Annotated in this window: 52 protein-coding genes and 1 other RNA gene; 42 read left to right on the forward strand and 11 right to left on the reverse strand. The window is 69.1% G+C overall.

Translation table 11 applies throughout. The annotated features are described in order from the left end of the window. Positions 1-250 precede the first annotated feature (250 nt). From K206_RS0114620 to K206_RS0114650, 7 genes are all read left to right on the forward strand, one after another. A complete protein-coding gene (locus tag K206_RS0114620; protein WP_020203146.1) occupies positions 251-1687 on the forward strand; it encodes a sodium:solute symporter family protein in 1437 nt (478 codons plus the stop codon). A 208-nt stretch (positions 1688-1895) separates the two neighbouring features. Then, complete coding sequence (locus K206_RS0114625) at positions 1896-2276, forward strand: FmdB family zinc ribbon protein (protein ID WP_020203147.1); 381 nt, start codon at positions 1896-1898, stop codon at positions 2274-2276. A 14-nt stretch (positions 2277-2290) separates the two neighbouring features. Further along, positions 2291-2992: a DUF502 domain-containing protein gene (locus K206_RS0114630; protein WP_020203148.1), complete on the forward strand. Its 702-nt coding sequence runs from the start codon at positions 2291-2293 to the stop codon at positions 2990-2992. A 43-nt stretch (positions 2993-3035) separates the two neighbouring features. After that, on the forward strand, positions 3036-4841 hold the full coding sequence (gene aspS, locus K206_RS0114635; RefSeq protein ID WP_029043640.1) for an aspartate--tRNA ligase: 1806 nt from the start codon (positions 3036-3038) through the stop codon (positions 4839-4841). 350 nt (positions 4842-5191) lie between these two features. Further along, positions 5192-6058 carry a TauD/TfdA family dioxygenase gene (locus K206_RS38265; protein WP_020203150.1) on the forward strand — a complete coding sequence of 289 codons (867 nt, stop codon included), beginning with the start codon at positions 5192-5194 and terminating at the stop codon, positions 6056-6058. A 13-nt stretch (positions 6059-6071) separates the two neighbouring features. Further along, positions 6072-6932 (forward strand): HpcH/HpaI aldolase/citrate lyase family protein, encoded by an 861-nt coding sequence (locus K206_RS38270; protein WP_020203151.1) that lies wholly within the window; start codon positions 6072-6074, stop codon positions 6930-6932. 27 nt (positions 6933-6959) lie between these two features. Next, entirely contained in the window at positions 6960-7946 is a 987-nt protein-coding gene (locus K206_RS0114650) for a tripartite tricarboxylate transporter substrate binding protein (RefSeq protein WP_020203152.1), read from the forward strand. A 13-nt stretch (positions 7947-7959) separates the two neighbouring features. Here the strand turns inward: K206_RS0114650 and K206_RS0114655 are convergent, their stop codons facing one another. After that, positions 7960-8685 (reverse strand): IclR family transcriptional regulator, encoded by a 726-nt coding sequence (locus K206_RS0114655; RefSeq protein ID WP_020203153.1) that lies wholly within the window; start codon positions 8683-8685, stop codon positions 7960-7962. Positions 8686-8856: 171 nt separating this feature from the next. Here K206_RS0114655 and K206_RS38275 point away from each other — a divergent pair, with 171 nt between their 5' ends. The 6 genes from K206_RS38275 to K206_RS38290 all read left to right on the forward strand — a co-directional run bounded on the left by K206_RS38275 (position 8857) and on the right by K206_RS38290 (position 13974). After that, positions 8857-9759, forward strand: a complete 903-nt coding sequence (locus tag K206_RS38275) for an oxaloacetate decarboxylase (RefSeq protein WP_020203154.1) — start codon at positions 8857-8859, stop codon at positions 9757-9759. Then, the gene (locus K206_RS38280) at positions 9756-11000 is read left to right on the forward strand and encodes an aconitase family protein (RefSeq protein WP_020203155.1); all 1245 of its coding nucleotides are present in this window, start codon (positions 9756-9758) and stop codon (positions 10998-11000) included. The genes K206_RS38275 and K206_RS38280 overlap by 4 nt, the downstream gene beginning before the upstream one ends. Further along, on the forward strand, positions 10997-11524 hold the full coding sequence (locus K206_RS0114670; RefSeq protein WP_020203156.1) for a hypothetical protein: 528 nt from the start codon (positions 10997-10999) through the stop codon (positions 11522-11524). The genes K206_RS38280 and K206_RS0114670 overlap by 4 nt, the downstream gene beginning before the upstream one ends. Before the next feature lie 170 nt (positions 11525-11694). Continuing rightward, positions 11695-12609: a hypothetical protein gene (locus K206_RS38285; RefSeq protein ID WP_020203157.1), complete on the forward strand. Its 915-nt coding sequence runs from the start codon at positions 11695-11697 to the stop codon at positions 12607-12609. A gap of 112 nt (positions 12610-12721) precedes the next feature. Next, positions 12722-13195, forward strand: coding sequence for a dihydroneopterin triphosphate diphosphatase (gene nudB, locus K206_RS0114680; RefSeq protein WP_020203158.1), 474 nt, complete (start codon positions 12722-12724; stop codon positions 13193-13195). Next, positions 13192-13974 (forward strand): endonuclease/exonuclease/phosphatase family protein, encoded by a 783-nt coding sequence (locus K206_RS38290; RefSeq protein WP_043366615.1) that lies wholly within the window; start codon positions 13192-13194, stop codon positions 13972-13974. The genes nudB and K206_RS38290 overlap by 4 nt, the downstream gene beginning before the upstream one ends. An 88-nt stretch (positions 13975-14062) precedes the next feature. Here the strand turns inward: K206_RS38290 and mobB are convergent, their stop codons facing one another. Then, positions 14063-14596: a molybdopterin-guanine dinucleotide biosynthesis protein B gene (gene mobB / locus K206_RS0114690; RefSeq protein ID WP_043366620.1), complete on the reverse strand. Its 534-nt coding sequence runs from the start codon at positions 14594-14596 to the stop codon at positions 14063-14065. A gap of 118 nt (positions 14597-14714) precedes the next feature. Here mobB and clsB point away from each other — a divergent pair, with 118 nt between their 5' ends. The 6 genes from clsB to K206_RS0114720 all read left to right on the forward strand — a co-directional run bounded on the left by clsB (position 14715) and on the right by K206_RS0114720 (position 23682). Continuing rightward, the gene (gene clsB / locus K206_RS0114695; RefSeq protein WP_020203161.1) at positions 14715-16055 is read left to right on the forward strand and encodes a cardiolipin synthase ClsB; all 1341 of its coding nucleotides are present in this window, start codon (positions 14715-14717) and stop codon (positions 16053-16055) included. 376 nt (positions 16056-16431) lie between these two features. Continuing rightward, positions 16432-17022 (forward strand): TetR/AcrR family transcriptional regulator, encoded by a 591-nt coding sequence (locus K206_RS0114700; protein WP_029043643.1) that lies wholly within the window; start codon positions 16432-16434, stop codon positions 17020-17022. Between the two features lie 75 nt (positions 17023-17097). Then, positions 17098-18885: an acyl-CoA dehydrogenase C-terminal domain-containing protein gene (locus tag K206_RS0114705; RefSeq protein ID WP_020203163.1), complete on the forward strand. Its 1788-nt coding sequence runs from the start codon at positions 17098-17100 to the stop codon at positions 18883-18885. A 246-nt stretch (positions 18886-19131) separates the two neighbouring features. Further along, positions 19132-21555, forward strand: coding sequence for a 3-hydroxyacyl-CoA dehydrogenase/enoyl-CoA hydratase family protein (locus K206_RS0114710; protein WP_020203164.1), 2424 nt, complete (start codon positions 19132-19134; stop codon positions 21553-21555). Between the two features lie 18 nt (positions 21556-21573). Further along, the gene (locus tag K206_RS0114715; RefSeq protein ID WP_029043644.1) at positions 21574-22773 is read left to right on the forward strand and encodes an acetyl-CoA C-acyltransferase; all 1200 of its coding nucleotides are present in this window, start codon (positions 21574-21576) and stop codon (positions 22771-22773) included. 132 nt (positions 22774-22905) lie between these two features. Continuing rightward, entirely contained in the window at positions 22906-23682 is a 777-nt protein-coding gene (locus tag K206_RS0114720; protein WP_020203166.1) for an enoyl-CoA hydratase, read from the forward strand. A gap of 4 nt (positions 23683-23686) precedes the next feature. On the opposite strand, the gene K206_RS0114725 is transcribed toward K206_RS0114720, so the two are convergent. Then, entirely contained in the window at positions 23687-25891 is a 2205-nt protein-coding gene (locus tag K206_RS0114725; RefSeq protein ID WP_020203167.1) for a TonB-dependent siderophore receptor, read from the reverse strand. A 240-nt stretch (positions 25892-26131) separates the two neighbouring features. Continuing rightward, a complete protein-coding gene (locus K206_RS0114730; protein WP_020203168.1) occupies positions 26132-26536 on the reverse strand; it encodes an acyl-CoA thioesterase in 405 nt (134 codons plus the stop codon). Positions 26537-26726: 190 nt separating this feature from the next. Here K206_RS0114730 and K206_RS0114735 point away from each other — a divergent pair, with 190 nt between their 5' ends. The 4 genes from K206_RS0114735 to K206_RS0114750 all read left to right on the forward strand — a co-directional run bounded on the left by K206_RS0114735 (position 26727) and on the right by K206_RS0114750 (position 31634). After that, on the forward strand, positions 26727-28625 hold the full coding sequence (locus tag K206_RS0114735; protein WP_020203169.1) for an ABC transporter ATP-binding protein/permease: 1899 nt from the start codon (positions 26727-26729) through the stop codon (positions 28623-28625). 335 nt (positions 28626-28960) lie between these two features. Beyond that, complete coding sequence (locus K206_RS0114740) at positions 28961-29986, forward strand: ABC transporter substrate-binding protein (protein ID WP_043366622.1); 1026 nt, start codon at positions 28961-28963, stop codon at positions 29984-29986. Beyond that, positions 29983-30846 carry an ABC transporter ATP-binding protein gene (locus K206_RS0114745; protein ID WP_020203171.1) on the forward strand — a complete coding sequence of 288 codons (864 nt, stop codon included), beginning with the start codon at positions 29983-29985 and terminating at the stop codon, positions 30844-30846. The genes K206_RS0114740 and K206_RS0114745 overlap by 4 nt, the downstream gene beginning before the upstream one ends. A gap of 2 nt (positions 30847-30848) precedes the next feature. Then, positions 30849-31634 carry an ABC transporter permease gene (locus tag K206_RS0114750; RefSeq protein ID WP_081651405.1) on the forward strand — a complete coding sequence of 262 codons (786 nt, stop codon included), beginning with the start codon at positions 30849-30851 and terminating at the stop codon, positions 31632-31634. A 149-nt stretch (positions 31635-31783) separates the two neighbouring features. Here K206_RS0114750 and K206_RS0114755 read toward each other — a convergent pair whose 3' ends face one another. Together K206_RS0114755 and K206_RS0114760 are read right to left on the reverse strand one after the other, a co-directional pair. Then, positions 31784-32245 carry an Lrp/AsnC family transcriptional regulator gene (locus K206_RS0114755; RefSeq protein WP_020203173.1) on the reverse strand — a complete coding sequence of 154 codons (462 nt, stop codon included), beginning with the start codon at positions 32243-32245 and terminating at the stop codon, positions 31784-31786. Positions 32246-32306: 61 nt separating this feature from the next. After that, positions 32307-32867 carry a cysteine dioxygenase family protein gene (locus K206_RS0114760; protein WP_020203174.1) on the reverse strand — a complete coding sequence of 187 codons (561 nt, stop codon included), beginning with the start codon at positions 32865-32867 and terminating at the stop codon, positions 32307-32309. Positions 32868-33041: 174 nt separating this feature from the next. On the opposite strand from K206_RS0114760, the gene K206_RS38295 reads away from it, so the two are divergent. From K206_RS38295 to K206_RS0114790, 6 genes are all read left to right on the forward strand, one after another. Continuing rightward, the gene (locus K206_RS38295; protein WP_020203175.1) at positions 33042-34055 is read left to right on the forward strand and encodes a LysR family transcriptional regulator; all 1014 of its coding nucleotides are present in this window, start codon (positions 33042-33044) and stop codon (positions 34053-34055) included. Between the two features lie 127 nt (positions 34056-34182). Beyond that, entirely contained in the window at positions 34183-35502 is a 1320-nt protein-coding gene (locus K206_RS0114770) for a Glu/Leu/Phe/Val dehydrogenase (protein WP_020203176.1), read from the forward strand. Positions 35503-35927: 425 nt separating this feature from the next. Beyond that, positions 35928-36827: a glutamate/aspartate ABC transporter substrate-binding protein gene (locus K206_RS0114775; protein ID WP_029043645.1), complete on the forward strand. Its 900-nt coding sequence runs from the start codon at positions 35928-35930 to the stop codon at positions 36825-36827. Positions 36828-36890: 63 nt separating this feature from the next. After that, positions 36891-37619: an amino acid ABC transporter permease gene (locus K206_RS0114780; protein WP_020203178.1), complete on the forward strand. Its 729-nt coding sequence runs from the start codon at positions 36891-36893 to the stop codon at positions 37617-37619. A gap of 11 nt (positions 37620-37630) precedes the next feature. Beyond that, a complete protein-coding gene (gene gltK, locus K206_RS0114785; RefSeq protein ID WP_020203179.1) occupies positions 37631-38314 on the forward strand; it encodes a glutamate/aspartate ABC transporter permease GltK in 684 nt (227 codons plus the stop codon). Then, on the forward strand, positions 38311-39045 hold the full coding sequence (locus K206_RS0114790; protein WP_020203180.1) for an amino acid ABC transporter ATP-binding protein: 735 nt from the start codon (positions 38311-38313) through the stop codon (positions 39043-39045). The genes gltK and K206_RS0114790 overlap by 4 nt, the downstream gene beginning before the upstream one ends. A 359-nt stretch (positions 39046-39404) precedes the next feature. On the opposite strand, the gene K206_RS0114795 is transcribed toward K206_RS0114790, so the two are convergent. Then, on the reverse strand, positions 39405-40235 hold the full coding sequence (locus tag K206_RS0114795) for a class II glutamine amidotransferase (RefSeq protein ID WP_029043646.1): 831 nt from the start codon (positions 40233-40235) through the stop codon (positions 39405-39407). Positions 40236-40425: 190 nt separating this feature from the next. Here K206_RS0114795 and K206_RS0114800 point away from each other — a divergent pair, with 190 nt between their 5' ends. The 5 genes from K206_RS0114800 (at position 40426) to rnpB (ending at position 45158) form a co-directional block, all read left to right on the forward strand. Next, positions 40426-41514 carry a tartrate dehydrogenase gene (locus K206_RS0114800; protein WP_020203182.1) on the forward strand — a complete coding sequence of 363 codons (1089 nt, stop codon included), beginning with the start codon at positions 40426-40428 and terminating at the stop codon, positions 41512-41514. Beyond that, a complete protein-coding gene (locus K206_RS0114805; RefSeq protein WP_020203183.1) occupies positions 41511-42824 on the forward strand; it encodes a glycerate kinase in 1314 nt (437 codons plus the stop codon). The genes K206_RS0114800 and K206_RS0114805 overlap by 4 nt, the downstream gene beginning before the upstream one ends. Before the next feature lie 57 nt (positions 42825-42881). Further along, complete coding sequence (gene pyrC, locus K206_RS0114810) at positions 42882-43916, forward strand: dihydroorotase (protein ID WP_020203184.1); 1035 nt, start codon at positions 42882-42884, stop codon at positions 43914-43916. Between the two features lie 11 nt (positions 43917-43927). Continuing rightward, entirely contained in the window at positions 43928-44758 is an 831-nt protein-coding gene (locus K206_RS0114815) for a DUF3025 domain-containing protein (RefSeq protein ID WP_020203185.1), read from the forward strand. Positions 44759-44817: 59 nt separating this feature from the next. Continuing rightward, an RNA gene (gene rnpB, locus K206_RS40870) (RNase P RNA component class A) lies at positions 44818-45158 on the forward strand. Between the two features lie 113 nt (positions 45159-45271). Here the strand turns inward: rnpB and K206_RS0114820 are convergent. Continuing rightward, complete coding sequence (locus K206_RS0114820) at positions 45272-45694, reverse strand: OsmC family protein (RefSeq protein WP_029043648.1); 423 nt, start codon at positions 45692-45694, stop codon at positions 45272-45274. Positions 45695-46455: 761 nt separating this feature from the next. On the opposite strand from K206_RS0114820, the gene rplM reads away from it, so the two are divergent. From rplM to erpA, 5 genes are all read left to right on the forward strand, one after another. Beyond that, positions 46456-46884, forward strand: coding sequence for a 50S ribosomal protein L13 (gene rplM, locus K206_RS0114825; RefSeq protein WP_011296658.1), 429 nt, complete (start codon positions 46456-46458; stop codon positions 46882-46884). Between the two features lie 11 nt (positions 46885-46895). Beyond that, the gene (gene rpsI, locus K206_RS0114830; RefSeq protein ID WP_017226024.1) at positions 46896-47288 is read left to right on the forward strand and encodes a 30S ribosomal protein S9; all 393 of its coding nucleotides are present in this window, start codon (positions 46896-46898) and stop codon (positions 47286-47288) included. Positions 47289-47522: 234 nt separating this feature from the next. Continuing rightward, complete coding sequence (locus tag K206_RS0114835; RefSeq protein ID WP_029043649.1) at positions 47523-48266, forward strand: DUF6776 family protein; 744 nt, start codon at positions 47523-47525, stop codon at positions 48264-48266. A gap of 42 nt (positions 48267-48308) precedes the next feature. Further along, entirely contained in the window at positions 48309-48824 is a 516-nt protein-coding gene (locus tag K206_RS38300; RefSeq protein WP_020203188.1) for a polymer-forming cytoskeletal protein, read from the forward strand. Positions 48825-48934: 110 nt separating this feature from the next. Then, positions 48935-49303, forward strand: a complete 369-nt coding sequence (gene erpA / locus K206_RS0114845; RefSeq protein ID WP_029043650.1) for an iron-sulfur cluster insertion protein ErpA — start codon at positions 48935-48937, stop codon at positions 49301-49303. 106 nt (positions 49304-49409) lie between these two features. Here the strand turns inward: erpA and K206_RS0114850 are convergent, their stop codons facing one another. Continuing rightward, positions 49410-50243, reverse strand: coding sequence for a phytanoyl-CoA dioxygenase family protein (locus K206_RS0114850; protein ID WP_020203190.1), 834 nt, complete (start codon positions 50241-50243; stop codon positions 49410-49412). Between the two features lie 101 nt (positions 50244-50344). Here K206_RS0114850 and K206_RS0114855 point away from each other — a divergent pair, with 101 nt between their 5' ends. Further along, the gene (locus K206_RS0114855) at positions 50345-51259 is read left to right on the forward strand and encodes a LysR family transcriptional regulator (protein ID WP_029043652.1); all 915 of its coding nucleotides are present in this window, start codon (positions 50345-50347) and stop codon (positions 51257-51259) included. A gap of 39 nt (positions 51260-51298) precedes the next feature. Here the strand turns inward: K206_RS0114855 and K206_RS0114860 are convergent, their stop codons facing one another. Together K206_RS0114860 and K206_RS0114865 are read right to left on the reverse strand one after the other, a co-directional pair. Further along, positions 51299-52459 (reverse strand): anhydro-N-acetylmuramic acid kinase, encoded by a 1161-nt coding sequence (locus tag K206_RS0114860; protein WP_020203192.1) that lies wholly within the window; start codon positions 52457-52459, stop codon positions 51299-51301. Positions 52460-52465: 6 nt separating this feature from the next. Continuing rightward, on the reverse strand, positions 52466-53854 hold the full coding sequence (locus tag K206_RS0114865) for a M23 family metallopeptidase (protein WP_020203193.1): 1389 nt from the start codon (positions 53852-53854) through the stop codon (positions 52466-52468). Positions 53855-54079: 225 nt separating this feature from the next. Between K206_RS0114865 and tyrS the strand changes: the two genes are divergently transcribed. Together tyrS and dtd are read left to right on the forward strand one after the other, a co-directional pair. Further along, positions 54080-55321 carry a tyrosine--tRNA ligase gene (gene tyrS / locus K206_RS0114870; RefSeq protein ID WP_029043653.1) on the forward strand — a complete coding sequence of 414 codons (1242 nt, stop codon included), beginning with the start codon at positions 54080-54082 and terminating at the stop codon, positions 55319-55321. A 19-nt stretch (positions 55322-55340) separates the two neighbouring features. Continuing rightward, positions 55341-55802: a D-aminoacyl-tRNA deacylase gene (gene dtd, locus K206_RS0114875; RefSeq protein WP_020203195.1), complete on the forward strand. Its 462-nt coding sequence runs from the start codon at positions 55341-55343 to the stop codon at positions 55800-55802. The last annotated feature ends 19 nt before the right edge of the window (positions 55803-55821 follow it).

Genomic DNA, 55821 nt, shown 5'->3' on the forward strand with positions numbered 1-55821 from the left:
CCCGCCTGTGGCGCCCGCGCTGCACCGCTTCGGGGATTTGCCCGGCGCCCGGAATTTTTTTCTCCCGCGGCGGCCTGCGTGGCTATAATCCGCGTTTTGATTCGGCTACGACCGCAGGCTAGATCAGCCACCCATGCGGCCCCGACCGATGAATTGGACCCGGGGCAGGGCGGCACAGGCACAGGCAGCATCCCGCCCACCCGGCAACCGGTTTTTCGCCGCAAGGGCATTTTTGGGATAGGGCAGCGCCATGCTGATCTGGTTCGTCGTCATCTACTGGATAATCTCGGTCGGCATCGGCCTGTGGGCTGCGCTGCGCGTGCGCAACACCACGGACTTCGCGGTCGCCGGCCGCAGCCTGCCTTTCTACATCGTCACCGCCACCGTCTTCGCCACGTGGTTCGGCTCGGAGACGGTGCTCGGCATCCCCGCCGTGTTCCTCAAGGAAGGCCTGTCCGGGGTGGTGTCCGATCCCTTCGGTTCCTCGCTGTGCCTGATCCTGGTCGGCCTGTTCTTCGCGCGTCCGCTGTACCGCATGAACCTGCTCACCATCGGCGACTACTATCACAACCGCTACGGGCGGCTGGCCGAGGTGCTGACCACGCTGTGCATCGTGATGTCCTACCTGGGCTGGGTGGCCGCGCAGATCAAGGCGCTCGGGCTGGTGTTCTTCACCGTCTCGGACGGCGCGCTGTCGCAGGAGGCCGGCATGATGATCGGCGCGGCCAGCGTGCTGGTCTACACGCTGTTCGGCGGCATGTGGTCGGTGGCCGTGACCGACTTCATCCAGATGATCATCATCGTGATCGGCATGGTGTACATCGGCGTCGAGGTCAGCGGCCAGGCCGGCGGCGTGGCCGCGGTGGTGTCGCACGCGGCGGCGGCCGGCAAGTTCACCTTCCTGCCGTCGCTGGACCTGGTGCAGATCATCGGCTTCGCGGCGGCGCTGTTTACCATGATGCTGGGCTCGATCCCGCAGCAGGACGTGTTCCAGCGCGTGACCTCGTCGCGCACCGAGCAGATCGCCGGGCGCGCCTCGGTGCTCGGCGGCGTGCTGTATTTCTGCTTCGCCTTCATCCCGATGTTCCTGGCGTACTCGGCCACCATGATCGATCCGCAGATGGTGGAGAAGTACATCAACACCGACTCGCAGCTGATCCTGCCGAAGCTGATCCTGACCCATGCGCCGATGTTCGCCCAGGTGATGTTCTTCGGCGCGCTGCTGTCGGCCATCAAGAGCTGCGCCTCGGCCACGCTGCTGGCGCCGTCGGTGACGTTCGCCGAGAATATCCTGCGGCCGTACTTCCGCCACCTCGACGACCGCCGCTTCCTGCGCGTGATGCAGACCGTGGTGCTGTGTTTCGCGGTGCTGGTGACGCTGTTCGCGCTGAACTCGCACCTGTCGATCTTCCACATGGTCGAAAACGCCTATAAGGTCACATTGGTCTCGTCCTTCGTGCCGCTGGCGTTCGGCATGTTCTGGAAGCCCGCCACGCGCCAGGGCGGCCTCGCCGCCATCCTGCTGGGGCTGGCGTCGTGGCTGTGCTGCGAGGTCGCCTTCCCCGACGCGGCGGTGCCGCCGCAGATGGTCGGGCTGATGTTCTCGATCGGCGGCATGGTGCTCGGCTCGCTGCTGCCGCAGTGGATCGGCGACCATCCGCGCGTCAAGGAAGTCCACCTGGCCTGAGCGGCGCCGGCATCGCATCCCGCCTGGCGTGCGTCCGGATGCATTTTCTGCCCCTTTTCCTGCGGCCCGGCTCACGCAGAACGGTTTATAATTCAAGGCTTTGCACCGCCATGCGGCGGCCCGGGAACGGCAACTTCCCGGCCGGCACGGCGGCGCCTTCCGATCCGTCCATCCAGTTTCCGTTCCAGAATCCTCGCGGAGAGCCACTATGCCGATTTATGCCTACCGTTGCGACGCCTGCGGCCACGGGCGCGATGTGCTGCAGAAAATGAGCGATGCTCCGCTCACCGACTGCCCATCCTGCGGCGCGGCGGGCACCTTCAAGAAACAACTGACCGCGGCGGGCTTCCAGCTCAAGGGCTCGGGCTGGTACGTCACCGACTTCCGCGGCGGCAACGGCGGCACCTCCGCGCCGGCCACCGCGCCCGCCGCGGGCGGCGACAGCGCCGGCGGCGCGCCGGCAGCGTCGGGCGAACCGGCCGGCGGCGCCGGGGCCTCTTCGACCGCTTCGACCGCTTCGGCGGCCTCGGGCACCACCGCATCGACAAGCCCGGCCGGCGGTTGCGGCAGCGCTTGCGCCTGCCATTGAAAGCAGAACGCACCGTGCCGGCGAAGAAGACCTCCGCCCTCAAGACCTGGTTCCTGACCGGGCTGCTTGTCCTGGTGCCGCTGGGCATCACGCTGTGGGTGCTGAGCCTGGTCATCGGCACGATGGACCAGAGCCTGGCGCTGCTGCCCGAGACCTGGCGCCCGGACCGGCTGATGTTCGGCAAGCGCGTGACCGGCCTGGGCGCGATCCTGACGCTGCTGTTCATCCTGCTGGTCGGCATGCTGGCCCACAACTTCATCGGCCAGAGGCTGGTGCGCTGGTGGGAGGCGCTGCTGGGCCACATCCCGGTGGTCGGGCCGATCTACACCAGCGTCAAGCAGGTGTCCGACACGCTGCTGTCGTCCTCGGGCAATGCCTTTCGCAAGGCGTTGCTGGTGCAGTACCCGCGCGAAGGCTCGTGGACCATCGCCTTTCTCACCGGCCGCCCCGGCGGCGACGTGCAGAACCATCTCCAGGGCGAGTACGTCAGCGTCTACGTGCCGACCACGCCCAACCCGACCTCGGGCTTCTTCCTGATGATGCCCAAGGCCGATACCATCGAACTCGACATGACCGTCGACGCCGCGCTGAAGTACATCGTCTCGATGGGCGTGGTGGCGCCGACCGAGCTGCCGCGCAAGAGCGACACGGCGCGCGACGACGGGGCGCCGGACGAAGCCCTCGCCGAGCCCGCCGACACAACGTCTTCAAATTGATCGCCGGCCGCACCAGCGGCCGCGTTATTCCGGGAATTCTCTTATGTCCTCCATGCGTACTCACTATTGCGGTCTCGTGACCGAACAACTGACGGGCCAGGAAGTGGCCCTGACCGGCTGGGTGCAGCGCCGCCGCGATCACGGCGGCGTGATCTTCATCGACCTGCGCGACCGCGAAGGCCTGGTCCAGGTGGTGTGCGACCCCGACCGCCCCGAGATGTTCAAGGCGGCCGAAGAGATCCGCAACGAGTTCTGCATCCGCATCACCGGCAAGGTGCGCGCGCGCCCGGCCGGCACCGAGAACGCCAACCTGACCTCGGGCAAGATCGAGGTGCTGTGCCATGAGCTGACCGTGCTCAACCCGTCGGTCACGCCGCCGTTCCAGCTCGACGACGACAACCTGTCGGAAACCACGCGCCTGACGCACCGCGTGCTGGACCTGCGCCGCCCGCAGATGCAGTACAACTTGCGCCTGCGCTACAAGGTGGCGATGGAAGTGCGCAAGTTCCTCGACGCGCAGGGCTTCATCGACATCGAGACGCCGATGCTGGGCAAGAGCACGCCGGAAGGCGCGCGCGACTACCTGGTGCCGTCGCGCACCAACCCGGGCCACTTCTTCGCGCTGCCGCAGTCGCCGCAGATCTTCAAGCAGATGCTGATGGTGTCGGGCTTCGACCGCTACTACCAGATCACCAAGTGCTTCCGCGACGAGGACCTGCGCGCCGACCGCCAGCCCGAGTTCACGCAGATCGACTGCGAGACCTCGTTCCTGACCGAGCAGGAGATCCGCGACCTGTTCGAGGACATGATGCGCACGGTGTTCAAGAACGCCATCGACGTGGACCTCGACGCCCGGTTCCCGGTGATGGAGTTCCGCGAGGCGATGGCCCGCTTCGGCTCGGACAAGCCCGACCTGCGCGTCAAGCTTGAATTCACCGAGCTGACCGACGTCATGAAGGACGTCGACTTCAAGGTGTTCTCCGGCCCCGCCAACAGCGACAACGGCCGCGTGGTCGGCCTGCGCGTGCCGGGCGGCAGCGCCATCTCGCGCGGCGAGATCGACGCCTACACCCAGTTCGTCGGCATCTACGGCGCCAAGGGCCTGGCCTGGATCAAGGTCAACGAAGTGGCCAAGGGCCGCGACGGCCTGCAATCGCCGATCGTCAAGAACCTGCACGACGCCGCCATCGCCGAGATCCTCAAGCGCACCGGCGCCCAGGACGGCGATATCATCTTCTTCGGCGCGGACAAGGCCAAGGTGGTCAACGACGCCATCGGCGGCCTGCGCCTGAAGATCGGCCACTCCGAGTTCGGCAAGAGCAACGGCCTGTTCGAGGACGTGTGGAAGCCGCTGTGGGTGATCGACTTCCCGATGTTCGAGTACGACGAGGAAGACGCCCGCTGGGTCGCCATGCACCACCCGTTCACCAGCCCCAAGGACGAGCACCTGCAATACCTGGAGACCGATCCGGGCAAGTGCATCGCCAAGGCCTACGACATGGTGCTCAACGGCTGGGAAATGGGCGGCGGCTCGGTGCGGATCTACCGCGAGGACGTGCAGAGCAAGGTGTTCCGCGCGCTCAAGATCGGCGAGGAAGAAGCCCGCGCCAAGTTCGGCTACCTGCTCGACGCGCTGCAGTACGGCGCGCCCCCGCACGGCGGCCTGGCCTTCGGCCTGGACCGCATCGTCACGATGATGGCCGGCGCCGACTCGATCCGCGACGTGATCGCCTTCCCCAAGACCCAGCGCGCCCAGGACCTGCTGACCCAGGCCCCGAGCACGGTCGACGAGAAGCAACTGCGCGAGCTGCACATCCGCCTGCGCTCGGCCGAGCCGAAGACCGCCTGAGTGCCGGGCGGCCCTGCGGGCCGCCCGCCGCATGCTGCTCAGGAAGCCCTGCGTGGCGCCGACCCCGGTTGGCGCGCGCAGGGCTTTTTTTCGCCCGCGCAGGGCCGGGGCCCGCGCGTTGCGTGCCCTGCCGCACGCGCGCGGCGCGCGGCGGCGGCCCGCCGGGCCGCGCCACAGGCGGCTTTGCGGCATTTTGGCGTGCGTGTAGGCAGAAACCCGCAGTCGCCCCGATTTGTCCATCCAGTGGACAACCTGCATTGAGGGTGCCCGCACCCGTCCCGATAATGGCTCCATCCCGCGCCGGCCCCCCTGGCCAGAAGCGTGGCGGACAGACCAGAAAGGAGACAGAGGTGCATTTCCGCAAGCTATCCAATTCCCTCGGCGCAGAAGTCGTCGGCTTCAGGATCACCGCCGACTGCGCGCCGGACGATCTCGCCGGGATCCGGCAGGCATTCGCGCAGTACCAGGTGCTGCTGTTCCGCGACCAGGACATCTCGTTCGACACGCACATCGCGTTCAGCCGGAAGTTCGGGCCGCTCGAGCAGCACGACGCGATCCCCGAGTACCGCCACCCGGACCATCCCGAGCTGATCGTCGTCACCAACGAAGGCAAGGAGCGCTCCAAGGTGTTCGGCCAGCAGTGGCATTCGGACCACTCGATGACGCTGCGCCCGAGCATGGCCTCGCTGCTGCACGCGCACGTGATTCCCGAGGTGGGCGGCGACACCATGTTCGCCAACATGTACGAGGCCTACGACACGCTCTCGGACGGCATGAAGCGCCTGCTCGCGCCGATGCGCGCGGTGCACACCGTGATCGCCGCGAAGCACCTGCGCGGGCTCGACGAGAAGACGCTGGCCGCCAAGGCCAGGAACAACCCGCCGGTGGTCCACCCGGTGGTGCGCATCCATCCGGTGACGGGGCGCCCCGCGCTCTACGTCAACGAAATGCTGACCAGCCATTTCGAAGGCATGACGGTGGCCGAGAGCCAGCCGCTGCTGCAGTACCTGTTCGCGCACTCCACGCGGTCCGAGTCCGTCTACCGCCACCAGTGGCGCAAGCACGACGTGCTGATGTGGGACAACCGCTGCACCATGCACCTGGCGCTGATGGACTATGACCACCAGCAGCTGCGCCGCCTGTTCCGCACCACGCTGGAAGGCGATTGCGCGGGCGAGTATCTCGACGCCGCCGCCACCGCTACCGCCACCGCCTGAACGGGAGACCACCATGCTATTCAGGGAAAACAGGATCAGGGCGGCGCTGGCCGCGGGCAGCGCGCCGATCGGCGCGTTCGTGCAGATGGCCTGCCCGGAGATCGTCGAGGTGGCGGGCAACGCCGGCTACGACTACGTGTGGATCGACGGCGAGCACGGCTCGTTCGGGCTCGAGACCACGGTGCAGATGATCCGCGCGGCCGAGGCCACCGGCATGACGCCGATGGTGCGCGTGCCCAGCCACGACCCGGCCGGCATCGCCAAGGCGCTCGACGCCGGCGCGATGGGCGTGATCGTGCCGCAGGTGGCCACGCGCGCGCAGGCCGAGGCCGTGGTGGCGGCCGCGCGCTACCGCAACGCCGAGTGGCCGCAGGGCCGGCGCGGCGCCTGCCCGCTGATCCGCGCCACCGGCCACCAGACGCTGGACTGGAAGGGCTACGCCAAGTGGGCCAACGACAACGTCATGGTGTGGCTGCTGGTGGAGACCGTGGAAGGGCTGGACAACCTCGGCGAGATCCTCCAGGTGCCCGGCATCGACGCCATCGTGCTGGGCGCGTTCGACCTCGCGGTGTCGATGGGCCATGACGGCGACCGCCACCACCCGGCCGTGGCCGCGCGGCTCGACGGCATGATCGGCATGGTGCGCGAGCACGGCGTGGAAGTGGTGGCGCTGCTGTTCGACGCCGACATCGCGGACATGAAGGCGGCCCGGCGCCACTACGCGGACAGCGGCTGCCGCATCCTCATCGCGGGCAGCGACCGGCGCACCATTTCCAATGCTTTCGGCGCCATCCACGACGCCATCCGAGACGCTGCGCAGGACACTGGCGACGTTGCCGCGCGGGATGCCATCCGCGCTGCCGTCCCGGCCTGACGCCGGCGCAAACGGGAGACAACCATCATGCATTCCATTCCCTCCATCGCGGGGCGCGTGCTCATTGCCGCGGCCCTGGCCTGCGGCGTGGCGCGCGCGCAGCCGCAGCAGCCCTATCCGTCCAAGCCGGTGCGCGTGGTGGCGCCGGCGCCGGCCGGCGGCGGCACCGACTTCCTGGCGCGCCTGATCGGCGTGAAGATCGGCGAGAAATCCGGCCAGCCGTTCGTGGTCGACAACGTCACCGGCGCCAACGGCAATATCGGCGCCGCGCAGGTCGCGCGCGCCACGCCGGACGGCTACACCCTGCTGATGTCCTACGTCGGCACGCAGTCGATCAACCCGAGCCTGTACAAGTCGATGCCCTACGACCCGTCGACCGACCTCGAGCCGATCGCCAAGGTGGCGTCGTATCCGTTCGTGATCGCGGTCAACGTCAGCGTGCCGGTGAATTCGCTCAAGGAGCTGATCGAGTACTCGCGCGCCAATCCGACCAAGCTGAGTTTCGGCACGGCCGGCGTCGGCAGCGGTGGGCATCTCGTGGGCGAGATGTTCAACCGGCGCCACGGCACGCATATCGCGCACGTGCCGTACCGCGGCAGCGCGCCGGTCATCACCGACCTGATGGCCGGGCAACTGCAGGTCATCTTCGACACGCTGAACACCGCCGGGCCGTACATCCGAGCCGGCAAGATCAAGGCGCTCGCCGTGACCAGCGAGACCCGCGTGCCGTCCTTTCCGGAGATTCCCACGGTGGCGGAGCAGGGCTTTCCCGACATGGTGATCAGCGGCTGGTACGGGCTGTTCGCGCCGCGCGCCACGCCCGCGCCAATCGTGGCCACGATCCGCAAGCAGGTCGGCGAGGTGCTGGCCAGCGCCGACTACCGCGACAAGGTCGCGGCGGCCGGCTACGTGCCGGCGCCGCCGCAGGCCGGCGGCCAGTTCCGCGACTTCGTCAACGCCGAGACCCGGCGCTGGGCGGTGCTGGTCAAGGACAGCGGCGCCAGCATGGAGTGAGCGCGGCGCGGCGTCAGTGGCCCGCGGCCTTGATCTCGGCCTGCATGATCGCGACCGCTTCGCGCTGGCGCGGGATCGACATCCGGTCCAGCGGCGCGGTCACGCTCATGGCGGCCTGCCCGAGGCCGCCCGAGGCCTTCATCGGCACGCCCACGGCCAGGATGCCCTTGAGCGAGTAGTTGCCGACCACGGCGTAGCCGCGCTCGCGGCAGTTCTCTACCAGGCGGCGCACGGTGGAGACATGGAGGTTGCCGTAGTTCAGGTAGGCCTCGGTGTTGGCCTTGAGCAGCGCCGTCACCTGGCGCGCGCCCATCGTGGAAAGCAGGGCCACGCCGGCCGCGCCGACGCCCAGCGGCTGGCGCCCGCCGACCGGCAGCGACAGGATCTGGATCGGGTAGGTGCCGATCTCGCGATGCAGGCAGAGCAGGTCGTTGTCCTTCTGGCGCACCAGGAACACGGCGTTGCCGGTGCGCTGCGCGATGCGGCGCATCACCGGCTCCATCTGGCGCACGAACGCGCCCCAGCGGTCGTCGGGATTGTCGACGGCGGCCGCCAGCGTGAACGACTTGCCGTCCGCCTCGCGCGCCACGAAGCCTTCGGCCTCGAGGATCTCGAGCAGGCGGTACACGGTGGGGCGCGGGATGCCGGTGAGCGCGGCGAGCTCGGCCGCGCGCAGCGCCGCGGCGTCGCGCAGCGCGCGGAGGATGCGCAGGCCGCGGCGCAGGGCGCCGGGTTCCATCGGCTCGGTGGGGGGCGTGTCCGGGGACGTATTCGGGGGCGTGTCCATAGGATGGACATATTAGTGGGCAACGGCGGCGCTGGCAAAGCGCGCCGCTGCCGGTAGCAGCGCCGGCCCCGCCGCGGGGCCACGGCGATTTCCCTTCGTGAATTTCTGAACAAGGAGCAGGCAATGACCAACCCAAGCGCAGGCGCCCGGCTGCGGGCACTGATCCAGCGCGGCAGCATCGCCGTCGCGCCCGGCTGCTACGACGGCCTCACCGCGCGCCTGGTCGAGCAGGCCGGGTTCGAGGCGGCCTACATGTCCGGCCTGTGCGTGGCCGCCACGCTGGGCGAGCCGGACGTCGGCGCGATCAGCGTGGACGCGATGGTCGAGCGGGCCCGGATCATCGCGCAGTCCACCTCGCTGCCGCTGATCGTCGACGCCGACAGCGGCTACGGCGGCGCCTACAACGTGTTCCGCGCCACGCGCGCGTTCGAGGCGGCCGGCGCGGCGGCGCTCCATCTCGAAGACCAGCCGTTCCCGAAGAAATGCGCGGCGATGCCGGGCAAGACGCTGGTCGGCGCCGCCGAGATGGTGGCGCGCATCCGCGTGGCGCTGGAAGCGCGCACCGACCCCGATTTCATGATCATCGCGCGCACCGATGCGTTCGCGGTCGAAGGCCTCGACGCGGCCATCGCGCGCGCGCAGGTCTACGAGCAGGCCGGCGCCGACGCCACCATCATCATGTCGGTGGCCGCCGAGGCCGACATGGCGCGCATCACCGCGAGCCTGAAGAAGCCGACCATCGTCATGATGGTGGAGAACCTGCGCCCGCTGGTGCCGGCCGCGCGGCTGCAGGCGATCGGCTATCCGCTGGTGGTCTATCCGGTGTCGCTGCTGCAGGGGCAGGTGCACGCGCAGGCTCGCATGCTGGCCGCGCTGCGCGAGGACGGCAGCACCGCCGCGAGCGCGGCCGCGGCGGTCACGCTGGGCGACATCGCCGGCCATCTCGACCTGCCGCGCGCCAGCCGCGTGGATGCGGACTACGCGCGGTACTTGGCGCAGGCCCGCGACGGAGTCGCCGCGCAATGAGCCGCCCGTCGCTGACCGTGGCCGAGAAGATCCTGGCGCGCGCCGCCGGCCTCGGCGCCGTGCGCGCCGGCGACGTGGTGTGGGCGGTGCCCGACCTGATCGTCGCCCACGACCTCAACTACCACCGCCACCGCAAGATGCTGGACGGGCTCGGCTACGCGAACCTGGCCGCGCCCGGGAAGGTCTTCGTCACCATCGACCACACCACCAACTCGGCCGCGCCCGGGCACCTGGAAGCGCACGCCTTCATGCGCGGCGATGCGCGCGCGCAGGGCGTGGGCTGGTTCCTCGACACCGGCCGGCACGGCATCAGCCACAACGCGCCGCTGGACTTCGGCATCGTCAGGCCCGGCATGCTGGTGGTGGCCGCCGACACGCGCGCGCCGGCGCTCGGCTGCGCCGGCGCGCTCGGCGTGGCGCTGGGGCTGAGCGTCACGCTGGCACTGGCCACCGGCAAGGTGTGGCTGCGCGTGCCCGAGACCATCCGCGTGCGCCTGTCGGGGCCGGTGCGCGCCGGCGTGATGAGCCGCGACGTGGGCCAGTGGGTGGCGGCGGCCATCGGCGCGGAGCGCGGCGACTACCGCTGCATCGAGTTCCACGGCAGCTACGTCGACGCGCTCGGCGAGGACGAACGCCACACGCTGTGCAACGCGATGGTGGACATCGGCGTCAAGGCCGCGGTGTGCCCGGCCACCGATGCGCACGGCGTGCGCTGGGCCAGCGATCCCGGCGCGCGCTTCGCCGAGGACATCGCCTTCGACGTCTCCGGGCTGGACCTGCAGGTGTGCCTGCCGCCCGACCCGCAGCACACCGTGCCGCTGGCGCGGGCGGCCGGCGTGCCGATCACCTCGGCCTTCATCGGCTCGTGCATCGGCGGCAAGATGGAAGACCTGCGCGCGGCGGCGGCGGTGCTGGCCGGGCGGCGCGTGCATGCGGGCGTGCGGCTGACCGTGATCGCCGCGACCCAGGCGATCTACCAGCAGGCCATGCGCGAGGGGCTGCTGGCCATTCTCTCGGCGGCCGGCGCGGAGATCTCCGCCGGCATCTGCGGGCCGTGCTACGGCACCTACGCGCCGCTCGGCGACAACGACGTTTCCATCTGCACCGCCACGCGCAACGACCACGGCCGGCTCGGCAGCGAGCGCGCGCCGGTGTACCTCGCCAACGCCGCGGTGGTGGCGGCATCCGCCGTGATGGGCCGCATCGCGGCGCCGGCCGAACTGACCCGGGAGGCAGCATGACCACGACATCCGGCGGCACGCTGGTGCAGCGCGGCCGCGTATGGCGCTTCGGCGACGACGTGCTCAACGACGGCCAGATCATGGACATCGAGATGACGCGCCAGGTGGTGTACGACCCGGCGCGGCTGGCGCCGCTGGCCATGTGCGGGCTCGACAAGGACTTCGCCGGGCTGGCGCGGCATGGCGATTTCGTGGTGGCCGGGCGCAACTTCGGCAAGGGGCCGATGCACATCCAGGGGCCGCTCGCGCTGGGCGCGCTCGGCGTCTCGGTGCTGGCCGAGTCGATGGCGCGCTCGTTCTTCCGGCTGGCCGTGTCGGTGGGCCTGAAAACGCTGCCGTTCGCAGCCGGCATCACGGCCTTCGCCGGGCAGGGCGACGACATCGAGGTCGATTTCATCAGCGGCGAAGTGCTCAACCACACACGCGGCACGCGCGGCGGCTTCGGCGCCATGTCGCCGGCGCTGGTGGAGATCGTGCGCGCCGGCGGCGAGCAGGCCTGGCTGAAGGCGCAGGCGGGCGCCTGAACGCGCGGGCCGGCGGCGTTCCGGGGGGCGGCGTAGCGCCGCCGCCACCCCGGCTGGTTTCCAATTGTTACATCGCGGAACGAAGGGTCCCGGCCCCCGGTCTTCTTCCTTTAGGCGCGAAGCCGCAAGCCCGTTTCGAAGGCACGCCGGCCGCGCGGGAGGAATCTGCCGTGTCCCTGGATATAGAACTGATCCGCCAGTTTTTGCTGGCCCATGCCGAAACCATCCTGACCTGGCTGGTGGCCGGGCTGGCGATGATGTTGCTGGCGCGTTTCGAGCTGCGGCGCGCGGTGCGCCGCTCGGCCATCGCCATGTCCGAGTCGGTGGCCACCACGGTGGCGGCCTGCGTGCCGGAGATCGCGCATGCCGCGCAGAGCGGCGGTGCGGGCGCGGCACCCCAGCCCGAGCCGGTGGAGCTGCAGCGCGCCGAGGCGCTGCGCCGGGTCGCGCTCGATACCGTCGGCACCGTGATGGCGCGCGGGCGCTGGCTGGAAGACCTGGGCAACCTGCGCGTGGCCGACGACGCGCTGCTGCCGGGCGGCCGGGCCGGCGGCGCCGATCCGCTGCTGGTGGTGGCGCCGCAGCCGGTGGTGCAGGCCTACCTGGCGGCGCAGCGCAGCTTCGAGGAGCATGCCGCGCAACTGCGCGACGAGCGCCGCGAGGCCATGCGGCTGGCCGACGCGCTGCAGGCGCTGGCCGACGAGGCCGCCCACGTCGAGCAGGAAACCACCAGCATCGTGATGCGCTTCGAGCAGGCCAACGCGCAGGCCGGGCAGGGCGTGGAGCCCGGCGACTACCACCGCTTCCTGATCCAGAAGTACAACGCGCTGGGCGTGCGCGAGAAGGAGATCGGGCAGGAACGCACGCAGCTGCAGGCGCAGGCGCGGCAGGCCGCCGACCGCCTCGCCGCGCATGCCAACGCGGCCTCGCGCGACTACACGCAGGCGCTCACGCCGCTGATGCAGCAGCTGCGCGCGGCGTGGGGCCACGGCGACTCGCCGGGCGTGTTCGAGACCTGGCTGCGCGAGGCGCCGGCCCAACCATCCGCCGAGCCGCCGTCCCAGTCCAGCGTGCACGCCGCCTGAGTACCGGGTGGGGCCGCGCCGAAGCCTTCCGTGAACCACGGCGCCACCGTGTTTTCCCGTGGCGGCTGCGTCCATCTGCGGTAAGCTTGGGGTCGTTGCCCGCCCCCATCCCATGCCCTACAAGATTCCTCAATCCGTGCTGGTCGTGATCCATACGCCGGACCTGCAAGTGCTGTTGCTGGAGCGCGCCGACCGGCCCGGTTACTGGCAGTCCGTCACCGGCAGCCTGGATGCGCCCGACGAGCCGCTGGCCATGACCGCCGCGCGCGAGGTGGCCGAGGAAACCGGCCTCGTCGCCGCCGAGCACCGGCTCGAAGACTGGCAACACACCCTCGACTACGAAATCTACCCGCAGTGGCGCCACCGCTACGCCCCCGGCGTGACGCGCAACACCGAGCACTGGTTCGGCCTGCGCGTGGCGCGCCCGGTGCCGGTGACGCTGGCGCCGCGCGAACACCTGCAATGGCAGTGGCTGCCGTGGCGCGAAGCCGCCGCGCGCTGCTTTTCGAGCAGCAACGCGCAAGCCGTGCTGCAACTGGACTGGCGCGTGCAGGGCCTGCGCGCGCCGCGTGGAGCCGATTCATGAGATTGCGTGTGGTCACCTACAACATCCACAAGGGCGTGACCGGCATCGCGCGCAAGCCGCGCATCCAGAACGTGCGCACCGGCCTGCATACGGTCGATGCCGACATCGTGTTCCTGCAGGAAGTGCAGGACCGCAACGACCGCCTGGTGGCCGCCGAGCTGTTCGACGCCGACCACACCCAGCTCAACTACCTCGCCACCGACGCCTATCCGCACTCGGTGTACGGGCGCAACGCGGTGTACGACCACGGCCACCACGGCAACGCGATCCTGTCGCGCCACCCGATCCTGATGTCGGAGAACCTCGACATCTCCGACCACCGCTTCGAGCAGCGCGGCCTGCTGCACGCGGTGGCGGACATGAACGGCACCGAGGCGCACCTGATCTGCGTGCACTTCGGCCTGTTCGCGCGCAGCCGCGCGCGCCAGGCCGAGGCGCTGGTCAAGCGCGTGCGCGACGTGGTGCCGGCCGAGGCGCCGCTGGTCATCGCCGGCGACTTCAACGACTGGAACCACCGGCTGGACAACCTGATCTGCTCCACGCTGGGCGCCACCGAGGTGTCCCACGCCGGCGGCGCGCGCCTGCACACGTTCCCGAGCCACATGCCGTGGTGGCAGCTCGACCGCATCTACGTGCGCGGCTTCGAGATCGAGCGCGCCAGCGCGCTGACCGGGCGCGACTGGGCGCAGCGCTCCGACCACGTGCCGCTGATGGCGGAGCTGGCCCGCATCGCGGTGCCGGAGCGGCCGCTCGCGCGCACCGACGGCGGCGGCGCCTGACGGCGCGCGAGGCCGCCGTTCGTTTTTTCCCGGGAAGCGCGTTGCCCTGTCGTGGTGCCGCAGGCGGTTCAGGCCGCGGCGGCCAGGCTTATTGCGCCTGGCGAGTCCCGCAGTCCGGGCTGGCCTGCGCGAGCACCAGCGCGGCGATGGCGTCCAGGTCGGCCAGGTCCAGCACCGGCAGCGCGGTGGCCGCCGCCACTGTCCGCGGGTCGTCGGTGGCCACGGCCACCACGCCGGGCAGGCCGGCCCACAGCGGCGGGCGGCCCAGCGCGGGGCGGTAGACCTCCAGCTTGGGGAAGCTGCTGCGCTTGTAGCCTTCCACCAGCACCAGGTCGGTGGCGGCGGGCAGCACGGCGAGCGCGTCGGCCAGTTCGGGCGAGGGTTCGGTTTCCGGGTAGTGGCGCATCAGCGTCAGGTGGCGCGCCCCGACCAGCACCACGTTGGCGCAGCCGGCCTCGCGCATGCGCCAGGAATCCTTGCCGGGCGTGTCGGGGTCGAAGCCGTGGTGGGTATGCTTGACGCCGGCCACGCGCAGGCCGGCGGCAACGAAATGCGGGATCAGCCGGTCCAGCAGCGTGGTCTTGCCGCTGCCGGACGAGCCGGAAATGCCGAAAACCTTCACGATATGGGGGCGCGTGGCGGGATAAAGCGCCGAAGATAGCAGAGAACGGCGCGCGCGGCGCGGCGCGTGCGCGGCGCGGAACATGCGCATGACACCGGCGTGCCTGATAATGTGCCCCATGCCGCCGCTTTCGCCCCCGCATCCGCACGCCTGCCCGGTGCCGCCGTCCCGCGCCGGCATCGCCGCGCTGCGCGACGACGCCGACGCGGGCGCGCCGCCGCAGGCGCCGCGCCGGGCCGGCCCGCTGCGCTCCGAGTGGCGCCGCGGCAAGCCGCTCGGCGGCAATGCCGTGCGGCTGCTGCGCGGCGGCGCCGAGTTCTTCCCGGCGCTGATCGCCGCCATCGACCGCGCGGTGTTCTCGGTCTCGCTGGAAACCTATATCTACGCCGACGACGAGGTCGGCGCGGCCGTGACCGGCGCGCTGGTGCGCGCGGCCGCGCGCGGCGTGACCGTGCGGCTGGTGGTGGACGGCTTCGGCGCCGGCGACATGCCGGCCGCGCTGGCCGCGCGCCTGCGCGACGGCGGCGTGGCGCTCAAGGTGTTCCGCCCGCTGCGCGGCTTTCGCCTGGCGCGGCGCAACCTGCGCCGGCTGCACCGCAAGCTTGCCGTGATCGACCAGCAGGTCGGCTTCGTCGGCGGCATCAACATCATCGACGACCACAACCACGGCCCGTTCGAGAGCGCCGGCCTGGGCCCGCGCTACGACTTCGCCGTGGAGGTGCGCGGCCCGCTGGTCGGCCAGATCGCGCTGAGCGCGGAGCGCCTGTGGTGGCAGCTCACGCTGCGCGGCGAGATGCGCAGCGTCGGCCTGGCCGGGGTGGCGGCCGAATTCCCGCTCATCACCGACCTGCCGCTGCCGCGCCAGGACGCGGCCGGCGGCATGCGCGCCGCGCTGCTGCTGCGCGACAACCTGCGCAACCGCCGCGCCATCGAGCGCCAGTACCTGCAGGCGCTGGGCAGCGCGCGGCGCGAGGTCATCATCGCCAATGCGTATTTCCTGCCCGGCTACAAGATGCGCCGCGCGCTGCTGGCCTGCCGCGAGCGCGGCGTGCGGGTGCGCCTGCTGCTGCAGGGCATGGTCGAGTACCGGCTCCAGCACTACGCCACGCATGCGCTCTACGCCACCCTGCTGGCCGCGGGCGTGGAGATCTACGAATATGCCGACAGCTTCCTGCACGCCAAGGTGGCGGTGGTGGACGATGCCTGGGCCACGGTCGGCTCCAGTAATATGGATCCCTTCAGCCTGCTGCTCGCGCGCGAGGCCAACGTCGCGGTCTACGACGCCGGTTTCTGCGCCGGCCTGCGCCAGGAGCTGGAGCGCGCCATCGCCACGCGCAGCAGCGAGGTCAAGGCCGCCACCCACGCGCGCCGCTCCGCGCTGCGCCGCCTGGGTAGCTGGGCGGCGTACATGGTGCTGCGCATCGGCGTGGTGGTGGCGGGGGTGACGGGGCGCTACTGACGCGGCCGGCCAGCCGCCTGCTGCTCTGCGGTGGCGGCGGCGCAGCGAAGCGCGGGCGCGGCGCCGCGTCGCCATGCCCCGGCTTGTTGCGCCGCACCGAACCCGGCCGCTGCGTTTAGAAACGCCGGTCTAATTAAATGCTTGCCGCCGCGGGGCGCCATCACAATAATCTGAACGACCGTTCTTTTTTGCCTTAGACTGCGTGCATTCGCGTCTGCCGGGCAGCGTCTTTCAGGGCCGCCGGGCAGCGTAAATCAGCATTACGTCAGGGTCATTGCGCGGCCGCGAACAGGAATCGCGCCGCCAAGAACGGAGAAAAATCATGCGACACCAGTCTGCCCGTCTCGAATCCGCCGCTTCCGCGTCCCCCGCGCCCATGCGCAAGGGGGAAATGACGCGCGTGGCGATTCTGGATGCCGCGCTGGAACTGTCGTCCCGCGACGGGCTCGAGGGTTTGACCATCGGGCTGCTCGCGGAACGCATGCAGATGAGCAAGAGCGGCGTGTTCGCGCATTTCGGTTCGCGCGAGGACCTGCAGGTGGAAGTGGTGCGCGAGTATCACCGGCGTTTCGAGCAGGAGGTGTTCTACCCCTCGCTGCACGAGCCGCGCGGGCTGCCCCGGCTGCAATCCATGGTGCGGCGCTGGATGGAAAAACGCATCCAGGAAGTGACCACGGGCTGCATCTACATCAGCGGGGCGGTGGAATACGACGACCGCGCGGAAAGCCCGGTGCGTGACGAGCTGGTCAAGAGCGTCACCATCTGGCGCGCCGCGCTCACGCGCGCCATCGACCAGGCCAAGGAAGAGGGGCACCTGCGCGCGGACTGCGATCCGCGCCTGATGCTGTTCGAGATGTACAGCCTTGAGCTAGGCTTGCATCATGACGCCCGCTTCCTGCGCCTGCCCGCCAGCGCCGAGCTTGCGATGGTCGCGCTCAACAAGTTGATCCAGTCTTACCGAACCTGACGCCGCGTGGCGTTCCGTGCCGGGATCGTGCACGGGCGGCGTGGCGGCTTTACAGATACCTCCAAGGAGTCTTTGATGGGCCAGTACACCGCACCGTTGCGCGACATGCAGTTCGTGCTCCATGAATTGCTCGGCGTGGAAGCCGAACTCAAGGCGCTGCCGAAGCACGCCGACGTCGACGCGGAGACCATCAACCAGGTGCTCGAGGAGGCCGGCAAGTTCTGCTCCGAAGTGGTGTTCCCGCTCAACCAGAGCGGCGACCGCGAAGGCTGCACCTATGTCGGCGACGGCGTGGTGACGGCGCCCAAGGGCTTCAGGGAAGCCTACCGCCAGTACGTGGAAGCCGGCTGGCCGGCGCTGGGCTGCGACCCCGAATACGGCGGCCAGGGCCTGCCCATCCTGGTCAACAACGCGCTGTTCGAGATGCTGAACTCGGCCAGCCAGGCGTGGACCATGTACCCCGGCCTGTCGCACGGCGCCTACGAGGCGCTGCACGCGCACGGCACGCCCGAACTGCAGCAGACCTACCTGCCCAAGCTGGTGTCCGGCGAGTGGACCGGCACCATGTGCCTGACCGAGCCGCACTGCGGCACCGACCTCGGCATCCTGCGCAGCAAGGCCGAGCCGCAGGCCGACGGCGCATACCGCATCACCGGCACCAAGATCTTCATCTCGGCCGGCGAGCACGACCTCTCCGACAACATCATCCACCTGGTGCTGGCGCGCCTGCCGGACGCGCCGCAGGGCACCAAGGGCATCTCGCTGTTCGTGGTGCCCAAGTTCATCCCGGACGCGGCCGGCAACCCCGGCGAGCGCAACGGCATCAAGTGCGGCTCGATCGAGCACAAGATGGGCATCCACGGCAACGCCACCTGCGTGATGAACCTGGACGGCGCGCGCGGCTGGATGGTGGGCGAGCCCAACAAGGGCCTCAACGCCATGTTCGTGATGATGAACGCGGCGCGCCTGGGCGTGGGCATGCAGGGCCTGGGCCTGACCGAGGTGGCGTACCAGAACTCGCTGGCCTACGCCAAGGACCGCCTGCAGATGCGCGCGCTGACCGGCCCCAAGGCGCCGGACAAGCCGGCCGATCCGATCATCGTGCACCCGGACGTGCGCCGCATGCTGCTGACGCAGAAGGCCTACGCCGAAGGCGGCCGCGCGTTCAGCTACTGGACCGCGCTGCAGATCGACCGCGAGCTGTCGCACCCGGACGAAACCGTGCGCAAGGAGGCCGGCGACCTGGTGGCGCTGCTCACGCCGGTGATCAAGGCGTTCCTGACCGACAACGCCTTCACCGCCACCAACGAAGGCATGCAGGTGTTCGGCGGCCACGGCTACATCGCCGAGTGGGGCATGGAGCAGTACGTGCGCGACGCCCGCATCAACATGATCTACGAAGGCACCAACACCATCCAGGCGCTGGACCTGCTGGGCCGCAAGATCCTCGGCGACATGGGCGCCAAGCTCAAGGCCTTCGGCAAGATCGTGCAGGAATTCGTCGAGCAGGAGGGCACCAATGAAGCCATGCAGGAGTTCGTCAACCCGCTGGCCGACCTGGGCGACAAGGTGCAGAAGCTGACCATGGAAATCGGCATGAAGGCGATGGCCAACCCCGACGAGGTCGGCGCCGCTGCGGTGCCTTACCTGCGTGTGGTGGGCCACCTGGTGTTCTCGTACTTCTGGGCGCGCATGGCCCGCATCGCGCTGGACAAGGAAGCCGGCGGCGACAAGTTCTACGCCAGCAAGCTGGCCACGGCCCGCTTCTACTTCGCCCGGCTGCTGCCGGAGACCGCCGCCGAGATCCGCAAGGCGCGCGCCGGCTCGGCCAGCCTGATGGCGCTGGACGCGGATCTGTTCTGATCTTCGCGGTTGCCATTGCGCGTGCGCTTCCGGCGATGCGGCAGGTTGGCTCCCCTCTCCCATGCAATGGGAGAGGGGCCGGGGGAGAGGGCCGGCGGTTCGACAGGCGACGTCGCCTGAACGAGCGCCCGCCCTCTCCCCCAACCCCTCTCCCGCAAGCGGGAGAGGGGAGCCAGCCGCCAGCATGACCGGACGCACGCGGGCAACCCCTTCTCTTCTCAACGCTCACTTCTCCTAGGAGCGCGCATGTCCAATTTCATCGTCAAGAAGGTCGCCGTGCTGGGTGCCGGCGTCATGGGGGCGCAGATCGCGGCGCATCTCGTCAACGCCCGCGTGCCGGTGGTGCTGTTCGACCTGCCTGCGAAGGAAGGCCCGAAGAACGGCATTTCGCTCAAGGCCGTCGAGAACCTCAGGAAGCTGTCGCCGGCACCGCTCGGCATCAAGGAAGACGCCGCGCTGATCCGGGTCGCCAACTACGAGGACGACATCGGCCTGCTCAAGGAATGCGACCTCGTGATCGAGGCGATCGCCGAGCGCATGGACTGGAAGCACGACCTGTACAAGAAGGTCGCGCCGCATCTCGCGCCGCACGCGATCTTCGCCACCAATACCTCGGGCCTGTCGATCACCGCGCTGTCGGACGGCTTCGACGCGGACCTCAAGTCGCGCTTCTGCGGCGTGCACTTCTTCAACCCGCCGCGCTACATGCATCTGGTCGAGCTGATCCCGACCGCCGCCACGCAGCCGGCCATCCTGGACCGCCTGGAAACGTTCCTCACTTCCACGCTCGGCAAGGGCGTGGTGCGCGCCAGGGACACGCCCAATTTCATCGCCAACCGCGTCGGCATCTTCTCGATCCTGGCGGTGTTCGCCGAGGCCGAGAAGTACGGCATCCCGTTCGACGTGGTGGACGACCTGACCGGCGCCAAGCTGGGCCGCGCCAAGTCCGCCACCTTCCGCACCGCCGACGTGGTGGGCCTGGACACGATGGCCCACGTCATCAAGACCATGCAGGACACGCTGCAGGACGACCCGTTCGCGCCGGTCTACAAGACGCCGGCCGTGCTCAAGGGGCTGGTGGACGCGGGCGCGCTGGGGCAGAAGACCGGCGCCGGCTTCTACAAGAAGGAAGGCAAGGCCATCAAGGTGCTGGACCCGAAGACCGGCCAGTACGTCGACGCCGGCAAGAAGGCCGACGAGATCGTGGTGCGCATGCTGAAGAAGGAGCCGGCCGAGCGCATCAAGCTGCTGCGCGAGTCAACCAACCCGCAGGCGCAGTTCCTGTGGGCGGTGTTCCGCGACGTGTTCCACTACATCGCCGTGTATCTCGAGCAGATCGCTGGCTCGGCCGCCGACATCGACCTGGCGATCCGCTGGGGCTTCGGCTGGAATTCCGGTCCGTTCGAGGACTGGCAGTCGGCAGGATGGAAGCAGGTGGCCGACTGGGTGAAGGAAGACGTGGATGCGGGCAAGGCGCTGGCGAAGGTCGCGCTGCCGGCATGGGTGTTCTCCGGCCCCGTGGCCGAGGCCCAGGGCGTGCATGGCGCGCAGGGCTCGTGGTCGCCCGCGGCCAACGCCTTCGTCAAGCGAGCCGAGCTGCCTGTCTATCAGCGCCAGGTGTTCCGCGCCGCCCTGAAGGGCACGGCCGCGGCCGATCCGCGCAAGGCCGGCCGCACCGTGGAGGAGAACGACGCGGTGCGCATCTGGGTGAGCGAAGGCCAGGACGACGTGCTGGTGGTCTCGTTCAAGAGCAAGATGAACACCATCGGGCCGGACGTGATCGCCGGCCTCACGCGCGCGGTCGACCTCGCCGAGGCCGGGTACAAGGGCCTGGTGGTGTGGCAGCCGACCTCGCTGCAACTGGGCGCGCCGGGCGGCCCGTTCTCCGCGGGCGCCAACCTGGAAGCCGCGATGCCGGCCTTCATGATGGGCGGCGCCAAGGGGATCGAGCCCTTCGTCAAGACGTTCCAGGACGGCATGATGCGCGTGAAGTACAGCGCCGTGCCGGTGGTGGCGGCGGCGTCCGGCATCGCGCTGGGCGGCGGCTGCGAGCTGATGCTGCATTCGGCGGCGCGCGTGGCCGCGCTGGAGACCTACGTCGGCCTGGTGGAGGTGGGCGTCGGGCTGGTGCCGTCCGGCGGCGGGCTGAAGGAGGCGGTGCTGGCCGCGGCGCGCGCGGCGCAGGCCGCCGGCAGCACCAACTACCTGCAGTTCGTCACCGGCCGCTTCCAGAGCGCGGCCACGGCCAAGGTCTCGGCCTCGGCGCTGGAGGCGCGCGCGATGGGCTACCTGCAGCCGTCGGACGCCATCGTCTTCAACGTGCACGAGCTGCTGCACGTGGCGCAGAACACCGTGCGCGCGCTGGCCGACGCCGGCTACCGCGCGCCGCTGCCGGCGCTGGTGCCGGTGGCGGGCCGCTCGGGCATCGCCACCATCAAGGCGCAGCTGGCCAACATGCGCGACGGCGGCTTCATCTCCGCGCACGACTTCCTGATCGCCAGCCGCATCGCCGAGGTGGTGTGCGGCGGCGACGTGGAGGCCGGCTCGCTGGTCAGCGAGGAATGGCTGCTGGCGCTGGAGCGCCGCGCCTTTGTCGATCTGCTCGGCACGGGCAAGACCCAGGAACGCATCATGGGCATGCTGCAGACCGGCAAGCCGGTGCGCAACTAAGGCAAGCGAGGAACCGACATCATGAAACAACTGCAAGACGCATACATCGTTGCCGCGACCCGCACGCCGATCGGCAAGGCGCCCAAGGGCGCGTTCAGGAACACCCGGCCGGACGACCTGCTGGCCACCATCCTGCGCGCGGCCGTGGCGCAGGTGCCCGGGCTCGATCCCGCGCTGATCGAGGACGCCATCGTCGGCTGCGCGATTCCCGAGGCCCAGCAGGGCCTGAACGTGGCGCGCATCGGCGCGCTGCTGTCGGGCCTGCCGGTCAGCGTGGGCGGCATCACGGTCAACCGCTTCTGCGCCTCGGGCCTGTCGGCGGTGGCGATGGCGGCCGACCGCATCCGCGTGGGCGAGTCCGACGTGATGATCGCCGCCGGCGTGGAGTCGATGAGCATGGTGCCGATGATGGGCAACTCGCCGTCGATGTCGCCGTCGATCTTCGCGCGCGACGAGAACATCGGCATCGCCTACGGCATGGGCCTGACCGCCGAGAAGGTGGCCAGTCAGTGGCAGGTCAGCCGCGAGGACCAGGATGCGTTCTCGCTGGCCTCGCACCAGAAGGCGATCCGCGCGCAGCAGGCCGGCGAGTTCGCCGACGAGATCACGCCGGTGGAGATCGTGGAGAAATTCCCCGACCTCGCCACCGGGCAGGTCGACGTCAAGACGCGCACCATCGCGCTCGACGAAGGCCCGCGCCCGGAGACCTCGCTCGAAGGCCTGGCCCGGCTGCGCCCGGTGTTCGCCAGCAAGGGCAGCGTCACCGCCGGCAACAGCTCGCAGACCTCGGACGGCGCCGGCGCGCTGATCCTGGTCTCGGAGAAGATCCTCAAGCAGTTCAACCTGGTGCCGCTGGCGCGCTTCGTCTCGTTCGCGGTGCGCGGCGTGCCGCCCGAGATCATGGGCATCGGCCCCAAGGAAGCGATTCCGGCCGCGCTCAAGGCGGCGGGCCTGACCCAGGACCGGATCGACTGGATCGAGCTCAACGAAGCCTTCGCCGCGCAGGCGCTGGCGGTGACGCGCGACCTCGGCCTGGACCCGGACAAGGTCAACCGCATGGGCGGCGCCATCGCGCTGGGCCACCCGCTCGGCGCCACCGGCGCGATCCGCTCGGCCACCGTGGTGCACGCGCTGCGCCGCCACGACCTGAAGTACGGCATGGTGACGATGTGCGTGGGCACCGGCATGGGCGCGGCGGGGATTTTCGAGCGCGTCTGAACGCGCCGCAGGCGACGTAGTCGAGACGGGCCACGGAACACGGACTCGCGCCGTGCCGCCGTGGCCCGTCCTGCCATTCTTCCGGCCCGTTGCGCGACCGGGCCGGGCTGGCCAGCAAGGAGCGGACATTCCATGAGCATTCTCACCACCATCGGGCAGGGCATCCTGACCATCGAGTTCGACCGGCTCGACAAGAAGAACGCCATCACCGCGGCGATGTACCAGGCGATGGCCGACGCGCTGCGCGCGGCCGAGACCGACCCGGCCGTGCGCGTGGTGCTGCTGCGCGGCAAGCCCGAGGTCTTCACCGCCGGCAACGATCTAGACGACTTCATGAAGCGCCCGCCCACCGGCGGCGAGGGCGAGCCGCCGGCGCCGGTGTTCCAGTTCCTGCAGCAGATCAGCCAGGCCGGCAAGCCGCTGGTGGCCGCGGTGAGCGGACCGGCGGTCGGCGTGGGCACCACCATGCTGCTGCATTGCGACCTGGTCTACGCCTCCGAGACGGCGCGGCTGTCGCTGCCGTTCGCGCAGCTCGGGCTGTGCCCGGAAGCGGCCTCGAGCCTGTTGCTGCCGCGCCTGCTGGGCTACCAGCGCGCCGCGGAAAAGCTGCTGCTGGGCGAAGCCTTCGGCGCGCACGAAGCGCAGCAGATCGGGCTGGTCACGCGCGTGCTGCCGGTGGCCGAGCTGCACGAGTTCGCGCTGCAGCAGGCGCGCAAGCTGGCCGCGCTGCCGGCCTCGTCGCTGCGCGCGACCAAGCGCCTGATGAAGGGCGGCGACATGGCCGCGGTGCAGGCGCGGATGCAGGAGGAAGGCGAGACGTTCCGGCGCATGCTGCAGGCGCCGGAGGCGAAGGAGGCCTTCACCGCGTTCTTCGAGAAGCGCCGCCCGGATTTCTCGCGCTTCGACTGACGCGTCAGAACGAGTAGACCGCGCTCAGGACGGCGGCGCGGCCGTCGCCGTATTCGAGCGCCGACGAGCGCGAGGCGCTGCCCAGCGACTGCCGCACCCGCTCTACGTAGGCCTTGTTGAACAGGTTGTCGATGTTCAGCTGGAACCGGAGGCGCTTGTTCGGCGCATAGCCGAGCATGGCGTTGTGCACCAAATAGCTGCCGAGCTTGCCGTCGCCGGCCGAGGTCACGTTGCGCCTGCCGACGTAGCGCGCGCCGTAGCCCACGGTCCAGCCGGCCGCAAGCTGGTAGGTGGTCCACAAGCTGAGCGAATGCGCCGGCGTGTTGGCCAGCGCCTTGCCTTCGCGCGCGGGCGCGAGAGGCGACCGGCGCGTCGCGCTGTTCAGGTAGGTGTAGCTGGCCAGCAGGTCCCATTGCGGCGTCAGCTTGCCGGCCGCGCCCAGTTCCACGCCGCGCACGCGCTGCTTGCCCGCCAGCGCGTAGCTGCCGTCGGCCAGCCGTTCGCGCGCATTGTTCTTGTCGACCTGGAACAGCGCCGCGTTCATGCTCAGGCGCCGCGCCAGGAATCCCCATTTGGTGCCGACCTCGAAGGTCCTGTTCTTTTCCGGCGCGAGCGAGGCCGTGTTCTTGTCCACGCCCGAGCCGGTGGTGACGAGATGCTCGGCGGACGGATTGAAGGCGGTGCCATAGGCGGCATAGACGCGGCCGTTGTCCGTGGGCTTGAAGACCACGCCCGCGCGCGTGCTGAGCTGGCGGTCGGCGCTGTCCGCGCGCTCGGTGGGTTTGCCCGCCGGCGTGCTTTGCGAACTGCCGTCCATCCAGTCGTAGCGCATGCCCAGGCTCAGGTCCCAGGCCTTGCCCAGGGCGATGGTGTCGAGCGCGTAGAGCGCCTTCACGTCGAGCCAGGTCCGGTTGTAGCCGCTGTCCTGCCGGTTGGCCGGGCCGCTCCAGAAGCCGGGCGGGTTGCGCAGGTCGTAGCCGCCGGCGGGGTAGTGGCCGGAGAGATTGTAGGAATAGGTGCCGCGCTCGTAGGTCTCGCGCGAGATCTCGAAGCCGCCGACCAGCGTGTGCGCCAGCCCGAAGGTATCGAACCGGCCGGTCAGGTTGGTCTGGTTGATCCACATGGCGGTGGTCGAATCGCGGCCGTAGCCCTGCGGGCCGGCCGGCTTGTAGCGCCCGGGCGGCAGCCCGGTCTGGTCGACGTGCGAGGCCGAGATGACGGTGTCGCGGTGCAGGCGCGAGTAGCGCGTCAGGTTCTGCAGCTTGAGCCTGTCGCTGAACTCGTGTTCGAGCCGGGCGGTGATCGCGTCGGTGGTGATGTCTTCCTTGTCGAGGTTGCGCCAGCCGAAGTAGCCGTGGCGGCCCGCGCCGGCCAGCGGGTGGCCGTTGAGCGCCGGCACGCCGTAGTCGGGCAGGTTGTCGTCGCGCTGGTGGAAGTAGCTCAGGGTCAGCTGCGTGGGCGATCGCAGGCCGAACACGACCGACGGCGCGACGCCCCAGCGGCGCCGGTCGACCGGGCCGCGGCCCGGCACGTCGTTCTCGTGCGCCATCAGGTTCAGGCGCACCGCGGTCGATGCCGCGCCCCACGGCAGCACCTGGTTGGTGTCCAGCGTCAGGCGGCGGAAATTGTCGGTGCCGAGGCCCGCGCCGGCGTGCGTGAAGCTGTCCGCCCCGGGCTGCTTGCTGATCATGTTGATGCTGCCGCCGGTGGTGCCGGCGCCGCCGAACACCGAGTTCGGCCCCTTGATGACCTCGACCGCCTCCAGGTTGAACAGGTCGCTGCGGTTGTTCTGGCCACTGTCGCGCAGGCCGTCGACCTGCATGTTGGCGTTGGCGCTGAAGCCGCGGATGTTGATGCTGTCGCCCGAGCCGCCGCCGCCCTCGCCGGCGTTGAAGGTGATGCCGGAAACGTTGGACAGCACCTGCCGCAGGCTCAGCGCGTTCTGCTCCTCCATCACCTGCCGCGGCACCACCGAGATGGTCTGGGGCGTGTCCAGCAGCGGCATCGCGTACTTGGCCGAGCCCGAGGCGTCCACCTTGGCGCCCGGCAGGAGCGATTCGCGCAGCGTGACCGTTTCCAGCTCGACGTGCCGGCCTCGCCGTTCGCGGTCCTCGGCCAGGACCGGCGCGGCGCAGGCCGCCATCGCCAGCACGGTGCAAGCCAGGGGGCGGCGCGGCGGCAGCGCGACGGATTTTATGTAGCTGCTCATTCTTTGCTCCAGAAACACGGTTGATAATCATTCGCATTTAAGGATCGAAAGACAGGCCGGGGACTCGGAAGCAGCCCAATTCACGGAGGGAAATTTCCGCTTTTCAACCGGAGAGCGTGCACCTGCCGGGTGGCCGGCCGCGCGCCGGCGGCGCTGTCGATGGTGCTGGCGGCGTGCCCGCGGGGATTCCCGCGAGGATTCAGGCGGCGGCCTGGGCGGCAGTCCGGCCGGGGAGGGCGGTCAGATCGCCGGCAGCACGCGCGGCTGCCGGCTGTCGTCGGTCGCCACGTAGGTCAGCGTGGCTTCCGTGACCTTGACGATCTCGTTGCTGTGGCGCATGCGTTGCGCGTAGACCTCCACCGACACCGTGATCGAGGTGCGGCCGGTCTTCTCGATGTCGGCGTAGAAGCTCACCAGGTCGCCGACGAAGACGGGATGCTTGAACAGGAACGAGTTGACCGCCACCGTGGCCACGCGGCCCTGGGCGCGCTCGACCGCGGGGATCGAGCCGGCCAGGTCGACCTGCGCCATGATCCAGCCGCCGAACACGTCGCCGTGCACGTTGGCGTCGGCCGGCATGGGGACGACGCGCAGCGCGGGATATTTGCCGGGCGGCAGGCAGGGGTGGTCGATGGCTTGGGTCATGATGGCTGGGGCAGAAGAGACAGGGTTGGGGCGGCGCCGTGCCGCGGGGCCGGGCGATGCGTGCCGGAGTGCGTTGGCCGCCGTGCGGCGCCGGCATCGCGGCGTGGCCGCGGTCGGGCGGATGCGATGGTGGCGCCGGCCAGCCGGGCCGATCTCTGCCACAATCGCATATTCGCCCGAATTCTAACGTATGCGACGCTATTCCCCGCCGGCCGAGCCGTCCCCCGCCCGGCCCGCTTCCTCCCTGTTCGCCAAGTCCGGCGTGCCACGCAGCGACTGGCAGACCGTGCGCAATCTGCTGCCCTACGTATGGCACTACAAATGGCGCGTGATGCTGGCGCTGGTCTGCCTGGTGGCGGCCAAGGTGGCCAACCTCGGCGTGCCGGTGCTGATGAAGAAGCTGGTGGACAACATGAACGTGCCCGCCGGCAGCGCCGCCGCGCTGCTGGTGGTGCCGGTCGGGCTGATCGTGGCCTATGGCGTGCTGCGGCTGTCCGGTACGCTGTTCACGGAGCTGCGCGAGATATTGTTCGCCAAGGTCACGCAGAGCGCGGTGCGCGAGATCGCGCTGCAGGTGTTCCGCCACCTGCACGCGCTGTCGCTGCGCTTTCACCTGGAGCGGCAGACCGGCGGCATGAGCCGCGACATCGAGCGCGGCACGCGCGGCATCCAGTCGCTGATCTCGTATTCGCTCTACAGCATCCTGCCGACCCTGGTCGAGATGGGGCTGGTGATGGGCTTCTTCATCCTGCACTACGACATCTGGTTCGCCGCCATCACCGGCTGCGCGCTGGTGAGCTACATCGTCTTCACCATCGTGGTGACGGAGTGGCGCACGCACTTCCGCCGCAGGATGAACGAGCTGGATTCGCGCGCCAACCAGAAGGCGATCGACTCGCTGCTCAACTTCGAGACCGTCAAGTACTTCGGCAACGAGGAATACGAGGCGCGCCGCTACGACGAGAACCTGCTGACCTACCGCTCGGCGGCGATCCGCTCGCAGAACTCGCTGTCCTTCCTCAACTTCGGCCAGCAGGCCATCATCGCCACCGGGCTGATCCTGATCCTGTGGCGCGCCACCGTGGGCGTGGCCGCGGGCAAGCTCACGCTGGGCGACCTGGTGCTGGTCAATACGCTGATGATCCAGCTCTACATCCCGCTGAACTTCCTCGGCGTGATCTACCGCGAGATCAAGCAGGCCACCACCGACATGGACCGCATGTTCGTGCTGCTGGGCACCAACCGCGAGGTGGCCGACGCGCCGGGCGCGCCGGCGCTGCGCGTGCAGGGCGCGGCGGTGCGCTTCGCCCACGTGGGCTTCGGCTACGAGAGCAACCGCACCATCCTCGACGACGTCGACTTCACCATCGCGGCGGGGACCACCACCGCGGTGGTGGGGCACAGCGGCTCGGGCAAGTCCACGCTGGCGCGGCTGCTGTTCCGCTTCTACGACGTGGGCAGCGGCGCCATCGAGATCGACGGGCAGGACATCCGCGCGGTCACGCAGGACAGCCTGCGCCGCGCCATCGGCATCGTGCCGCAGGACACCGTGCTGTTCAACGACAGCATCTACTACAACATCGCCTACGGCCGGCCCGAAGCCAGCCACGAGGAAGTCATCGCGGCCGCGCGCGCGGCGCAGATCGACACCTTCATCCGCGAGCTGCCGCAAGGCTACGACACGCCCGTGGGCGAGCGCGGCCTCAAGCTCTCGGGCGGCGAGAAGCAGCGCGTGGCGATCGCGCGCACGCTGCTCAAGAACCCGCCCATCCTGGTGTTCGACGAAGCCACCTCGGCGCTCGACTCGCGCACCGAACAGGCCATCCAGGCCGAGCTGATCCGCCTGGCGCAGAACCGCACCACGCTGCTGATCGCGCACCGGCTCTCGACCGTGGTGCACGCCGACCAGATCCTGGTGATGGACCACGGCCGCGTGGTCGAGCGCGGCACCCATGCCGAGCTGATGCGCATGGATGGCCGCTACGCCGAGATGTGGCGTATCCAGGCGCGCAGCGCCGCGCAGAACGCCACGCCGGTGGAAGACGCGACGCTGGCCGTCGAGGCCGGCGACGCCACGCAGGACGCCTGAACATCTGATTGCCTGAAGCGGCGGCGGGGCGGACACGCCCGGCGCGCGCAATTCGCGCAATTCGCGCAATCCGCGCGCGCGGATTGCCGACAATCCGGCGCGGCAAACGGCGCCGGCGCATCGGCTTGCGCAAGTCCGGTTCGACAAACCGATGCGGGCTCGCCCAGGCCTGGTGCGCCTTCGCATGGCATGCCGCTTGCAGACGGACTCTCCACGAAAACGATCAACAGGAGAGAGAGTCCATGCCGCAATCCCGTGCCGCCAACCCGATCGAAGTCATTGCCGCCGCCACCGCCGCGCCGGCCGCGTCCGCCGCGCCAACGCTGGGCCGCCGCATGCTGCGGCTCGGCATGGCGCTCGGCACCGCGCTGGTGCTGTCGACGCAATTCGCCGGCCACGCGCATGCCCAGACCAAGGTCCGCTTCCAGCTCGACTGGCGTTTCGAGGGGCCGTCCGCGCTGTTCCTGCTGGGCGAGCAGAAGGGCTACTTCAAGGCCGAGAAGCTCGACGTGTCGATCGACGCCGGCAACGGCTCGGGCAACGTGGTCAACCGCGTAGCCTCCGGCACCTACGACATGGGCTTCGCCGACCTGGCCTCGGTGATGGAGTTCTACGGCAACAACCCGGACGCGCGCAACAAGCCGGTGGCCGTGATGATGGTCTACAACAACACGCCGGCGGCCGTGCTGGCGCTGAAGAAGTCCGGCATCAAGGCGCCGCGCGACCTGGCCGGCAAGAAGCTCGGCGCGCCGGTGTTCGACGCCGGGCGCCGCGCCTTCCCGATCTTCGCCAGGGCCAACGGGCTGCAGGCGGCGAGTTTCAACTGGCAGGCGATGGATCCGGCCCTGCGCGAGACCATGCTCGCGCGCGGCGACCTCGACGCCATCACCGGCTTCTCGTTCACCTCCATCCTCAACCTCAATGCGCGCGGCGTGAAGGACGAGGACATCGTGGTGCTGCCGTATCCGCAGTACGGCGTGAAGCTGTACGGCAACGCGGTGATCGCCTCGGAGGAATTCATCAAGAAGAACCCGGAAGCCGTGAAGGCCTTCCTGCGCGCGTTCGCCAGGTCCGCGCGCGACGTGATCGCCCGGCCCGAGGACGGCGTCAAGGCGGTCAAGGCGCGCGACGGCATCATCGACGAAAAGCTCGAGGTCCGGCGCCTGAAGCTGGCGCTGGACAGCGTGGTCAAGTCGCCCGACGCGCGCGCCGAGGGCTTCGGCCGCGTCAGCAAGCCGCGCCTGTCGCTGATGGCGTCGCAGGTGGCCGACGCGTTCGGCACCAAAGGCCGCATCGATCCCGACGCGCTGTGGACCGATGCCTACCTGCCCTCGGCCGCCGAACTGGACGTGCTGCGATGACGGCCGGACACGCATCGCCGCGCGCGCTGGCGCCGGCCGAACCCGCGGAACCGGCGGAACCGGCGGACAGGCCCTTCGTCGAGTTCAACCGCGTGTGGCTGGCCTATAACGACGAGCTGGCCCGCAAGGGCGAGTTCGCCGTCGAGGACATCTCGCTGCAGGTCGAGCCCGGCGAGTTCATCGCCATCGTCGGGCCTTCTGGCTGCGGCAAGTCCACCTTCATGAAGCTGGCCACCGGCCTGCGGCCGGCCACGCGCGGCGTGGTCAGGATCGCCGGCCGGAAGGTGAGCGGGCCGCTCAACATGGTCGGCATGGCGTTCCAGGCGCCGACGCTGCTGCCGTGGCGCACCACGCTGCAGAACGTGATGCTGCCGCTGGAGATCGTCGAGCCCTACCGCGCCACGCTGCGCGAAAAGCGCGAGGAATACACGGCGCGCGCGCGCGACCTGCTGCGCACGGTGGGGCTGGCCGGCTACGAGGACAAGTATCCGTGGCAGCTTTCCGGCGGCATGCAGCAGCGCGCCTCGATCTGCCGCGCGCTGATCCACGAGCCGCGCATGCTGCTGCTCGACGAGCCGTTTGGCGCGCTCGACGCCTTCACGCGCGAGGAGCTGTGGTGCGTGCTGCGCGACCTGTGGCAGGCGCGGCGCTTCAACGTGATCCTGGTCACGCACGACCTGCGCGAGGCGGTGTTCCTGGCCGACACCGTGTACGTGATGAGCCAGCGCCCCGGGCGCATCCTCACGCGCAAGGAGATCGGCCTGCCGCGCCCGCGCGACCTCGACCTGACCTATACCGAACCCTTCGCCGATCTGGTCCACGCGCTGCGCGAGAAGATCGGCCACGTGAGGCAGCACTGACCATGAGCACCTTCTCTTCCCCGATGAGCGCCGCGCGGCAGCGCCGCGTGCAGCGCGTGGCGCCGTGGCTGCTGCTGGCCGCGGTCCTGGCGCTGTGGCAGGGCGCGTGCCTGGCGTTCGACCTGTCGGACTTCATCCTGCCCAGCCCGCGCGCGATCGTCGCCGCGCTGTTCGAATACTGGGACGTGATCGCCGGGCATGCCTGGCGCACCTTCTGGACCACGATGGTCGGCTTCGCCCTGGCCATCGTGGTGGGCGTGGCGCTGGGGCTGGTGATGGGCTCGTCGAAGCTGGCCTACGCCGCGGGCTATCCGCTGATGACGGCGTTCAACGCGCTGCCCAAGGCCGCCTTCGTGCCGATCCTGGTGGTGTGGTTCGGCCTCGGCGCCGGCCCGGCCATCCTGACCGCGTTCCTGATCTCGTTCTTCCCGATCATGGTCAACATCGCCACCGGCCTGGCCACGCTCGAGCCCGAGCTGGAGGACGTGCTGCGCGTGCTTGGCGCAAAGCGCACCGACGTGCTGCTCAAGATCGGCCTGCCGCGCTCGATGCCGTTCTTCTTCGCCTCGCTCAAGGTGGCCATCACGCTGGCCTTCGTCGGCACCACCGTGTCGGAGATGAACGCCGCCAACGAAGGCATCGGCTACCTGCTGGTGTCGGCCGGCTCGGCCATGAAGATGCCGCTGGCCTTCGCCGGGCTGGTGGTGATCGCCGTGATGGCGATGGTGATGTACGAGTTCTTCGCGGTGGTGGAGCGGCGGATGACGGGGTGGGCCAATCGCGGGTGAGGCGATGGGGCGATGCGGCGCCTGACGTGGCCGAGGCGGCGTCCGGGGTTTGCTCCCTCTCCCGCTCGCGGGAGAGGGAGGACGCCTTGCCTGGGCCAGCTCGCGCGGCGCTGGCGCATCCTTTCGGCTTCGCTGGATGGCGCGGAGATCTAGTCGGCGTAATCCAGCGGCAGCGCGGTGGTGTACTTGATCTGCTCCATCGCGAAGCTGGAGCTGACGTCGGCCAGCTCCGCGCCCTGGATCAGCTTCTTGTAGACGCGGTCGTAGGCGGCGATGTCCGGCACCACCACGCGCAGCAGGTAGTCGGTGTCTCCCGCCATGCGGTAGAACTCGGTGACTTCGGGGATCGAGGCGACCAGCTCGTGAAAGGTCTTGAGCCACCTGGCGCTGTGCTGGTTGGTGCGGACCGAGACGAACACGGTCACGCCCACGTTGAGCAGGGCCGGGTCGAGCAGCGCCACGCGCTTGCGGATCACGCCGCTTTCCTCCAGCTTCTGCACGCGCCGCCAGCACGGCGTGGAGGTCAGGCCGACGCGCTCGCCGAGTTCGGCCACCGGCACGGTGGCGTCTTCCTGCAGGGCGGCGAGTATCTGGCGGTCGTAGCGGTCCATGTTCGGGCGGTGTTTCCTGGCATGCAGCGTGACAGGTGCCCGGCCGCGCGCCGGCCCGGAATCAGGCCGCGTCGACCAGCAGGTTCACACCGCTGCCGATGTGTTCCTGGTCCACCCCGTAGATGTGCAGCGACACGGCTACCTCGGTGCCGTCGTTGCCGAGCGCGTGGATGTGGCGCAGGCCGGCCGGCACGCTGAAGGTGTCGCCCGCCGCGCGCGGCATTTCGCCGCACAGCCGCGCGCGCCGCGCCTGCGCGTCCCAGCGGTAGTGGCGCTCGTGCAGCGTGCCTTGCAGCACGCGGTAGGCGCACCAGGTCTGGTGGCCGTGCACCGGGCTGTGCTGGCCGGGCCGCCACACCAGCAGCATGGCCGCGTAGCGCGCCAGCGGGTCGGCGTGCACCAGGTGGCGCACATAGCCGTGCGGCGAGCCGGCGCGCAGCGGTTCGGGCAGCAGCGCCAGCAGCGCGGCGGCGTCCGGCAGGCTGTCCTCGATGCCCTGCGCCACCAGGCGCGCGCTGGCCGCGAACGCCGAGGACATGCCCGCGGACAGCGGAGCGAACAGGCCGGGATGCGGGGTCTGGCGGTGGGCGGCATCGGCCGCGCCGGCTTGCTGGGTGGCCATGTCGGGCTCCTTGTTGGTCTGCGACCATCATAGCGCCGGGCCTTTAGCAAACACGTGCGTCTTGTCGTGCAAATCTGCCTGGAAGTGTAATCTGATTCTACTAAAACGCAAGAAGGTGGAATTGCATTCCCGCGGCCGCGCCGGACGCGGGCAGCCGGTGGATAATGCCGCCTCATGGAAATCAAATGGCTTGAAGACTTCGTCAGCCTGGCCGAGACGCACAGCTTCTCGCGCTCGGCCGAGCAGCGCCACGTGACGCAGCCCGCGTTCTCGCGCCGGATCCAGTCGCTGGAGTCCTGGGTGGGCACGGAGCTGATCGACCGCTCCAGCTATCCAACCAGCCTGACGCCGGCCGGCAAGGTGTTCTACGAGCAGGCGCTGGCGATGCTGGCGCAGGTCAGCGAGACGCGCGCGCTGATGCGCGGCCAGCGCTCGGCCAACGGCCACGTGCTGGAATTCGCGGTGCCGCACACGCTGTCGCTGACCTTCTTCCCGGAATGGCTCAAGGCGGTGGAGCGCGAGATCGGCACGCTGCCGTGCCGGCTGCGCGCGCTCAACGTGCACGACGCGGTGCTGGCGCTGGTCGACGGCGGCTGCGACCTGGTGATGGTCTACCATCACGCGCGCCAGGCCATCCAGCTCGATCCGGCGCACTACGACATGCTGGTGCTGGGCATCGAGCGGCTGTCGCCGTACAGCGTGCCCGACGCCGCCGGCAAGCCGCTGTACCGGCTGCCCGGCACCGACAAGAAGCCGGTGCCGTTCCTCAGCTACACGCCGAACGCGTTCCTCGGGCGCATGGTGGACATGCTGCTGGGCGAGACCGCGGACAAGCTCAAGCTCGACAAATGCTACGAGACGGACATGGCCGAGGCGCTCAAGGTGATGGCGCTGGCCGGGCACGGCATGGCCTTCCTGCCCGAGAGCGCGGTGCGCGACGAGATCGCCCACCACCGGCTGGTGCGGGCGGAGCCGGCGCGCGGGCTGCCGCTGTCGATCGACATGGAGATCCGCCTGTACCGCGAGAAGCCGGGCGAGCAGGCTGGCGAGCGCCGCAGCGCGCAGCTGCGCAACAAGCGCCGGCTGGTGGACCGCGTCTGGAACGCGGTGGCCGCGCGCAGCCTGCCCGCGCCGGGCGCGTGGCAGGCCGGCGCGCCCGCCGGTGCCACGGGAGGCGCCCTCGCGTAGGCGCGCGGCGCCGCGGGCAACGTTATGCGCGGCTTGCATAACATGCGCGGCGGGATGACCAAACGGCATTGGCTTCGGCGGGGCCGCCTCCTCTAAGCTGGCGGCACCTTCACACCGAGACCCAACGATGTCTTCCGCCGTACCCTCATCCGTCCTCTCCAACGCCGCCGCTTCATCCCACACGCTGCCTTCCTACCTCAACCCCGAGGCCCTCGGCCCCTGGGGCACCTACCTGCAGCAGGTCGACCGCGTCACGCCCTACCTGGGCTCGCTGGCCCGCTGGGTCGAGACGCTCAAGCGCCCCAAGCGCGCGCTGATCGTGGACGTGCCCATCGAGATGGACAACGGCACCATCGCCCACTTCGAGGGCTACCGCGTGCAGCACAACCTGTCGCGCGGCCCGGGCAAGGGCGGCGTGCGCTTCCACCAGGACGTGACGCTGTCCGAGGTGATGGCGCTGTCGGCCTGGATGTCGGTCAAGAACGCGGCGGTCAACGTGCCCTACGGCGGCGCCAAGGGCGGCATCCGCGTCGATCCGCGCACCCTCTCGCACGGCGAGCTGGAGCGCATCACGCGCCGCTACACCAGCGAGATCAACATCATCATCGGGCCCAACAAGGACATCCCGGCGCCCGACGTCAACACCAACGCGCAGGTGATGGCGTGGATGATGGACACCTATTCGATGAACTCGGGCAGCACCGCCACCGGCGTGGTGACGGGCAAGCCGATCTCGCTGGGCGGCTCGCTGGGCCGCCACGAGGCCACCGGCCGCGGCGTGTTCGTGGTCGGCTCCGAGGCGGCGCGCAACCTGGGGCTGGAGATCCGCGGCGCCCGCGTGGCGGTGCAGGGCTTCGGCAACGTCGGCGCGGTCGCGGCCAAGCTGTTCCACGAGGCCGGCGCCCGCGTGGTGGCGGTGCAGGACCACCGCACCTCGCTGTACAATCCGGCCGGCCTGGACGTGCCCGCCATGATGGAATATGCGTCGCACAGCGGCACCATCGACGGCTTCCAGGGCGAGACCATCTCCAGCGGGCAGTTCTGGCAGGTCGACTGCGACATCCTGATCCCGGCCGCGCTGGAAGGCCAGATCACCGCGCAGAACGCGCCCCAAATCAAGGCACGGATGGTCATTGAAGGTGCGAACGGCCCGACCACGCCCGAAGCCGACGACATCCTGCGCGAGCGCAACATCCTGGTGGCACCGGATGTGATCGCCAACGCCGGCGGCGTCACGGTTTCGTACTTCGAATGGGTGCAGGATTTCTCCAGCTTCTTCTGGACCGAGGAGGAGATCAACCAGCGCCTGGTACGAATCATGCAAGAGGCTTTCCGTGCGATCTGGCAGATCGCTCAGGAAAACAAGGTTACCTTGCGCACGGCCGCGTTCATCGTGGCCTGCACGCGGATCCTGCAGGCGCGCGAAATGCGCGGCCTCTACCCCTGATGGTCGGGGCGGCTTGCTGCCGCGGCGTCGCCGGAGGGTGATGCTGCATTGCAGCAATCCAGTCGGGTGTCGGTAACGCGGCTGCCGGATGTTCCGGCAGCCGCGTTGTCGTATGGCGTCGCCAGCCGCGCTGACGGGAGCGGCGGCGGCCATGCGGCATGTGACCGTCCGATGACGGCCGCGCGGAAGCCGGTCCGCGGCGCTTTCCGGCGTTCCCCGGTGTTGCCGGGAGGAAACGGCCGGCCGGCAACGGGTCCGTATCCGGGCCGCAACAGGGTGCGATCTCCCCGCAAACCATGCCCATATTGGCTTTGCTAGGGGAAAAACCCGTTGTCTTGAGTGCATGCCTGCGCAATACTATTTCGTCGGCGGGTGGTTTTTTGTTAGAGTCCCGCCTTTCTTCTCTTCATGGTCAAGGAGATGTTATGAATGTTGCCAAGTTGGCTTCCCTGATGATTGCAGCCGGCGTGCTGTGCGGTACCGCGCAAGCCGCCGAGCAACTGACGGGCACGCTGCAGAAGATCAAAGACACCGGTGTGATTACGCTTGGCGTGCGCGAATCGTCGATTCCGTTCAACTACAACCTGGGCGGCGTGCGCCAGGTCGGCTATTCCTACGACATCAACGTCAAGATCGTGGAAGCCATCAAGGACCAACTGAAGCTGCCGAACCTGCAGGTCAAGGAAATCCCGATCACCTCGCAGAACCGCATCACGCTGCTGCAGAACGGCACCATCGACATCGAGTGCGGCTCGACCACCAACAACCTCGAACGTCAGAAGCAGGCATCGTTTACCACCAGCATCTTCATCATCGGCACCCGCATCATGGTGAAGAAGGACGGCGGCATCAAGGACTGGGCCGACCTCAAGGGCAAGAACGTCGTGACCACCGCCGGCACCACGTCCGAGCGCCTGCTGCGCAAGATGAACGATGACCAGAAGCTGGGCATGAACATCATCAGCACCAAGGACCACGGCCAGTCGTTCCTGACGCTGGAATCGGGCCGCGCGGTCGCGTTCATGATGGACGACGCGCTGCTGTACGGCGAGCGCGCCAAGGCCAAGAACCCGGCCGACTGGATCGTGGTGGCCAAGCCGCAATCGCGCGAGTCCTACGGCTGCATGATCCGCAAGGATGACGCACCGTTCAAGAAGCTGTCGGACACCGTCATCACCGGCATGATGAAGGACGGCTCGATCAACACGCTGTACACCAAGTGGTTCCAGCAGCCGGTGCCGCCCAAGGGCCTGAACCTGGACTTCCCGCTGTCCGAAGACATGAAGGCGTTGTTCAAGACGCCGAATGACAAGGCGCTCGACTGATCCTGGGATTCCGGTTGTGCGAAACGGAAGGCATGTCCTTCCGTTTCTTTTTGAGGACTCATCATGAATTACAGCTGGCATTGGGGTGTATTCCTCGAGCAGGCCGCCCAGAACGAGACCTACCTTGACTGGATGATTTCCGGGCTCAAGGTCACGCTGGCGCTCGGGCTCTCGTCATGGATCATCGCCCTGGTCATCGGCTCGGTGCTCGGCGTGCTGCGCACGGTGCCCAACAAGTGGCTGTCCGGCCTTGCCGCGACCTACGTCGAGATCTTCCGCAATATTCCGCTGCTGGTGCAGCTGTTCATCTGGTACTTCGTCATGCCCGAGCTGCTGCCCGGCGGCGAGATGTTCAAGCAGATGAACCCGTTCGCGCAGCAGTTCCTGGCAGCCATGTTCTGCCTGGGCACGTTCACCGCGGCCCGGGTCTGCGAGCAGGTGCGCTCGGGCATCAACTCGCTGCCGCGCGGCCAGCGCAACGCCGGCCTGGCGATGGGCTTCACGCTGGCGCAGACCTACCGCTTCGTGCTGCTGCCGATGTCGTTCCGCGTCATCGTGCCGCCGCTGACCTCCGAGTTCCTGAACATCTTCAAGAACTCCGCGGTGGCGTCCACGATCGGCCTGCTGGAACTGGCGGCGCAGGGCCGGCAACTGGTGGACTACACGGCGCGCCCGTACGAGTCCTTCATCGCCGTGACCATCATGTACGCGCTGATCAATCTCGTCGTGATGCTGCTCATGCGCTGGGTGGAACAGCGCACCCGCGTGCCCGGCTTCATCGGTGGCAAGTAAGAGGACCCGTCATGGCATATTCATTCGATTTCAGCTCGATCAACGCGACCACGCTGGAAGTGCTGGGCGAGGGCATGATGGTCTCGCTCAAGATCACCGTCACCGCGGTGGTGGTGGGCATCGTCTGGGGCACCATCCTGGCGATGATGCGCCTGTCCTCGGTCAAGCCGCTGAACTGGTTCGCGCAGGGCTACGTGACCATCTTCCGCTCCATCCCGCTGGTGATGGTGCTGCTGTGGTTCTTCCTGATCATCCCGCAGGTGCTGCAGAAGACGTTCAACCTGTCGCAGGCGTCGGACCTGCGCATGACCTCGGCGCTGATCGCGTTCGCGCTGTTCGAGGCGGCGTACTACTCCGAGATCATCCGCGCCGGCATCCAGAGCGTGTCGCGCGGGCAGATGTTCGCCGCGCAGGCGATGGGCATGACCTACGGCCAGTCCATGCGGCTGGTGATCCTGCCGCAGGCGTTCCGCAACATGGTGCCGCTGCTGCTGACCCAGGGCATCATCCTGTTCCAGGATACGTCGCTGGTCTACGTCAGCGCGCTGGCCGACTTCTTCGGCCAGGCCTACGGCATCGGCGAGCGTGACGGCCGCATCGTGGAGATGCTGCTGTTCGCCGGGCTGGTGTACTTCATAATCTGTTTTTCCGCATCTCTGCTGGTCAAGCGTTACCAGAAAAAGGTGGCCGTATGATTGAAATCAACAACGTCTCCAAGTGGTATGGCGCCTTCCAGGTGCTGACCGATTGCACCACCAAGGTCGCCAAGGGCGAGGTGGTGGTGGTGTGCGGTCCGTCGGGCTCCGGCAAGTCGACCCTGATCAAGACCGTCAACGCGCTGGAACCGTTCCAGAAGGGCGACATCCTGGTCGACGGCACCTCGGTCGGCTCGCCCAAGACCAACCTGCCCAAGCTGCGCTCGCGCGTGGGCATGGTGTTCCAGAACTTCGAGCTGTTCCCGCACCTGTCGATCACCGAGAACCTGACCATCGCCCAGGTGAAGGTGCTCGGCCGCTCGAAGGAGGAAGCCACCGCCAAGGGCCTGAAGTACCTCGAGCGGGTCGGCCTGAAGAGCCAGGCGGCCAAGTTCCCGGGCCAGTTGTCGGGCGGCCAGCAGCAGCGCGTGGCGATCGCCCGCGCGCTGTCGATGGACCCGATCTGCATGCTGTTCGACGAGCCCACTTCGGCGCTGGACCCGGAAATGGTCAACGAAGTGCTGGACGTGATGGTGCAGCTCGCGCAGGAAGGCATGACCATGATGTGCGTGACCCACGAAATGGGCTTCGCGCGCAAGGTCGCCAACCGCGTGATCTTCATGGACGCGGGCAAGATCGTCGAGGACTGCCCCAAGGAAGAGTTCTTCGGCAACATCGACGCGCGCTCGGACCGCGCCAAGCAGTTCCTGTCGAAGATCCTGCATCATTGAGATTGGATGGCCGCCCGAGGCGGCAAGCCATGAAAAGGGACGCCGAGGCGTCCCTTTTCTTATCCGCCGGCAAAAACGGTCGGTTGCCGCATGTTGTCTCCCCCCGGACGATTGACGAAGCCCGCGAACGGGCCCACACCGCCAGAGCTGGCCCAAGCAAGGTGTCCTCCCTCTCCCCTCACGGGGAGAGGGCCGGGGAGAGGGGCGGTTTGACCAGGAGCCAGATCAAGCGGGGCCAACGGTGTTGTCCGGCATGATGGCCGCGGACGAAGCCGCCGGTTTTTTTTTCAGCACGCCAGCCCCCGCCCTCTCCCCCAACCCCTTTCCCACTGCGCGGGAGAGGGGAGCAAACCGGCACCTCAGGTGCAGGCGCTGTTCGCCGCGTTCCTGGCCTGCACCTCGGGCGGGATCGGCACCGACAGCGTCATCACCGAGCGGCCTTCCTCGAACATCATCAGCTCGCCCGGCGCGAACGCGGTCCAGGTCTCGTTGTCGGTCAGCGGCGCGGTGGCGATCACCGCCACGCGGTCGTCGGGCGTGGTGACCTGGGCGAAGTCGATCGACAGGTCGGCGTCGATCAGGTGCGCCGTGGAAAACGGCCACTGGCGCACGATGTAGTACAGGCGCGTGGAGCAGTGCGCGAACAGCGCCTGCCCGTTGGACAGCAGGTAGTTGAACACGCCGTGCAGCGTGATCTCGCGCGTGATGTCGGCCAGCGCGTGGCACAGCTCGTTGAGCGGCGGCTGCGAGCCGGGGAAGCGCTTGCGCAGGCCCTGCATCAGCGTGCAGAAGGCCAGTTCGCTGTCGGTGTCGCCCACCGGCTGGTAGACGCCGGACAGGAACGGCGAGAAGTTCTTCAGGTCGCCGTTGTGGGCGAAGATCCAGTGCCGGCCCCACAGCTCGCGCATGAACGGGTGGCAGTTCTCCAGCCGCACGGTGCCCTGGGTCGCCTTGCGGATATGCGAGATGACGTTCTTGGACTTGATCGGGTAGCGCTTGATCAGGTCGGCCACCGGCGAGGTGCCGGCGGACTGGTTGTCGATGAACAGGCGGCAGGCCTTGTCCTCGAAGAACGCCACGCCGAAGCCGTCGGCATGGTGGTCCGTGACGCCGCCGCGGGCGGCGAAGCCGGTAAAGGAGAACGTCACGTCGGTCGGCGTGGCGCAGTTCATGCCGAGCAGCTGGCACATGGCGGGGCACCGGACCGGCAGCAGGCTGCCGGATTGCAATAGAATGTTCCATTATCCGGCCAGCCCGGGTTTTCTGCCAAGCGCGTCGCGCCTCGCGGTTTTCCCGCGCGCCGTCGGCATGCCGCCCGGCCGCCGCCGGATCTTCCCGACAACCATTCGTCCTGTACACCTTCAGCGGGCTTTTCGAGACATGAGCAAATACAAGATCGCAGTCATCCCTGGCGACGGCATCGGCACCGAAGTGATGCCCGAGGGGCTGCGCGTGATGGACGCCGCCGCGCGGCGTTTCGGCATCGACCTGCAGTTCGACCAGTTCGACTTTTCCAGCTGCGACTACTACGCCCGCCACGGCAAGATGCTGCCGGACGACTGGTTCGACACCCTGGTCAAGTACGACGCGATCTATTTCGGCGCGGTGGGCTGGCCCGATTCCGTGCCCGACCACGTCTCGCTGTGGGGCTCGCTGCTGCAGTTCCGCCGCTCGTTCGACCAGTACGTCAACCTGCGCCCGGTGCGGCTCATGCCCGGCATCCGCAGCCCGCTGGTGGACCGCGACGGCAACCCGCGCAAGCCCGGCGACATCGATTTCTACGTGGTGCGCGAGAACACCGAGGGCGAGTATTCCAGCATCGGCGGACGCATGTTCCCCGGCACCGACCGCGAAGTGGTGATCCAGGAAACGGTGATGACGCGCACCGGCGTGGACCGCATCCTCAAGTTCGCCTTCGAGCTGGCGAACAAGCGCCCGGGCAAGCATCTGACCTCGGCCACCAAGTCCAACGGCATCTCCATCACCATGCCGTACTGGGACGAGCGCGTGGAGGCGATGGCGGCCGGCTATCCCGGCGTCAAGGTCGACAAGTACCACATCGACATCCTGACCGCGCACTTCGTCCAGCATCCCGACTGGTTCGACGTGGTGGTGGCCAGCAACCTGTTCGGCGACATCCTTTCCGACCTGGGCCCGGCCTGCACCGGCACCATCGGCATCGCGCCGTCGGGCAACATCAACCCGGACCGCACCTTCCCCAGCCTGTTCGAGCCGGTGCACGGCTCGGCGCCCGACATCGCCGGGCGCGGCGTGGCCAACCCGATCGGCCAGATCTGGTGCGGCGCGATGATGCTGGAGCACCTGGGCCACGCGGAAGCCGGCGCGGCCGTGCTCGGCGCCATCGAGCAGGTGCTGGCGGCCGGCCCGGAACACGCGCCGCTGACCCGCGACATCGGCGGCAAGGCCGGCACCGCGGACCTGGGCCAGGCCATCGCGGAGGCGCTGTGAGCGCGGCCGACGCGCGGGCCCTGCTGCTCGACACCTTTCAGGCAGCGGTAGCGGCGGCCGATCCGCTGCGCATCGTGGCGGACCACCTGCCGCCGCCGCAGCCGGGCGGCCGCACGCTGGTGGTGGGCGCGGGCAAGGCCGCCGCCTCGATGGCGCTGGCGGTGGAGCAGGCCTATGCGCGCCTGGACCCGGGCCACGTCATCGAAGGGCTGGTGGTCACGCGCTATGCCCACGGCCTGCCGACCGCGCACGTGCGCGTGATCGAGGCCGGCCATCCGGTGCCCGACGAAGCCGGCGAGCGCGCCGCGGCCGAGATCCTGGCCCGCGTGGCCGCGCTCGGCCCCGACGACCGGCTGATCGTGCTGGTCTCGGGCGGCGGCTCGAGCCTGCTGTCGCTGCCGGCCGAAGGCATCGCGATGGCCGACCTGAAGGCCACCACGCAGGAACTGCTGCGCTGCGGCGCGCCGATCACCGAGATGAACATCGTGCGCAAGCACCTGTCGCGCATCCAGGGCGGGCGGCTCGCCCAGGCCAGCCGCGCGCCGGTGACGACGCTGATCGTCTCCGACGTGGCCGGCGACGACCCGAGCGCGATTGCCTCCGGCCCCACGGTGCCGGACCCGAGCACCTACGGCGACGCGCTGGACATCCTGCGCCGCCACGGCGCCACGGTGCCGCCGGCGGTGCGCGCCTACCTCGAGCGCGGCGCGCGCGGCGAAGTGGCGGAAACGCCCAAGCCGGGCGACGCGCTGTTCGCCCGCGTCGACAACCGCGTGATCGCCACGGCGCACGGCAGCCTGACGGCGGCGGCCGAGGTCTTCCGCGCTCGCGGCATCCAGCCGGTGGTGCTGGGCGACACCGTGACCGGCGAGGCGCAGGAAGTGGCGCGCGTGTACGCCGCGCTGGTGCGCGAGATACGCGCGTACAATGCGCCGTTCGCCGCGCCGGTGGCGCTGATCTCGGGCGGCGAATGCACCGTGACGCTGCCCGCGGGCGGCGGCGCGGCCGGCACGAAGCCGCGCGGCGGGCGCTGCGCCGAGTTCCTGCTGTCGCTGGCGCTGGAGCTCGACGGCGCCGCCGGCGTGTACGCCATCGCGGCCGACACCGACGGCATCGACGGCTCCGAGGACAACGCCGGCGCCCTGCTGGACCCGTCCACGGCGGCGCGCGCGCAGGCCGCCGGCGCCCCGGCGCGCGCGCGGCTGGACGCGCACGACGCCTGGGGCTTCTTCGACGCCGCCGGCGACCTCGTGATCACCGGCCCCACGCGCACCAACGTGAACGACTACCGCGCCATCCTGATCCTGTAATCCCCCGCGAAAGCGCTGGCCGCCACCGGCGGCCGGCCACCCGAGCCACACCAAGCCATGACCCAGACCCTCACCATCACCCGCCCGGACGACTGGCACCTGCACCTGCGCGACGGCGCGGCGCTGGCCGCCGTGCTGCCCGACACCGCCTGCCAGTTCGCCCGCGCCATCATCATGCCGAACCTGAAGCCGCCCGTGACCACGGTGGCGCAGGCGGCGGCCTACCGCGAGCGCATCCTGGCCGCGCTGCCGGCCGGCATGGCGTTCGAGCCGCTGATGACGCTGTACCTGACCGACAACACCCCGGCCGCGGAAATCGTCGCGGCCAAGGCCAGCGGCTTCGTGCACGGGGTCAAGCTGTACCCGGCCGGCGCCACCACCAACAGCGACGCCGGCGTGAGCGACCTGCGCCGCTGCGCGAGCGCGCTGGAGGCGATGGAGCGCGCCGGCCTGCCGCTGCTGGTGCACGGCGAAGTGACCGATGCCGACATCGACATCTTCGACCGCGAAGCCGTCTTCATCGACCGCGTGATGACGCCGCTGCGCCGCGACTTCCCCGGCCTCAAGGTGGTCTTCGAGCACATCACCACCAAGGACGCCGCCGAATACGTGCGCGACGCCGAAGGCCCGGTCGGCGCCACCATCACCGCGCATCACCTGCTGTACAACCGCAACGCGCTCTTCACCGGCGGCATCCGCCCGCACTACTACTGCCTGCCGGTGCTCAAGCGCGAGATCCACCGCGCCGCGCTGGTGGCCGCCGCCGTGTCCGGCAGCCCGCGCTTCTTCCTCGGCACCGACAGCGCGCCGCACGCGCGCGGCCTCAAGGAACATGCCTGCGGCTGCGCCGGCTGCTACACCGCGCTGCACGCGATGGAGCTCTACGCCGAGGCCTTCGAGGCCGCCGGCGCGCTGGACAAGCTCGAAGCGTTCGCCAGCTTCAACGGCCCGGCCTTCTACGGCCTGCCGCGCAACGGCGGCACGCTGACGCTGACGCGCGAGGCGTGGCAACTGCCGGCCGAACTGCCGTACGGCGACACCACGCTGGTGCCGCTGCGCGGCGGCGAGACGCTGCGCTGGAAAGCCAGCTGAGCCTCGCGGCCGTGACGCAGCAGCGGGGCGGCACGCCGCCCGTGGCCGGCGCCGTGGCGGAGATCGACTGGACGCGGCCTTGGTACAAACCGTTCGCACGGGTCGGCGCGGCGCTGGCCGGCGCGCTGCAAGCCGGCGCCGACCTGCGCGCCGCGCTCTGCGAGCTCAGCGCGCGGCAAGGCCTGCGCAACGCGCGCGGCTTGCCGCTGCGCTTCGTGCCGCAGGCCGAGCTTCCTGCCGGCACCGCCTACGAGGCCCATATCTTCGCCACCGGCGCGGTGCCCACGCGCGACAACCTGCACGACGTCTTCAACGCGCTGGTCTGGCTGCATTTCCCCCAGGCCAAGCGCGCGCTGAACCGGCTCCAGGCCGAGGCGATCGCCGCCGCCGGCGTGCAGCCGCGCCGCGGCGCCCTGCGCGACGCCGCCACCTTGTTCGACGAGAACGCCATCCTGTTCCTGAGCACGGACGGCAGGCTGGAAAGCGCGTTGCGCGGTTTCGGCTGGCACACGCTGTTCGTGGCGCGGCGCGCCGACTGGGAGGCAGCCGGCTGCGCCGTGGTGCCGTTCGGCCACGCGCTGCTGGAAAAGCTGGCGCGGCCCTACAAGGCCCTGACCGCGCACGCGTGGCCGCTGGCCTTGCCGCCCGCGGCGGGCGGCGAGCTGCCCGGCACGCTCGATGCGGCCGTGGCCGCCTCGCTCGAACGCCGCGCGCTGTCGAGCCGCGATTTCGCGCCGCTGCCCGTGCTGGGCATCCCGGGCTGGTGCGATGCCAACCGCGATCCGGACTTCTACGCGGATGCGGCCGTGTTCCGTCCGGGCCGGCGCGCCGCGGCGGCCTAGCGCCCGGGCCGCGCGCGTCAGGCCGGGCCGGGGCCAAACGGTGTTAGACTGCGGGCCGCAAAGCAGGACAGACAATCGCTGCTTGCATCGCAAGGTGCAAGGGGAGGAAAGTCCGGACTCCACAGGGCAGGGTGTTGGCTAACAGCCATCCACGGCAACGTGCGGAATAGGGCCACAGAGACGAGTCTTGCCGCCGGGTTCGCCCGGCGGCAAGGGTGAAACGCGGTAACCTCCACCTGGAGCAATCCCAAATAGGCAGGCATCGAGGCGGCCCGCTGAGCCTGCGGGTAGGGAGCTGGAGCCGGCCGGTAACGGCCGGCCTAGAGGAATGATTGTCACGCGCCGCCGGCCGCAAGGCGGGTGGCGCGCACAGAATCCGGCTTATCGGCCTGCTTTGCTTCCCGATTCTTCCGTCCCGGCCGGCGCGCATTGCGCGTCGCATGCCGCCCGGGACAACGGAAGGTGCGGCCGCCATGCCGGTCCGCGCCCATCCTCGCGCTTACCGCTTACCGCTTACCCTTCCACGATCTCCACCGTGTGCGTGATCTCGGCCGTCTTGGCCAGCATGATCGACGCCGAGCAGTACTTGTCGTGCGACAGCTGGATGGCGCGCTCGACCGTGCTGGCATTGAGGTTGCGGCCCGTCACGGTGAAATGGAAATTGATGCGCGTGAACACCTTCGGGTCTTCGCCGGCGCGCTCGGCTTCCAGCTTCACGCTGCAGCCGCGCACGTCCTGCCGGCCGCGCTTCAGGATCAGCACGACGTCATAGGCGGTGCAGCCGCCGGTGCCCAGCAACACCATTTCCATCGGCCGCGGCGCCAGGTCGTGGCCGCCGCCCTCGCGCGCACCGTCCATCGCGACCACGTGGCCGCTGCCGGTCTCGGCCACGAAGGTCATGCCGTCGCCGCCCATCCAAGTTACTTTGCATTCCATTTTGTTCGATCCTGCGCTTTGGTGAGTGCGTATCCGATCACGAACACGCGATTTCGAAACTTGATTTTTTAGTATATGCCACTTGCCAATGTGTGGTCAGGACGCATCAGATCCAGCTCAAGACTGAGGGTTTCCTCTAAGATGACGGTTTGATGACAGGCGAAATCAGTCGTAAGTATTTGATTTTGTTGATTAATGCACTATGTTTTTGCTATGTCGCAATTTTTTACAATGCAAAACGCCATTCCGCACTGCAAATTTTCTTGCGCCGGAAGGGCGCTCATGTATAATTTCAATCATTGAACGACGGCATGCAGGACTCGCCAGAGTGCGAAAGCGAACTTCCCGGTTCGCCGGCCGCACCGCCAGCCAGGCCCCGTCGCTCTCCAGGTGTCTCCTCCACCCTCCTCCTTTGGTGGATTCAAACCCAAGCTCATGGCTTGGGTTTTTTTTCGCCTTCCCGCACCCGTCCACCTCCCGCCGGCATCCGGCCGCGCCCATCGAAGTGCCGCCGCCGTCGCCCGGCACATGCCGTCTTGACGCGGAACCCAGACTTTGCTTGTGTCTGCGCCAAAAACGACAGTATAATCGAGGGCTTTTCCGTCATGCCCGCGGAAAAGGAATTCAGGGAGAGCCTGCACATACAAGCAGGAGAAGGCCAGGTCCCGAGGACCGGCCGACGGCGCCAGCACCGATCAGCGATCACAAGCAAGGCGGTGCGCGTCACGTTACGGGCAGTTCTACAAGTCTCAGGAAAAATCATGAAGACCTTTTCCGCCAAGCCTGCAGAGGTAAAGCGCGACTGGTACGTGATTGACGCGACGGACAAAGTCCTCGGCCGTGTTGCCAGCGAAGTGGCACGCCGACTGCGCGGCAAGCACAAGCCGGAATTTACTCCGCACGTCGACACGGGTGATTACATCATCATCGTCAACGCAGCCAAGCTGCGTGTCACGGGTACCAAGGAAACGGACAAGAAGTACTACCGCCATTCGGGCTACCCGGGCGGTATCTACGAAACGACGTTCGGCAAGATGCAGCAGCGTTTCCCGGGCCGTGCCCTGGAAAAGGCTGTGAAGGGCATGCTGCCCAAGGGCCCGCTGGGCTATGCGATGATCAAGAAGCTGAAGGTGTACGCCGAAGCCGAGCATCCGCATGAAGCGCAGCAGCCTAAGGCGCTGGAAATCTAAGGGGGCCATCCATGATCGGAAACTGGAATTACGGTACCGGCCGCCGCAAAAGCGCTGTGGCTCGTGTCTTCATCAAGTCGGGCAAGGGCGACATCATCGTCAACGGCAAGCCCATCAATGAGTATTTCGCTCGCGAAACCTCGCTGATGATCGTGCGCCAGCCGCTCGAACTGACCGCCAACGCACAGACCTTCGACATCAAGGTCAACGTGACCGGCGGCGGCGAAACCGGCCAGGCCGGCGCGGTTCGCCACGGCATCACCCGCGCGCTGATCGACTACGACGCGACCCTGAAGCCCACGCTGTCCAAGGCTGGCTTCGTCACGCGCGATGCGCGCGAAGTGGAACGCAAGAAGGTCGGTTTCCACAAGGCACGTCGCCGCAAGCAGTTCTCGAAGCGCTGATCGTGTCCGGCAGGTCCGGTTCACCGGATCTGGCCGAGCCAGAAAGACCGCACGGTTCGCCGTGCGGTTTTTTTTTTTCCCGCCGGCCGGCCGCGTTGCCCGCGCCGACCCCGGGGCGAGGCAGGTGTCACGCGCGCTTTATAATGCCAATGCCTCTTCCCGGATACAATTCCGGCACTTCCCGCCCGGAGAACCTCAGATGACCCAACCGCCAGCGCGGCCCCGGCGCAGCGCATGAAATACCGCCTGCTGCGTCCGCGTCGCGCGCCGATGTCGCGGCCGCTGGCCGTGCGCTCGCACCGGCCGTGGCCGGTGCGCGTGCTGGGCGGGGCGCTGGTGGCCGCGCTGGTGGCGGCGGTGGCGGGAGGGGCGTATTACGCCGGCCGGCGCGCGGTTGGCGCGGCGGGGCCGGACATGGCGGCGCAGAACAGGGCGCTGCGCGGGCAGGTGGCGGCGGTTTCGGCCGAGCGCGACCGCCTGCAGGCCGCGGCCAATACCGCCGACGCGCAGTTGCAGATGGCGCGCGGCGCGCAGCGCGGGCTGGCGCAGCAGCTCAAGACGGCGGAGGGCGAGGTTGCCCAGCTCCAGGAAGACCTGGCGTTCTTCGAGAGCCTGCTGCCCGCCAGTGGCAATACCTCGGGCATCCACGTGCGCAGCTTCCGGGTCAGCGTTGATGAAGCTGACACACAAAAGATGCACTATCGGTTACTTGTCATGCAGGGCGGCTCGAAGGCGTTCTCGTCCCTGCCCGAGTTTCGCGGTGAGTTACAGTTGGTGGCTTCGCTGGTGCGGGACGGCCAGCCCGTCACCTTGAACCTGGGCGAGGACCAGGCCGGCGCGCTGCCGGACCTGCGCCTCACGCACTACCAGCGCATCGAGGGGACGTTCGCGCTGCCCGCCGGCGCCGCGGTGCAGGCGGTGACGGTACGAATTTTGCAGAACGGTCAGTTACGCGCGACCCAGACGGCCCTGCCGTAAGGCCGCCGCGGCCGGCAACTCCAGAGAGGGGCAAAAGGACCTATGTTTTTTTCCAAGAAGAAGGGCCTGGCGATCGATACGCTGATCGGCCAGCACACCGTGATCCAGGGCGACCTCACGTTCTCGGGCGGCCTGCGCCTGGACGGCCGCGTGCGCGGCAACGTGACGGCGCTGGCCGAGCAGTCGAGCATGCTGGTCATCAGCGAGAAAGGCGTGGTCGAGGGCGAGGTCCGCGTCGGCCACCTGATCCTCAACGGCACCGTGACCGGCCCCGTCCACGCGGCCGAGCTGCTGGAACTGCAGCCGCACGCGCGCGTGTACGGCGAGGTGCACTACGCGGCGCTGGAAATGCACCAGGGCGCGCTGGTCGAAGGACGGCTGGTGCCGCTCGGCGCCGGCGAGCCCAAGGCGCTGCCCAACCTGTCGCTGGCCAGCGGCGCGGCGGACGCTTCGGATGCCGCGGATGCCGCGGATGCCGCGGATGCCGCGGATGCCGCGGATGTTGCGGATGTTGCGGATGGTGCGGATGCGGCCGGGGATGCGCAGAAAACCGCCTGATGACGCACGCGCGGCGGGCCGGCGGCGGCAGAAGCCCTTGAAGTTGCGGGGTTTCGGCACGATCTTCCCGATGCGCTTAGAATACAGGCGTATCTAAACAGGAGAACCCCATGAACGCAGTCGCAGAGGCACCCGTTACCGAGGACATGCCGGCTCCGTTTGTCTTTACCGACAGCGCTGCCGACAAGGTCAAGCAGTTGATCGAGGAAGAGGGCAATGCCGACCTGAAACTGCGCGTCTTCGTGCAGGGCGGCGGCTGTTCCGGCTTCCAGTACGGCTTCACCTTCGATGAAGACGTCAACGAGGACGACACCACCCTCAACAAGAACGGCGTCACGCTGCTGATCGACTCGATGAGCTACCAGTACCTGGTGGGCGCCGAGATCGACTACAAGGAAGACATCAACGGCGCGCAGTTCGTGATCAAGAATCCCAACGCCACCACCACCTGCGGCTGCGGTTCTTCGTTCTCGGTCTGACGAACGCCCGACCGGCCAGCAGTAAAAAAGCGCACTTCGGTGCGCTTTTTGTTTTCATGCACCCGGCATGGGCCGCCGTCCCGCACCAGCACGAGGCGCGGCCGATCTACGAAGGCCGGCGCCACACCACCGGGAACCAGTCCTCGCGCATGCGCTCGCCGCTGGCCAGCCCGATGCCCGGGAACGGCGGCGAGGTCCGGCCCGGCCGCGCGAGGTAGCGCACGTCGTCGCCGAGGAAGCGCGCCGAGAACGCGCGGCGCCGGCCGCTGCCGGTATTGCCGGCGGCGCCGTGCACGGTGCGGAAGTCGAACACCACCGCGTCGCCGGGCTCCAGCTCCGGCACCAGGATCGCGTGGCTGCCGTCTTCCACGTCGGGCATTTCCATGAACAAGTCGTCGCCGGCGTAGAAATTCTCGTTGCTGGCCCAGCGCTTGGGCCGCACCAGCCGCGGCCAGCGGTGCGAGCCGAGCACCACGCGCAAGGTGTTGGCGCGGGTGACGGGGTCGAGCGGAATCCAGTAGCTCGCGGTCTGCAGTCCTTCCACGCAGTAATAGGGCAGGTCCTGGTGCCAGGGCGTGGGCTTGGCCGTGCCCGGCTCCTTGACCAGGATGTGCTCGTGGAAGACCTGCACGGCGTCGGCCCCCATCAGCCGCCCGGCGATCTCCGCCGCCGGCGAGCGGCGGATGAAGTCGGCGAACGGCGCGATGCGCTGCCAGTTGCAGTAGTCCTCGAAGAAGCGCCCGCGCTCGCCGCTGCCGACGTTCTCGATCGCGAACGGACCGGGCTGCGCGAGATTCTGCTCGAAGCCATCGCGCAGCGCGGCCACCCAGCCGGCGAAGGCGCCGCGCAGCACCAGCGCGCCGTCGCGCTGGTAGGTTTCGATGTCGACCGGCGAGAGGGCGGCCGGGAGGGCGGCCGAGGGGGCTGGCGAGAGGGTCACGATGGTCCTTTCCGGCTGGCGTGGGGCGGGGATGGAACGAGTATCGCGGCTGCCTGGAGATAGGAAAAGCATATATTTCCTATGCTGTAGTATTGGAAATCATGATTGGTTTCTCCTTCCGCCAGCTCGAATACTTCGTGGCCGCCGCCGAGCACGGCAGCATCAGCGCCGCCGCGCGGGCGCGCCATGTGTCGCAGCCGTCGGTGTCGCTGGCGATCGCGCAGCTCGAGGAAACGCTCGGCGAGACGCTATTCCGCCGCCAGGTCAGCCGCGGGCTGGAACTGACGCCGGCCGGCCAGCAACTGCTCGGCCGCGCGCGCGACATCCTGGCGCTGGCCGCGGGCCTGGGCGCCGGCGGCGCGCACGGGGCCGCCGGGCGCGGCCTGCGCGGGCAGCTTTCGCTGACGTGCTTCCAGGATCTCGGTGCCTACTATGCGCCGCGCCTGCTGGCCGGCTTTCGCCGCCGGCATCCGGAGGTCTCGGTGACGCTGTTCGAGGCGGACCTGGCGACGGTGCACCGCGCGCTGGCCGCCGGCAAGGCAGAGCTGGCGCTGACCTACGATCTCGGCTTCGACCAGCGCATCGCGCGCTGGGTGGTGGCGCGGCTGGCGCCCTATGCGCTATTGCCGGCCGGCCACGCGCGCGCCGGGCAGGCGGACGTCAGCCTGGCCGAGCTGGCCTCGGAGCGGCTGATCCTGGAGGACATCGCGCAGACGCGCGAGTATTTCCTGTCGCTGTTCTGGGCCCACGGCCTGCGCCCGCAGCTGCATCAGTACACGCAGACCTTCGAGATGCAGCGCGGGCTGGTGGCGCATGGCTACGGCGTGGCGCTGTCGTGCACGCGCCCGGCCGGGGACCACAGCTACGACGGCGAGCCGATCGCCTGCCTGCCGCTGCGCGACGCGGTGGCGCCGCAGCGCGTGGTGCTGGCGCGCTCGCCGGCCATGCGGCCGTCGCCGGTGGCCGAGGCCTTCATCCAGTGGACATGCGAGGCCGGCCACGCGCAGCCGGCGTGAGGCCGTAGCGGCAAGAAGCGCCTTCTAGGAAGCGCCTTCTTAGCGCGGGTAGAGCGCGCCCAGCACGCGCGGGCCGGCCGCGCCGGTGACGGTCGGCACATTGCCCGGCGCGCGCAGCAGCATCTGGCGCGCTAGCCATGCGAAGGCGATGCCTTCGACCTGCGAGACCGGCACGCCGAAATCGTCCGAGCTTTGCACGGCCACGCCCGGCAGCGCGCGCGCCAGCAGCGCCATGACGAAGCCGTTGCGCGCGCCGCCGCCGCACACGATCAGCCGCGCGGCGCCGGGCGCGTGCGCGCGCACGTCGCGCGCGATGGTCTCGGCCGTGAGCGCGGCCAGCGTGGCCTGCACATCGGCCGGCGCGAGCGCGGCGCCGTGGGCGGCGAGACGGCTTTCCAGCCAGGCCGGGTGGAACAGGTCGCGGCCAGTGCTCTTGGGCGGGGCCACGCTGAAATAGGGCTCGGCCAGCAGGCGCGCCAGCAGCGCGTGGTCGATGCTGCCGCTGGCGCCCCAGGCGCCGCCGGCGTCGAAGGCCTGGCCGTGGTGGCGCTCGATCCAGTAGTCGAGCAGCACGTTGCCGGGGCCGCAGTCGAAGCCGCTGACGGGAGCCTGGCCGCCCTGGCCGCCGGCGGCGGCGGGCAGCACGCTGATGTTCGAGATGCCGCCGATGTTGCAGGCCACGCGCGTCTCGCCGGCGGCGCCGAACAGCGCCTGGTGCAGCGCCGGCACCAGCGGCGCGCCCTGGCCGCCGGCGGCCACGTCGCGGCTGCGGAAATCCGCCACCACGTCGATGCCGCACAGCTCGGCCAGCAGCGCGGGCTGCTGGCTCTGGCGCGTGTAGCCGGTGCCGTCGTAGAGGCCGGGCCGGTGGCGGATGGTCTGCCCGTGCGCGCCCACGGCCGCGATCGCCGCCGCCGCCAGCCCCGAGTCGCGCAGCAGCGACGCCACGCAGCCGGCGTAGACGCGCGCCAGTCCGTTGGCGGCCAGCGCCTCGCGGTGGATCTCGTCGGCGCCGGGCTGCTGGAGCGCGGCGAAGGCCTCGCGCAGCTCGGCCGGGAAGGGCTGGTGCGCCGCCGCCAGCACCGCCGGCCGCGCGCCGGAGAAATCGACCAGCACGCCGTCGGCGCCGTCCATGCTGGTGCCGGACATGATGCCGATGAAGCGGTCGGAGGCGGACGGCGTGGACGCGGAGGTCGGCATGCTGGCTCAGTTGTTGATGGAGGCCACGTTGTAGGTGCGCAGCGCGTTGATGCGGCTGAGCAGCTCGCTGGAGTAGGCGAGGAACTGCTGGCGCGCCGGCCCGGTCAGCGCCGGCGTGTCCAGCGCGGCGATGGCCAGCGGGTTGAGCGGCACGTCGTTGACGCGGAACTCGTAGTGCAGGTGCGGCCCGGTGGCCCAGCCGGTCTGGCCGACGTAGCCGATGACCTGCCCCTGCGACACATGCTGGCCGCGCTGCATGCCGGCAAAGCCGGACAGGTGCGCGTAGTAGGTGGCGTAGCCGCTGTGGTGCCGGAGGATGACGATGTTGCCGTAGCCGTTCTGCTGGCCGACGAATTCCACCTCGCCGTCGCCGGTGGCCATCACCTTGGTGCCGGTCGGCGCGGCGAAGTCCACGCCCTTGTGCTGCGCCCAGTTGTGATGCAGCGGATGGTTGCGCCCGCCGAAGCCGGACGACACCCGCGAGAACTCCACCGGCGAGCGCAGGAACGGCCGCTTCATGCTGCGCCCGTCGAAGGTGTAGTAGGCGCCCTGGGCGCCCTGCGCGCCGCCGTCGGGCGCGTACCACAGCGCCTGGTGCAGCTGATTGTGATTGATCAGCTCGACCGCCACCACGCGGCCGTTGCGCACGAAGGCGGCGTCGCGGTAGCCCGCCTCGTAGACGATGCGGAAGCGGTCGCCGGCGGTGATGTCGTGGTGGAAGTCGATGACGCCGGAGAAGATCGAGATCATCTGCGCGACCACGTCGTCGGGCACGTCGGCGTCGTCCATGGCCTTGAAGAAGCCGCCCGCGGCGATGGCGCCGGACAGCATCTCGTAGTGCACGTCGTTCTTCACCGACTGCACGCGCGCCTTGTAGGCCGGCGTGGCGGCGTCGCCGGCGCGCTCGATCACCAGCTCGCGCGAGGACTGCGCGTCGCCGCCGAGGTTGGCCTGCAGCGACACCAGCAGGTTGTCCTGGTCGACCTCGGCCTGCACGTTCTGGCCCGGCTCGAGCGCGAACAGGCCGCGCGCGGTGGCGTTGCCGCGGATGAAGGCCTGCGCGTCGGGATCGTCGATGCCGAGCCGCTTGAGCAGCGTGGCGATGGTGTCGCCGCGCAGCATGCGCGCCTCGCGCACGAAGGTGGCGTCGGTTTCGGTAAGTTGCTCGAGCTGGTCGCGCAGGTCGGGCAGCCGGATGGCTTCCCGGATGCGCGGCGCAAGGGGGTCGTCGTAGGCGTTGCGCGGCGCCACGCCCATGGCGGCCGCCATGCCAAGCGTAAACACCGTGCCGACCGCCGCCGTGAGCTGCTTGCGCCGGCGCGCGTGCAGGGCGTTGGTCGGATCGACGAGAACCACCAGCTCACGCGCGAAAACTTCGCGGAGTCTGGACCACATCACGTAAAATTCACTCTTTGGTTCGGGCTGCGCTGCCGCGACGATCTGCTTCGTCTGCCTTCCTCCCCCGAGGTGCGGCGCGTGCCATATTGGTTTGCCGCCGTAGAATGGCGGTTGGCCAACGGGAGCGTCCCGCCGGCACAAGAAGCGCGGATTATACCAAATGCGGCCGCTGGCTGTTTTTCGTACGCGTCTGAATTCTCATGTTTTTCAAAGACTTACGTCATGACTGAAGTTTCCTCCGGCGCCGCCACCTCCTACCCCCTCACGCCTACCGTGATGCACGCCCTGGAGGTGTCCAAGCGCGGCTGCGACGAACTGCTGGTCGAGTCCGAGTGGCTGGCCAAGCTCGCGCGCAGCGAGGCGACCGGCGTGCCGCTGCGCATCAAGCTGGGCCTGGACCCGACCGCGCCCGACATCCACATCGGCCACACCGTGGTGCTCAACAAGCTGCGCCAGCTGCAGGACCTCGGCCACCAGGTCATCTTCCTGATCGGCGACTTCACCTCCACCATCGGCGATCCGTCCGGGCGCAACGCCACGCGCCCCCCGCTCACGCGCGAGCAGATCGAGGCCAACGCCCAGACCTACTACCGCCAGGCCAGCCTGGTGCTCGACCCGGACCGCACCGAGATCCGCTACAACAGCGAATGGTGCGACCCGCTCGGCGCGCGCGGCATGATCGAGCTGGCGGCCAAGTACACCGTGGCGCGCATGATGGAGCGCGACGACTTCACCAAGCGGTTCCGTTCTGGGATTCCGATTTCGGTCCATGAGTTCCTCTACCCGCTGATGCAGGGCTACGATTCGGTCGCGCTCAAGGCCGACCTCGAGCTCGGCGGCACCGACCAGAAGTTCAACCTGCTGGTCGGACGCGAGCTGCAGAAGGAGTACGGCCAGGAGCAGCAGTGCATCCTGACCATGCCGCTGCTGGTCGGCCTGGACGGCGTGGAGAAGATGTCCAAGTCCAAGGGCAACTACGTCGGCGTGACCGAGGCCCCGAACGACATGTTCGGCAAGCTGATGAGCATCTCCGACGACCTGATGTGGCAGTACTTCGAGCTGCTGTCGTTCCGCCCGCTGAGCGAGATCGACCTGATGAAGCAGGAGATCGCGCTGGGCCGCAACCCGCGCGACTGCAAGGTGCTGCTCGGCCAGGAGATCGTCGCGCGCTTCCACAGCGCGGCCGACGCCGAGCGCGCGCTGGAAGACTTCAACCACCGCGCGCGCGGCGGCGTGCCCGACGACATCCCGGCGGTCAGCCTGTCCGGCGCGCCGCTGGGCATCGCGCAGCTGCTCAAGCAGGCCAACCTGGTGCCGTCCACCTCCGAGGCCAACCGCAACATCGAGCAGGGCGGCGTCAAGATCGACGGCACCGTGGTCAGCGACAAGGCCCTCAAGGTCGAGGCCGGCAGCTACGTCGTGCAGGTCGGCAAGCGCCGCTTCGCGCGCGTGACGCTGGCGTGAGCGCGCGCTGGAGCCGTCCATGATCGCGCTGATCCAGCGGGTCTCGCAGGCCCGCGTCACGGTCGAAGGCCGCACCACCGGCGAGATCGGCGCCGGCCTGCTGGCGCTGGTGTGCGCCGAGCGCGGCGACACCGAAGCCCAGGCCGAGCGCCTGCTGGCCAAGCTGCTGTCCTACCGCGTGTTCTCCGACGCCAACGGCAAGATGAACCTGCCGGTGCAGGACATCGACGGCCGCGGCACGCGCGGCGGCCTGCTGGTGGTGTCGCAGTTCACGCTGGCGGCCGACACCAACAGCGGCACCCGCCCGAGCTTCACCCCGGCCGCCGCGCCGGCCGACGGCGAGCGTCTCTACAACCATTTCGTGCAGCGCGCCCGCGCCGCGCACGGCGAGGTCCAGACCGGCGAATTCGGCGCCATGATGCAGGTCAGCCTGGTCAACGACGGCCCGGTGACCTTCTGGCTGCGCGTGCCGCCGGCCTGAGTCCGCCGACCCTCACATT

Origin of the sequence: Cupriavidus sp. WS (genome assembly GCF_000395345.1) — a bacterium.
GTDB lineage: Bacteria > Pseudomonadota > Gammaproteobacteria > Burkholderiales > Burkholderiaceae > Cupriavidus > Cupriavidus basilensis_B.

Coding starts and splice junctions, on each gene's coding strand:
- K206_RS0114620 (WP_020203146.1), top strand. CDS start 251: ATGCTGATCTGGTTCGTCGTCATCTACTGGATAATCTCGGTCGGCATC.
- K206_RS0114625 (WP_020203147.1), top strand. CDS start 1,896: ATGCCGATTTATGCCTACCGTTGCGACGCCTGCGGCCACGGGCGCGAT.
- aspS (WP_029043640.1), top strand. CDS start 3,036: ATGTCCTCCATGCGTACTCACTATTGCGGTCTCGTGACCGAACAACTG.
- K206_RS38270 (WP_020203151.1), top strand. CDS start 6,072: ATGCTATTCAGGGAAAACAGGATCAGGGCGGCGCTGGCCGCGGGCAGC.
- K206_RS0114650 (WP_020203152.1), top strand. CDS start 6,960: ATGCATTCCATTCCCTCCATCGCGGGGCGCGTGCTCATTGCCGCGGCC.
- K206_RS0114655 (WP_020203153.1), bottom strand. CDS start 8,685: ATGGAACCCGGCGCCCTGCGCCGCGGCCTGCGCATCCTCCGCGCGCTG.
- K206_RS38275 (WP_020203154.1), top strand. CDS start 8,857: ATGACCAACCCAAGCGCAGGCGCCCGGCTGCGGGCACTGATCCAGCGC.
- K206_RS38280 (WP_020203155.1), top strand. CDS start 9,756: ATGAGCCGCCCGTCGCTGACCGTGGCCGAGAAGATCCTGGCGCGCGCC.
- K206_RS0114670 (WP_020203156.1), top strand. CDS start 10,997: ATGACCACGACATCCGGCGGCACGCTGGTGCAGCGCGGCCGCGTATGG.
- nudB (WP_020203158.1), top strand. CDS start 12,722: ATGCCCTACAAGATTCCTCAATCCGTGCTGGTCGTGATCCATACGCCG.
- K206_RS38290 (WP_043366615.1), top strand. CDS start 13,192: ATGAGATTGCGTGTGGTCACCTACAACATCCACAAGGGCGTGACCGGC.
- clsB (WP_020203161.1), top strand. CDS start 14,715: ATGCCGCCGCTTTCGCCCCCGCATCCGCACGCCTGCCCGGTGCCGCCG.
- K206_RS0114700 (WP_029043643.1), top strand. CDS start 16,432: ATGCGCAAGGGGGAAATGACGCGCGTGGCGATTCTGGATGCCGCGCTG.
- K206_RS0114705 (WP_020203163.1), top strand. CDS start 17,098: ATGGGCCAGTACACCGCACCGTTGCGCGACATGCAGTTCGTGCTCCAT.
- K206_RS0114710 (WP_020203164.1), top strand. CDS start 19,132: ATGTCCAATTTCATCGTCAAGAAGGTCGCCGTGCTGGGTGCCGGCGTC.
- K206_RS0114720 (WP_020203166.1), top strand. CDS start 22,906: ATGAGCATTCTCACCACCATCGGGCAGGGCATCCTGACCATCGAGTTC.
- K206_RS0114725 (WP_020203167.1), bottom strand. CDS start 25,891: ATGAGCAGCTACATAAAATCCGTCGCGCTGCCGCCGCGCCGCCCCCTG.
- K206_RS0114730 (WP_020203168.1), bottom strand. CDS start 26,536: ATGACCCAAGCCATCGACCACCCCTGCCTGCCGCCCGGCAAATATCCC.
- K206_RS0114735 (WP_020203169.1), top strand. CDS start 26,727: ATGCGACGCTATTCCCCGCCGGCCGAGCCGTCCCCCGCCCGGCCCGCT.
- K206_RS0114740 (WP_043366622.1), top strand. CDS start 28,961: ATGCTGCGGCTCGGCATGGCGCTCGGCACCGCGCTGGTGCTGTCGACG.
- K206_RS0114745 (WP_020203171.1), top strand. CDS start 29,983: ATGACGGCCGGACACGCATCGCCGCGCGCGCTGGCGCCGGCCGAACCC.
- K206_RS0114750 (WP_081651405.1), top strand. CDS start 30,849: ATGAGCACCTTCTCTTCCCCGATGAGCGCCGCGCGGCAGCGCCGCGTG.
- K206_RS0114755 (WP_020203173.1), bottom strand. CDS start 32,245: ATGGACCGCTACGACCGCCAGATACTCGCCGCCCTGCAGGAAGACGCC.
- K206_RS0114760 (WP_020203174.1), bottom strand. CDS start 32,867: ATGGCCACCCAGCAAGCCGGCGCGGCCGATGCCGCCCACCGCCAGACC.
- K206_RS38295 (WP_020203175.1), top strand. CDS start 33,042: ATGGAAATCAAATGGCTTGAAGACTTCGTCAGCCTGGCCGAGACGCAC.
- K206_RS0114770 (WP_020203176.1), top strand. CDS start 34,183: ATGTCTTCCGCCGTACCCTCATCCGTCCTCTCCAACGCCGCCGCTTCA.
- K206_RS0114775 (WP_029043645.1), top strand. CDS start 35,928: ATGAATGTTGCCAAGTTGGCTTCCCTGATGATTGCAGCCGGCGTGCTG.
- K206_RS0114780 (WP_020203178.1), top strand. CDS start 36,891: ATGAATTACAGCTGGCATTGGGGTGTATTCCTCGAGCAGGCCGCCCAG.
- gltK (WP_020203179.1), top strand. CDS start 37,631: ATGGCATATTCATTCGATTTCAGCTCGATCAACGCGACCACGCTGGAA.
- K206_RS0114790 (WP_020203180.1), top strand. CDS start 38,311: ATGATTGAAATCAACAACGTCTCCAAGTGGTATGGCGCCTTCCAGGTG.
- K206_RS0114795 (WP_029043646.1), bottom strand. CDS start 40,235: ATGTGCCAGCTGCTCGGCATGAACTGCGCCACGCCGACCGACGTGACG.
- K206_RS0114800 (WP_020203182.1), top strand. CDS start 40,426: ATGAGCAAATACAAGATCGCAGTCATCCCTGGCGACGGCATCGGCACC.
- pyrC (WP_020203184.1), top strand. CDS start 42,882: ATGACCCAGACCCTCACCATCACCCGCCCGGACGACTGGCACCTGCAC.
- K206_RS0114820 (WP_029043648.1), bottom strand. CDS start 45,694: ATGGAATGCAAAGTAACTTGGATGGGCGGCGACGGCATGACCTTCGTG.
- rplM (WP_011296658.1), top strand. CDS start 46,456: ATGAAGACCTTTTCCGCCAAGCCTGCAGAGGTAAAGCGCGACTGGTAC.
- rpsI (WP_017226024.1), top strand. CDS start 46,896: ATGATCGGAAACTGGAATTACGGTACCGGCCGCCGCAAAAGCGCTGTG.
- K206_RS0114835 (WP_029043649.1), top strand. CDS start 47,523: ATGAAATACCGCCTGCTGCGTCCGCGTCGCGCGCCGATGTCGCGGCCG.
- K206_RS38300 (WP_020203188.1), top strand. CDS start 48,309: ATGTTTTTTTCCAAGAAGAAGGGCCTGGCGATCGATACGCTGATCGGC.
- erpA (WP_029043650.1), top strand. CDS start 48,935: ATGAACGCAGTCGCAGAGGCACCCGTTACCGAGGACATGCCGGCTCCG.
- K206_RS0114855 (WP_029043652.1), top strand. CDS start 50,345: ATGATTGGTTTCTCCTTCCGCCAGCTCGAATACTTCGTGGCCGCCGCC.
- K206_RS0114860 (WP_020203192.1), bottom strand. CDS start 52,459: ATGCCGACCTCCGCGTCCACGCCGTCCGCCTCCGACCGCTTCATCGGC.
- K206_RS0114865 (WP_020203193.1), bottom strand. CDS start 53,854: ATGTGGTCCAGACTCCGCGAAGTTTTCGCGCGTGAGCTGGTGGTTCTC.
- tyrS (WP_029043653.1), top strand. CDS start 54,080: ATGACTGAAGTTTCCTCCGGCGCCGCCACCTCCTACCCCCTCACGCCT.
- dtd (WP_020203195.1), top strand. CDS start 55,341: ATGATCGCGCTGATCCAGCGGGTCTCGCAGGCCCGCGTCACGGTCGAA.